We start from the raw sequence: 57,671 nt of genomic DNA, 5'->3' as shown, positions 1-57,671 counted from the left end.
TTATTTTCTTTTGTTGCTCCTGATAAGCTTGAAACTCTTGAAGTAATCTTTCTTCCTTCTCCTCAACGAACTGAGAATAATTCGTATGGTACACGTGAATCTCTCCATCTTCCAAATCAAAAATTTTCGTTACAACTTCATCAAGGAAATAACGATCATGTGAAATAACCATAACTGTTCCAGTGTATTCTTTTAAAAATCGCTCTAACCATTCAACTGCAAATAAATCTAAATGATTTGTTGGCTCATCTAATAGAAGTAAATCTGGTTTCTGCAATAGCATATATGCAAGGCTTACTTTCGTCTGTTCTCCTCCACTTAATTCCGTAAATACTCTTGAAAATAAGTCTGTCACTTGTAAGCCATTTGCTACCTTCATTATATTTGCTTCTATTTCATAACCACCAAGGAACGCAAACTTTTCTTGAATTACTCCGTATCTCTCCATTAGCTTTTGCAAAGAAGATTGTTCCTGCTCCTCCGCCATATTTTTTTCTAGAGCATGCATTTCTTTTTCTAATTCCTTTTCTACTTTAAAAGCGGAACTCAATACATCATATACAGTCAGGACCTCATCAAACTTCGGAATTTGTGCGACATGACCAATACGTGTACCTTTCTTCATATGGATGGCTCCTGCATCCAAACTCTCCATTCCCGTTAGAAGCCCAAAGATCGTTGTCTTCCCACTACCGTTACGACCAACTAACCCAACACGTTCACCATTCTTTATTTCAAGCGATATATTTTCAAATATGATGTTTCCACCAAAAGATTTCGTTACATTATTTACACTACAAATAGTCATTTTCCGTACTCCTTTCAATATAAAAAACCATGAGAAAGAAACATTCCCCATGGTTTTCGGCATAGAAAAAGGAAGCCAAATAGCTCCCTTTTCACACGTTTATTAAAAATGGGTGAAGAGATTCCTATCGTTCAATAGTCACTATGCAATTGTTAAAAAAGGGCATACGTATCCCGTTAACAACTACATCATGAAAAATCGCACGACAAAAATAGATAAAATCTAAAAATTTGGCACGTGCAGCTAAAGAACGTTTCATCTCATTCACCCCTTTCGTACGGAATTTAATACTTACTTCTTTATTATACTTTCCTATTTCATGTTTGAATAGTCATTTTTCTGAAAATAATGAAGATAGACTAAACATTTCAATGAGTGACATCAAATCTTACAAAACTGTTATGTTCACGTAATGGAAAGCGATAGTACGAAAAGATGCCTCCCTATACAATAAAGATGTAAACAAGAGAGACAAACAAAAGGAGGAGACAAACAAAAGGAGGAAACAAACATGATAAAAGAAATCGTAAAAGCAATCTTTGAGGTATTAGTGAACGGACAAGCAGTTGTAAAAGAACTAAATGAACTATAAAAAGGAGTGAAGAAATATGATGAACATGGTAAAAATGATTTTACACGCTTTGGTCGATGCAAAAGCAGTTAGCCAAGAATTAAACCAACAATAAAAAGGGGTATATGAATATGAAGAAAGCCATTATTATAATTGCAAGCACAGCAATTACCTTATACACAATAAAAAATAGAAAAAAGAAAAATACTGAAAATGTTCTATATTATCCATACACACTATTAGAGAAAAAATAAAAGACAAGGTACCCTATCGTAATGAGGATATCTTGTCTTTTATTTTTCCCCTTATTCCTTTAGAGGATTTCCTTCTCCTTTTCCCGAATGTATTAAGCGGGATTTTTACACATATTTTAAAGGGGCATATATATAAATGGATACACAACAACTATATTTTTTAAACGATATCGGTAAACAAAAACCAGAAAGTATTCGGAATAGAAGCGCTGCATGTCCATTTTGCGATACAGAACATTTAACGGATATTTTAGCAACTGATGGTTCTATTATTTGGTTAAAAAATAAATTTCCTACATTACAAGATACATTTCAAACAGTGTTAATTGAAACCGATAATTGCGAAGATCATATCGCAACATATACAGAAGAACATATGCGGAAATTAATGCAATTTTCTATTCAACATTGGTTACACTTACAGAAGAAAGAAGAGTTCGCATCTGTAATTTTATACAAAAATCACGGTCCATTTTCAGGTGGAAGTTTGCATCATGCACACATGCAAATTATCGGAATGAAATATGTAGATTATCTTGAAAATATTGAAGAAGAAAATTTCCAAGGGGTAATTGTTCAAAAAAACGAACGCATTGAGCTTAATATTTCAGAGCGTCCCATTATTGGCTTCACTGAATTCAATATAATCATTGATAATATTTCATATATAGATGACATGGCAAATTACATTCAGCAAACTGTACGTTACATACTGACAGATTTCCATAAAGGATGCAGTAGTTATAACTTATTCTTCTATTACTTAAATGGAAAAATCATTTGTAAAGTTGTTCCTAGGTTTGTCGTTTCACCGCTGTATGTAGGATATAAAATACCTCAAGTTTCCACAAAACTAGAATACGTAAAAATACAACTAGCGGAGTATTTCACAAAATGAAACGATTATCAAAAAAAAATAGAGTAGGTATCAAAACCTACTCTTTAATTACACCTTTATTTCGATAGTACACATCTTCTAATCCGATGTTATACTTCATGTTATTATCCGTCCACTCTGGCCCTAAATTCCCTGGCCATCCAGATGTATTCGCTATATATTTCAGTAATGCAAAATCAGTCAAACCTTTTTGCACCCCACGCTTATATCCTTTCATTAAATGCGGCATTGCAATTTGCGCATTTGTACGTGGATCTTTCAGCTCATCATCAGTTAAATGTTCTGGTGCAAGCCCGCCGCCGCGGTGTAGTTGAAACAATCCGAATGAAGTTCCATTATCTCCAACACTTCTTGGATTTAATCGACTTTCATGCTCAGCAATTGCAAGAGGTATCCATTCCGGAAGATTTACTTTCTTCGCTTCCTCTATAATGATTTGTTTCATCTGTTTTGCTTCTTCTGAATCAACATAGCTTGTTCCATTCACTAGCTTATCCATTCCTTCAGACTTTCCTTGGAAATATAAATATACTCCAAGAACAACTAAAAATCCTACAAAGAATTTCTTCACTACCTCTACCTCTTTCTCCGCTGAAATTTGTCCCCTTTCAGCCTTCCCTTTACAATTACCTACATTCTACTACTCTTTTATCATAGCAAATAACTATACGTATTATCATCATGCTTTAGACCGATTTTGTGAAAAAACAGCTGGTAAATACGTGCAAAAATGTAACTTTCATAGACTATAACGCATTTATTGTATATAATTGTAAATTGAATTCTAAATATAAACTAGGAGAATAATAATATGAAAAAATGGCTGTTACTCTTATTTAGTTTACTACTATTAATTCCTGTCCCTATTTCCGCACAAAAAACCGAACAACCAAAAACCCTTATTTTATACAGTTCAAACGATGATCAAATTACAAGTGATATCCAAATACTTAATACACAAGTAGGACATTTCACTAATAATATAACAATTAAAAACATAAAACAGTTAGCTGAAATAACTGATAAATCTTCGTATACACATGTTATTTACATGAGTGAAAAACAAGAAGAACTTTCTACTGAAGCAAAGAAATTTCTAGAAGGATTCCCAGGACCATTACTAGTTTTAGGTCAAAATATAGAACAGTTATCTAATCGTTTTTCATTTATCACACTTAAAAATGAAGATATAAACTCTGATACAATTGAATATCCAACACGTAAACTAAAGAATATATTAGAAGAAGAAAGAACAATTAAACAACTTGACACAAATGGAACAATTCTCGCCCATGCTTTAAGAGGAAATAATACTTATCCATTAATTGTACAGCAAAATAATTCTTATTATGTAGCAACTTCTAACCTCTTTGATTGGATATCTTATTATATTGGCGAAAGCCTATTTTCTTATTTTCAGCAAAAACCCGAAACAAATAAAAAATTAGCTTATTTACGTCTTGAGGATGTTCACCCAGCAGCAGATATAAATCAATTGAAAGAAATTGCTGAATTACTAAAAGAGAAGAAGATTCCTTACATAATCACTGTTATTCCTGTATATACAGATCCAGATACAGGTAAAACACTACATTTAAAAGATAAACCCGAACTAGTCGATCTTTTACGCTCTATGCAAGATGATGGTGCAGCGATTATTATGCATGGTTACACTCATCAATTTTATGATAGTGAAACTGGGGAAGGTTTTGAATTTTGGGACGTAAAGACAGATCAACCAATTCGCCAACCGAAACATGAAAAACCGAAGACAAAAGATGACTTTCCAAATATAGAGGCATATAACCAATATGTAAAAAAAGGGGAAGAGTTTGAGGAAAAATATACGACAGATCATATCGAAAAGGGAATTCAAGAACTTGTAGATGCTAAACTATATCCTGTCGCCTTTGAAGCACCTCATTACACAATGTCTCAAAAAGGGTATGAAATATTATCAAGATACTTTTCAACTTATGTAGGACAACTACAGTTAAGTGATACAACTTGGAAATCCATGCACTCTCCAGCATATAGAAGTACACCATCATTTCTACATGGAATGAAATTAATGCCTGAAACAGTCGGTTTTATTGAAGAAGATAAGCCACAAGCTATTGCTAAAATGAAAGCAAATGCTTTATCTGTTGCTAAATTATCCGATGGGGTTATTGGAGCATTCTATCATCCTTACTTAGGTGTGAAACCATTAAAAGAAGTGTTAAAGGATCTAGAGAGTATTCCAAATATAGAATGGATTGATTTACAAAAGGAAAAGAATGAAGTAAAAATGAAAGATATTCATATTACGACGAATAAAGATGGCATTCACGTTGAAAAACCAACCAGTGCGAATGACATAATTGATTATATAAAGCAATATGGCTTCTTCCTTATACTAGGGTTCGTTATCATTGTCTTTCTTTTATTATTAAAACGTGCGAAAAAATTAGAATCCTAATACAAAACCACCGAGCGGAACGCTTGGTGGTTTTTTGTCATATATCAAACCGTGGTATTTTACTAAATAAATTCAACTTTTACTTTTTCCGTTACATGATTAAAACTATAATTCTCCTATCCTTTCAAATAAAATCGACTTGTATTTTCATATATTGTTTCTGCGACCTTATCAATGGATATGTTTTTTATAGAACTAATTTCCTTTAATACCTCTCGAATCATTCTTGGGTGCGTTATAACATCCTCTTGAAATTCCCACGGTCCATCTGTTTCTACCATCATATATTCAAGCGGATAATACGAAACGATTTCTCTAATCTTCTCCTTATGTAAAACATCCGGTGTAATCGAAATATAATAACCATTTCTCATCATCCGTTTCATTGTTTCATCGCTTCCTTTAAACCAATGGAAGTGTGCACGTGAAACTTTATATTTCTCTAGCAAATCACATACAATGTCAGCATCTTCATAAACTGCGTGTAATACAATCGGCAAATTATACTTACTAGCTAGTTCTATAAATTTTTTCAATACAGCTATGTATGGATCTGCAGCAATTCTTTCATCTTCTTTTCTCAAATAATAGGGCAAACCTACTTCACCAATCGCAACAATTCCCTCTGCGTTCTGTTCAATAAGTTGATAAATCTGTTCACACTCCTCTTTATGAATCTGTTGCTCTGGATGAAACCCTATCGCTGGATATATAAAAGGATACTTCTTCGCTAAAGATAACGTTTCCTTACAAGAGTGATAATTTATAGATACTGCAATAAGCCCCTTTATTTCATTACTATTTTCCACCTCTTTTAGTAATCTGCTCTTCTCTTCATCCTTATATTGATCAACATGTATATGACTATCAATCCATTTCATCTTTATGCCCCCATAAAAAAAACAAGAAAGGACTTCCTTTCTTGTTTTAGCATCTATATTATTTAACAATTAAGTTTGTTATGATATCAAATAATCCAATACACACTACGGCAACAGTAAAGTAGCTACAGAAATCTTTAATTGGTAACTTCACTACTTCTTCTTTACGCATCCCATTTTTCTCCCTTCTTACTAGATCCCTAATTATTTTTCTATCTGTATCTATTATGCAGAAAATATGACAAATTTACTATCGAATTAACTTACGTAAACCTTACAATGTTGTAAGGTTTACAAAAGGATCCTCATCTTTATTCAGATGAGGATTATTAAAAATTAGTTGGTTTTTCATTCTTCATTACAAACAGAAAGTAATACATTAAGACTTTCTAGTTATACTATATGAAAATTACTATCTTTTAACTATCGAATTACATTACAGAAGGCTTACATGTTTGTAAGTTATGTGTAATGTAATTCGATAGTTCCCCTTACTTATATTTCGTACAATAACGTTAGAAAGTAAGCCAAATAAGAAGAACACTCACATAACCAAATTACATTGCTAGTAGCTACTCTTCTTATACCTTTCACCTATGCTACTACAATGTACCCCCTTCCCCTTTATATAATAAAAAAGCCTTAGTCTATATGTACTAAGGCTTTTTTGTTAATCTCAAAAATACCCTTACCCAGTATTTTTATTTTCGACAAAAAATAGCTGGGGGTATATTTTACTATCTCATCGTTAAAAGTTTGCTCTTCGCATTTATAGGAATATTTGCAACCTCAATCTCTTCAATCGATTCACCGTAACGTCCTTTTGCAAAAACCTTTAATGCTTCATCTCTCTTTAACATATGCTTAACCGTTTTCTTTATTTTCTGCTCTCTACCACGTTCATCGAATGCAATAAATTCATATTCATACCACTCATCACCAATATGCTGACCAATTGTATTCACAACCGTATAGTATTCTTTCGTCTTATAAAATGGATTATATTTATCGATAACCGGTCCAAGTTTCGTAGGCAGTAACATTACTACTATTACTATCATCGCTATTATAGTAGTGATCATTTTTTTCTTCATAATAAACATTCCTCCTCTGCAGGATATATATACATCCATTTTAAAAAGGGGGAATAAAATCTACTATTGAATCTCATTACATTACACTTACATTTTTGTAAGAATTAAAAAAGGTGAACGAATTTACTCGTTCACCTTTTAGCTTGCTTTAAAGCCACCGCCAAGTACATCACGTACATCATGTATAACAACGAAAGCATCTTCATCTACCCGGCTAATAACTTGTTTTAACTTAACAAGCTCTTGTTTATTAATAACAACATATAAAACTTCTTTATTTTTACCAGTATATCCGCCGCGCCCTTCTAATACAGTAACACCGCGTGTCATATTTTTCGTAATAGCCTCACGAATTAAATCTGGTTGATTCGAAATAATCGTAACAGCCGTTTTTGTATCCATTCCTTCTACAATGAAATCAATCACCTTCGCTCCGATGAACACAGCTACAAGTGTATACATTGCCTTTTCTTGCCCTATTATAAATACAGAACCAGCAATTACAACAATATCAATAATTAGTACGCCTTTACCTACGCTCCAACCTAAATATTGATTTGCTAACTGAGCTAAGATTGCTGATCCTCCCGATGTACCTCCGGCTTTGAACATACAGCCTAATCCAATACCCACAAATAAACCAGCAAATAAAGCTGCTAATAATGTATCACTATTTACATGATACTCAATATGTTCTGTAACGTATAAAAACAAAGATGTTTCTACAATCCCTAAAATTGTATAAATCATTGTTTTCTTATCAAAAAATTTATAACCAACAGCTAGTAAAATTGCATTTATAGCAAAGTTCACAATTCCTGGTGACCAATCAAATAAGTAGTACGTAACAACCGTTAAACCAATAATTCCACCTTCTGATAAACGGTTTGGAATTGCAAAGTAATTAATACCAATTGCGAATAATAATGAACCAATTGTAATTAGTGTTATTTCCTTTATACGTTGATTAACCATAGTTCATACCCTCCCCCCATTTGACATTGTATCACTATCTCCTAGAGGTTTAGAAGTGGTTTTTATTCCGCTTTTTCCCTGTTAAAAATTGAAATATTATGTTTAAACATAGGGGTGATTAATTATTCATATTTACTCTAACTGCACGGACAAATTGCTCCACATTCCCTTTCTGAATATACTTAGCGCGAATGGTTTCATGATTACAAGTAAATTCAAAATACGGATGAAAATCTATGCTATCTATATGCAAATATGAATACTCTTTAAATGTTGAAGAATAGTACGGAAATTTCCCGTAAAAAAGGAGACGTCTAGTAGTGGCAACAAAAACCCCATGTTGATACGATAATATAAAATTATCCTTCTCAAATATCCCTACCACAAAAGCCAGAATCTTTTCATCATCATCTACATACTTTTTCATACTCGATAAAAGTTCATTCATGCATATTCCTCCAAATTCTATTCATTGCATTAACACTTGAAAAGAATCCATGGATTATTACAAACCGGTTTAACTCCTTTATAAAGTATGAAACGCGTTTCCTGTCAAAGATATTTCAAAAAAAATAATCCGTTATGCGATTATACACATAACGGATTAAAATTAAACTGTAGAGCGTTCCACAAGTTCGTATGGAATTTCCAGCTTTTCTTGTTCAGAACTCTCGTCATTCACTTTTCTATGCAACATTTCAAAAGCAGTTTTCCCTATCTCCTTTAAATTTTGATCAATAGTTGTCAGTTGTAACACTTGTGAGATAGGTTGATTATCAAAGCCAATAATTGCTAAATCCTCAGGAACTTGAATGCCTAATTTTTCAACCTCTGTCATAACACCAATCGCAACCTCATCACCTGCTACTATTAATGCTTCAGGAAGATCCTGCATCTCTTTTAACTTATGAGCTACTTTCACACCATCTTCTAGTGTAAAACATTCTGTAAAAATCCATTCTTCATTAACATCTTCGTCTATAGATTGCAATTGCTGTTTATAAACATCAAAACGCTTTTGACTACTCGGCCCTAATTTTCTTCCCGTACAATAACCAATTTTTTTATAACCTTTCTCAATCAAATAATCCATTCCTAATTGAAAGGCCGCTGAATGATTCGTATATACACTTGAGATGTTTGAAATATCATTGTCTTCACAAGCAATTATTGCGCCGTAAGAAGCATACGGTTCTATCGTTTCCCAATCATTTGCACGTGAACAAATAATAAGACCATCCAATTGTTTTGTTTTTAACATATGTAAACTTTTCATTTCTTCTTTTTTATTATAATTCGTTTGGCAAAGTAGCACCCTGTAATTATGCGCTAACGCAGTCTCCATCATTCCGCTCACCATCGCATCAAAACACGGATGATTAATATACGGTAAAATCACACCAACAATATTCGTTTTTCCTTTTGATAAATGAACAGCATTTGCGTTTTGCGAGTAATTCAATTTCTCAACTATCTCTATAACCGCTTTTCTTTTTTCTTCACTTACATATGGGTGATCATTCAACACTCTCGAAACAGTCGTAACTGAAACTCCCGCCATCTTTGCAATATCTTTAATATTAGCCATACACTCACCTCTACCTTTAACTTAATGAATCTCATGAACATATGTCAAATCTTCTTATCATTACACCTTCATTCGTTTCTCTTACAAAAGTGTAATTTTTCTGTAAGCTAATTCGATAGTGACTTTCCGCAACATTTCATACAATTGAGTCAGAAACAGGGTAACAACTATTCGAAAAGGAGCGGATTAATATGATGAACAAAATGAAAACAAACAATTTCTTAAATACAATGGGCATGGTATTTTCCGCTCTTATCGACGCAAAAGCTGTTGCTTCTACATTAAACAAGTAAGGAGAATGTATTATGAATAACATCACTTTTAACAAATTAGATTTTTTAGGACTAGCTAGTGGCTCGCTTCTTCTTACTGCTTTTATTTATGCCGCTACGCTTGTATAACTTTGTGTCCCCTTTCCCCTTTATTATAAATAGTAATAGAAAAGACGACCGTCTATGCCCGGTCGTCTTTTCTTATTTTTGATTTGATTGCAAAGCTTCTTTTAACTCCTCAAACTTCTCATTTAATTGATCTGTCATCATTTTCATAGCGGTTTTTCGATCTATTTGTTCTCCAGCCTCAATTTGAATTGGATCTCCAAAAATCAATTGTGCCTTTTTCCCCTTTATTAATTCTTTTACACTTGATGGACCAACATAAGCTGCTGGTACTAACGGAACATTAGAACGCATCGCAATTGTCACAGCACCCGCTTTTAATGAAACATCTTCCGCTGATCTCGTTCCACTCGGAAAAATCCCTACTACCTTTCCTTCTTTTAATAAACGTGATGGAATTTTAAGTGTACTTGGTCCTGGGTTCGCACGATCTACAGGGAATGCATTTACATTTTTAAAGAACCAATTTTTGAATTTCCCTTCAAATAATTCTTTTTTGGCCATGTAATGAATTTGAGTTGGATACATCCCTGTAGCTAACATTAATACATCCATAAAACTTGTATGTGTACATGCAACAACATACGGTCCACCTTCTGGTAGCTTTTCTCTTCCTTGTACTTCTACTTTTCCAGCTGTTTTAAATATATATTTCAACAAAAATGTAATTGGTTTATACATTTGTTTCGTTCCTTTCTAAACATCCGAAGTATAATCATATTCTTATAACGATTATAACACTAAGTTTTAGGAGTTGGTAATAAAATTAAGTGTGAATTGTTAAATTTCAATTCTTACAAAAGTGTAATTTTCTTGTAAGCTAATTCGATAGTTACTTCTTACTATATTTCATACAATTAAGTCAGAAACAGGGCAACAATTATTCGAAAAGAAGTGGATTAATATGATGAACAAAATGAAAACGAACAATCTCTTAAATACAATGGGCATGGTATTATCAGCTCTTTTCGATGCAAAAGCTGTTTCTTCTACATTAAACAAGTAAGGAGAATGTATTATGAATAACAGTACTTTTAACAAATTAGATTTTTTAGGATTAGCTAGCGGCTCTCTTCTTCTTACTGCTTTCATTTACGCTGCTACGCTTGTATAACTTTGTGTCCCCTTTCCCCTTTATATAGAAAAAGACGACCGTCTATGCCCGGTCGTCTTTTTAATTTTTTCTTTCTTTCAACTCTTTTAAAAGCTGTATCAGCTCAGCTTGTTGTTTTATCTTTTTACGACCATTTCGATTAATTGCTGCAAGCTCACAGGCAACTCCGACGGCGAAGAAAAACAATAAACTTTCTAACATGTGAAATCCTCCATTTGCCTATTAAACAGCTTGACGTAATTGCTCTTCTTGTAAAACTCTCTTATTTATATTTTCTTCTTTTCTCTGACAAACGTTATTGCGAATAAGCGCTGCAATAACAAGTACAGTCCCTATAATATCAAACATTGTGATTTGATACCCTTGCATCATCATAATAACTAAAGTCGTAATTGGTACAAAATTAATAAATAAAATCCCATTAATGGATGATAAAATTTTCACACCGTAGTTCCAAGCAAGTAGCGCTACAATACCTGGCAATGTCATCATAAATAACAAATCATACTTCACAATAGAAATCGTTCCCATACTAGGAACTGAAACATATCCAAGCGACGTTATAATTACCGTTATAATTCCTGTAACAGTCGTACCGAATACACACGTCAACGTAGAATAACGTAATGTTGACCAATCACTACAAGTTTGACCACCCATCGTATAAATAACCCAGCCTACAACACCAATAAATATAAATGCTAATGAGAACATATTATCTTTCAATGTTACAAAGAAACTCATGTCACCTTTTGTAATAACAAACACAGCTCCTACAAAAGCAATAACCATACTCGTTACCATATACTTCTTCGGTTTTATATGCTTATATCCCCATAAAATACAAATAGAAATCATCGGCATAAGTGATTCCATAATGGAAGCTACCATTACACCCGACTTACCCATTAACATTTGCCCTAAAAATATGAGGACATTATATACTGTAAATGCCATCGTTCCAAAAAAGACGAGTAACTTTCCTCTTCCCTCTAAACGAAATGCCTGTTTTCCTTCTTTCATTAACAACAATACAATCAGCATTATCGCCACTGCTCCATAACGAATAAGCGAAAAATAAAATGGATCTATGTATTCTAGCGCATGATCAGCAACCGGAAACATCGCTCCCCATGACATACTCGCAATTAAACACGCTAAAGCCCCTATTATCATTTGACCTCTTCTCACCGCAATCCCCCGTTTCTTTCTATTTGCACAAAGAGAATTGTAAAAGAAAAAATATATCACGTAAAATGATTCAAAATGATGTTAACTATCATTTATAATGATAGTTAACATCAAGGGGGATTACAAAATGGAATTAAGAGACTTACAAATCTTTAAAAGCGTTGCCGACCAGGGTAGTGTAAGTAACGCAGCAAAGGAATTAAATTATGTACAATCAAATGTAACTGCACGTATTAAACAACTAGAAAACGAATTAAAAACCCCGCTCTTTTACCGCCATAAACGAGGGATGACTTTAACAGCTGAAGGAAGAAAAATGCTCGTTTATGTTAATAAAATTTTGCAAGATGTCGACGAACTAAAACAAGTATTTTTAGATAGTGAAACACCCTCCGGTATATTAAAAATCGGTACAGTAGAAACAGTAAGTACATTACCTACCATTTTATCTTCTTACTATAAAAGCTATCCGAATGTCGATTTATCATTACAAGCGGGTCTAACAGAAGAATTAATTAGAGAAGTACTTGATCATCAATTAGATGGCGCCTTTATATCAGGTCCTATTAAACATCCACTCATCGAACAATACGATGTTAGTACAGAGAAATTAATGCTTGTAACACAAAATAAAGCTTTTCATATAGAAGAATTTACAACAACGCCTCTACTCGTTTTTAACCAAGGATGTGGATACCGTTCCAAATTAGAACGATGGCTGAAAGACGAAGGTTTGCTACCAAAAAGAATTATGGAATTCAATATATTAGAGACAATATTAAACAGCGTTGCACTTGGCCTCGGAATTACACTCGTACCACAGTCTGCTGTCCATCATCTTTCTAAAGCAGGTAAGGTACATTGTCATGCAATCCCTGAAAAATACGGCAGTATTTCAACGGTTTTCATACGCCGCAAAGATAGCTATATGACGAATTCAATGCGTAGTTTTTTAAAAACAATTGAAGAACATCATCATATTAATATGCTGTGAAAGACATTCTTACATGAATGTCTTTTTTTCTTACAAAAGTGTAAGTCTTTCGTAAGCTAATTCGATAGTTGCAAGTGGACATATTTCCTATAATTAAGACATAAGCAGGGCAACAACAATTCGAAAAGGAGCGGATACGCATGATGAACAATATGAAATCAAATAAATTTTTACATACAATGGGCATGGTGCTATCCGCACTTATCGATGCAAAAGCTGTTGCAACTACATTAAACAAATAAGGAGAGATTATAATGAACAACATTACTTTCAAAAAATCAGACTTTACCCCGCATTAACGGGCAGTAAGACTCCCACTTCAAAATTCAGCGAAATCAAAGAAGTTAGGTTTAGGTTCAACTGCCCGTAAAAGCCCGATTGGTTCAACTAATAATCAGCGAGGGATACCCCGCCCTCACTGATTAAAGTTTCATTTTATCGGACTTGCAAGTGGAGCTACTCTTCTTACAGCTTTCATTTACACACTTGCTCAAGGTCTTATTTAATACTTTGTTTCCCCAAACCCCTTTATATATAGAAAAAGCTGTTCGTCTTATAGACAAGCAGCTTTTTAGTTTGTTTCATATATAATTTGACCTGTTTTCTTAATATCATATCCGCCAATCGCATTTAATTCATTATAAAATCCTTCCGATTGCAGAATATCTTTCACGACTTCAACCAGCTCTTCATTTTCTTTATTCTTCAAAATTACTAAATCATACTGTTCTTTCATGATTGGAATAAAGTCCACATTTACAATTTGCGAAAACTTTTCTGAACCTACTCCTACATCAGCTTTTCCATTTGCAACTTGCGTGGCAACACCAAGATGATTCGATTCTTCCCATTCATATCCACTAATATCGGATTTATTTAATTTTTGGATTCGTAATTGTTCATCCACTAACACTCTAATACCAGAACCCTTTTCTCGATTTACAAACTTTATAGTGGATCCGGATATGTCAGCCCATGTCTTTATTTTCTTCGGATTTCCTTTTTGGACATAAAACCCTACATTTCTGGACAATAAATTAATCATAATACATGGTTGACCTACTAAAATGCGTTTTACGTAAGGAACATTATATGTACCCGTTTCACCATCAAACAAATGCAAACTAACGATACTTCCTTCTCCTTGATACATTTTCACTAAACTTGTTAAGCTACCTTGATACGCTCTTAAAACATTAGAACTTGGCAAACGATTTTCTATACGTTTAGCTAACATATCTAACGTTAGTTCTTGACCACTAATAATACACGTGTTCAAGATACTACTACCATCGTTTTTCACAGGAGTAACTTGTACCTTTCCTGTTTTCATTTGTTTTATATATTGATCTAAATCCACTGCATCAATGCGCATCTGTCTACCAACTCTATAAGAAGGAAGTTCTCCTTTTTTAATTAAGTCGTATACAGTTAATTTTGATACCTTTAATCGCTTTGCTACTTCTTCCGTTGTGTAGGAATGATGATCCATAGACGATTCCTCACTTTCTCCTTTCATTGTAACAAAGAAAAGAATATTTCTCCTATTTTTTAAAAATAGATATATGTTCAAATTATATTCAATTATAACTAGTTATATTTAGTTATATTTAGTTATACTTAGTTATAATTAGTTATATCAAAACGAAAGGGGATTTTTTTATGAATAAATTTACATTACGTTCTATTGGGGCACTTATACTTTCTTTCCTTCTTATATTTAGTGCTGCTTGTACAAGTGGGGAAAAGAATACAAAGTCAGCTGCTAAAGAAGATAAAACAGTTGAACTGACTATCTCAGCTGCTGCAAGCTTACAAGATGCATTAAAAGAAATTGAAAAACAATATAAAGAAAAAGAGCCAAATATCAAACTTTCTTTTAACTTCGGTGCTTCTGGAGCACTTCAACAACAAATTGAACAAGGTGCACCTGCTGATTTATTCTTCTCTGCAGCAGAAGATAAATTCCAAACCCTTGTAAAGAAAGGATTCATTAATGAAAAAGAAGGGAAAAATCTTCTTGGAAATGAACTAGTTCTAGTCATCCCTAAAGATAGTTCTCTTACAAAATTTCAAGATTTAAAAGATGAGAAAATCAAAAAAATTGCACTTGGTACACCTGAATCTGTACCTGCTGGAAAATATGCAAAGGCTTCTCTAACACACGAAAACCTTTGGAATGATGTTCAAAATAAAGTCGTATTTACAAAAGATGTTCGCCAAGTGTTAACATATGTAGAAACAGGGAATATCGATGCTGGTATCGTATACAAAACAGATGCTCTCATTTCAGATAAAGTAAAGATTGGTGAAACAGCAGCAGCTACTTCTCATGAGCCAATCCACTATCCTTTAGGTGTTATAAAGGAATCTAAACATAAGAAAGAGGCGACTTCATTTTATGAGTATTTGCAGTCAAAAGATGCACAATCTATCTTTAAGAAATATGGATTTACAGTCCTGTCGTAATTACTATGAGCATTGATGCTATTATATCGCCTGTCTTTCTATCTTTAAGAGTAGCTGCGTGTGCCACTATTCTCGTTACAATTTTAGGGACGATTGTCGGGCGAGCACTAGCTCGCTCCTCATGGCGATATAAAGTACTATTAGAAACCATATTTTTATTACCAATGGTACTTCCACCAACTGTTATCGGCTTCTTTCTCATTATCATCTTTGGAAACAACAGCCCGATTGGAAGGTGGGTTGAATCATTATTTCAGCAGTCTATTATGTTCACATCTACCGCTGCGATCATCGCTTCCACAGTTGTTGCATTTCCGCTTATGTACCAATCAGCGAAAACGGGATTTTCTATCGCAAATGTACAAATTGAAGAAAGTGCTCGTGACCTTGGCGCAAGTGAATATCAAGTTTTTCTGCACGTTACACTTCCGCTCGCATTTCCTGCATTACTAAGCGGGATGATTTTGAGCTTTGTCCGCGCGCTCGGTGAGTTTGGTGCTACACTCATGTTTGCCGGGAACATTCCTGGTAAAACACAGACAATCCCAACTGCAATTTACATGGCCATTGACGCAAGTAATATGCAACTCGCCTGGACACTTGTGGTTATCACTATTAGTATGTCACTCCTATTTCTGCTATGTATTCAGCTTATTAACAAAAGAATTACTAACCTTTAAAGCAGCTTTTTTGGAAGCTGCTTATTTATTTCTTAGGAAATAAATAAGTCGTTGGGAAATAACTGAATTTTACCTCTTATTTAAATATACATTTTATTTGAATTCACTTTCTAAAATAGGCAATTTCCTGTTATTATATGGAGGTGTTTCAAAAAATGAAGAAATGAAAACGCATTTATATCGTGAATTCTTCATCCTGTTTTAGCGATCGGTAATCTTCTACTCTATTAGTGGGGCATTACCGATCGTTAGAACGATATGTAATTATATTGGTATAGGAAACCGAAGGGAGTCTTGTAATGGACATTTTATTAGCGCTTCTTCCTGCAATTGCATGGGGAAACATCTTATTAGTAAGCGTAAAAATGGGCGGTGGTGCATATAGCCAAACGGTAGGTATGACAATCGGTGCTCTATTCTTCGCAACAATTATGTATGTATTTACTCAACCAGCTTTAACAATGACAGTCTTAATTGTTGGTTTTATTTCAGGTTTATTCTGGGCTTTAGGACAAGTAAACCAATTAAAAACAGTTGAAAAACTAGGTGTTTCAACTACCGTAACAATTTCTACTGGTATGCAACTTGTTGCAACTTCTATCTTTGGGGTTATCGCTTTCCGTGAATGGACTACTACGACAACAATTGTTCTGGGAACGATTGCAATCCTATTAATCGTAGTTGGTGTTGTATTCACATCACTAGATGATAAAGAAAATGCTCAGCCACCAGGACAATTGAAAAAAGGACTTCTTACTTTAATTGTTTCTACTTTCGGCTATCTTGTATATGTAATTATTATTCGTTGGTATAATATCGATGGTTGGTCTGCTATTTTACCACAAGCAGTTGGTATGTTTGTTGGTGCGGTTGTACTGACGTCTAAACATAAACCATTTAACAAATATGCAATTCGTAATGCTTTATCCGGTTTACTATGGGGAACGGGAAACTTATTCTTACTTCTTTCATTACCACGTGTCGGAGTAGCAACAAGCTTCCCATTATCTCAAACTGGAATCGTTATCTCAACATTCGGTGCAATTGTCTTCTTAGGTGAAAAGAAAACAAAACGTCAATTGATCTTTATTGCACTAGGCAGTGTTTTAATTATCGGCGGTGCTGTATTACTTGGTATGACAAAAGCATAATCTTATATTCTATTAGTAAACCCCTGAAGCATATATGCTTCAGGGGTTTTTCAATTCTAATTATTTTCTAGATATAATTATTTGTATGTTCTTGCCCCTTATAATTGCTCTTCCACTCTAGCAAACCAGCTACACATATAAAGAGATTAATAACAGCTAATATTAGTATGACGTAGAAACCAGTATAAGTAATAGCCCTTTCCTTTACCATGAATTTCCGCCTTCTCATTATCCATTCCATCTACGGTAAGTCTTTTCTTTTTACAAAATTCTCTTAAAGATGATATCGTTTTTATAACATATCTCTACTAGAAAGGAATAAAGGATATGCTAACTAAACATCGAATTTTATTTATTGGTGCCGGTCGTATGGCCGAAGCTATATTTTCCGGATTACTTAAAACAAGCAAAGAGTACATCGAAGAAATTATCGTCTCTAACCGAAGCAACGCAGAAAAACTAAAACAGTTACAACATCGATATAATGTGTCTACTGCAACAGATTGGAAGCAGCATGTTACATCTGTCGATACGGTTGTTTTAGCAATGCCACCTTCTGCTCATGAAGAGTTATTAGCTGAGCTATCTCCGTTAATATCAAATCAACTTGTCGTAACAGTAGCAGCTGGCATTGGACCATCTTATTTAGAAGCTAGACTCCCAAAAGGCACGCCTGTTGCTTGGATTATGCCTAATACAGCTGCTGAAATTGGAAAGTCTATCTCCTTATATACAATGGGACAATCAATAAAAGAGATGCATCAAGAAACCCTGCAACTGCTTTTAAGAGGTATTGGTACTTCGCAACTTTGTACTGAGGAAGAAGTTCATCAGCTTACTGCAGTTACTGGAAGTGCACCAGCCTTCCTTTATTACTTTGCTGAAAGCTTAATTGAAGCAACAAAAAGTTATGGAGTCGATGAAGAAACCGCAAAACATCTTGTCATTCAAATGATTTCTGGCTCTGCTTCTATGCTCGAACAAACGCAAGATCCAGCTAACCTCCGCGAACAAGTAACAACGCCAGGTGGTTCCACAGCTGAGGGTCTCAAAACTTTATATGAATATAATTTTTCAGAGGCAATTCAAAAAGCAGTAGAAGCAACAAACAAAAAAGCTAGGGGGAAATAATATGACTTTAACAAGTTTAAAGGACTATACAACATTACATAACGGTGTAAAAATGCCTTGGTTTGGTTTAGGTGTTTTTAAAGTAGAAGATGGTTCAGAAGTAATTGATTCTGTAAAAGCAGCAATTAAAAATGGCTACCGCAGCATCGATACTGCAGCAATCTATCAAAATGAAGAAGGCGTTGGACAAGCGATTCGTGAATCCGGTGTTTCACGTGAAGAATTATTTATTACCTCAAAAGTATGGAATAGCGATCAAGGATATGAAACAACACTTCAAGCATTTGAAACTACATTAGAGAAATTAGGTCTAGAATATTTAGATTTATATTTAGTACATTGGCCTGTAAAAGGGAAATATACCGAATCATGGAAAGCATTAGAAAAGCTTTATAAAGATGGCCGTGTTCGCGCTATCGGTGTGAGTAATTTCCACATTCACCACTTACAAGACGTATTTGAAATTGCTGAAATTAAGCCAATGGTCAACCAAGTGGAATACCACCCACGTTTAGCACAAGAAGAGTTACACGCTTTCTGTAAAGAACATAATATCCAGCTTGAAGCTTGGTCACCATTAATGCAAGGACAACTACTAGATAATCCAACGTTACAAGAAATTGCGACAAAATATAATAAATCAACTGCGCAAATTATTTTACGCTGGGATTTACAAAACGAAGTTGTAACAATCCCTAAATCAATTAAAGAACATCGCATTATTGAAAATGCAAACATCTTCGACTTTGAATTAAGTGCTGATGATATGAAAGCAATTCAAGCTTTAAATGAAGATCGTCGCGTTGGTCCAGATCCAGATAACTTTAACTTCTAAGCGAAAAACCACTGCCATATGCAGTGGTTTTTTCATTTTAGATAACTGAAAATTTAAACTATATTCCATTTGGTTGACACTTCATTGTTCAAGGTGTAAGATTTTGAATTATCAAAGAAACGCAAAAATTAATAAAATTTATTCGTTTACTCATTGTATCAAGAGAGGTGGAGGGACTGGCCCTTTGAAACCTCGGCAGCAGGTTCATTTTGAATACTGTGCCACTTCCTGCAAGCTTTATGCTTGAAAGATAGAATGAGGGACTTCGTTTATATACGGGTGCATAACTTGTACGTAAAAATCCCTCTTTCTCAATATGAAAAGAGGGATTTTTTATTTTTCATTTCCCTCATCATCATCCAAACTTAATTATTTAGGAGGAAAATCAAATGAAAAAGAAGTTTGTACCCGGTATTGCATCAGTTGTAGGAGTAAGTATTTTATTAACTGGTTGCGGTAGTTATAAAAACGAAGCAAGCGGAGCAAATGCAAAAGACGAGGCACCTAGCAAACAGGTTTTAAATTTATCTTCACCTACTGAAATACGAACAATGGATACAGCCCGTGCTACAGATACTGATTCTGGTCAAGTAATGAGAAACGTATTTGAAGGTTTGTATAATCTTGGTGAAGGTAACAAACCTTTCCCTGGCGTTGCAAAATCTCATGAAGTAAGTGGCGATAAAACAAAATACACATTCCACCTGCGAGATTCAAAATGGTCAAACGGCACTCCTGTTACAGCGAAAGATTTTGTGTTCGCTTGGCAGAGAGCCGTAGATCCAGCAACAGCCTCTGAATATGCATTTCTATTCTTTGATATTAAAAATGCAACAAAAATTAACAACAAAGAACTTCCAGCCGACCAACTTGGTGTAAAAGCAGTTGATGACCATACGTTTGAGGTAGAATTGGAGCGTCCTGTTCCGTATTTTATTAGCTTAACAGCGTTCCCAACATTTCTACCAATTAACGAGGAATTCTTTAAAGCACAAGGTGATAAGTACGCTTTAGAAGATCATACAATCTTGTACAATGGAGCTTTTACACTAAGCGATTGGAAGCACGAACAAAGCTTTAAATTCAAGAAAAACCCTACCTATTGGGATAAAGATACTGTCAAACTAGAAGAAATCAATTTTAACGTCGTAAAAGAAAAATCAACAGAAGTAAATTTATTCGAGTCAAAACAATTAGATCGTATAAAACTAACATCTGACTTTGTCGATAAATATAAAAAGGATGCTAACTTTAAAGAACGTCCAAACGTAGGCTTACAATTTTTACGTATGAATCAACAAAACAAAGTGCTTCAAAACGTTTCTGCACGCCAAGCAATTGATCAAACAATTGATAGAAAATCCTTTGTAAATACGTTATTAAATGATGGATCTACACCAACATTTGGTCTCGTTCCAAAAAACTTTGCAAAAGGACCTGAAGGAAAAGACTTCCGTACTGCAAACGGCGATTTAACAAAAGTTGATACAAAATCTGCACAAAAGTTATGGAAAAAAGCTAAACAAGAGCTTGGTTCTGAAAAGATAACATTAGAATTATTAACGAGTGATGCTGACCTTGATAAGAAAACTGGTGAATTCTTAAAAGGGCAACTAGAAAAGAATTTAGATGGATTAACAGTAAATATAAAACCGCAACCGCGTAAGCAACAAGTTTCGCTTTTATTAAAAGGTGACTACGAAATCGGAATTGACGGCTGGAGCCCTGACTTTGCGGATCCAATTACATTCCTTGAGCTATTTACAACGAATAACCCTTATAACTTAGATCATTACTCTAATAAGGAATTCGATGAAACAATAGCAAAAGTGAAAACAACTTTAGCTGGTGATGAAAAAGCTCGCTGGGAAGCATTACTAGCATCCGAGAAAATATTATTTAAAGACTCTGTTATCGCTCCTCTTTACCAAAAAGGCGAATCTTATTTAGAACGTTCTTATGTGAAAGGAATTGTGCAAGTAGACTTTGCGGGTCAATTAAATTTCAAGTGGGCAAAAATTGAAAAATAAAGTAAAACCGTAATAAGTGAGGGTTCTTCATCCCCACTTATTATTAGCCCACACCAATTGTTTTTTTAGCAAAATATATTAAAAGCAGGTTCTCTCACACAAGAGAATCTACTTTTTTAATATATTATTCTAAGAAATTAACATTCTATTTTTATTATTGACATATAGTTCTTTCCAGTGTTAATATTCTAAATAATCAAAGAAACAAAATATTTCACCATCAAAATATAATGTCTACTACGTTGAAACATATAACGATAGATTATAGCTCAACATGTATATACATATAGAACACCTGATTACCTATAAACAAATATTTATAATAGGTTTTATCTCCTTCTATAGCTACTTCAAGACATGGACATTATGACGTTACGAACAACACATTTAGGGAGGAACGAACAATGAAGAAAAAAGTTGTACCTGTTGTTGCATCTGTTTTAGGGGCAAGTCTATTACTAACTGCTTGCGGGGGAAATAAAGATAATGCAGGCGGAGCGAAAGCAAACGATAAAGTACCTGATAAACAAGCAATTAACTTATCATTCGCTTCAGAAATTCCAACAATGGATGTTGCAAAAGCAACGGATGGGGAATCCATGAATGTAATGCGCAATGTTTTTGAAGGTTTATATGCAATGGGAGAAGATAATAAACCGATTCCTGGTGTTGCTGAGTCGGTTGACATTAGTCCCGATAAAACAAAATATACATTCCATCTGCGTGATTCAAAATGGTCAAACGGTACTCCTGTTACAGCAAAGGACTTCGTCTTTGCTTGGCAACGTGCCGTAAATCCTGATACAGCAGCTGAATACGCATTCTTATTCTTCGATGTACAGAATGCGAAACAAATAAACCAAAAACAATTACCAATTGATCAACTAGGGGTCAAAGCTGTTGATGACAAAACGTTAGAAGTACAACTAGACCGTCCTGTTCCTTACTTCTTAAGCTTAACGACATTCTCAACATTCTTGCCAATTAATGAAGAGTACTTAAAGTCTCAGGGCGATAAATACGGTTTAGAAACAAATCATTTAATTTACAACGGTGCTTTCACATTAGATAACTGGAAACATGAACAAAGTTTCCAATTGAAGAAAAACCCTAACTATTGGGATGCTAAAACGGTAAAATTAGAAGAAATCAACTTCAATGTCGTTAAAGATAAGTCTACAGAAGTGAATTTATATGATTCAGGACAAATTGATCGTGTTGCTTTAACTGCAGAGTTTGTTGATAAATATAAGAGCGATCCAAACTTCAAGGAACGCGCTGAAGTCGGCATTCAATTCTTACGACTAAATCAGAAAAATGAAACATTAAAAAATCAACATGCACGCCTTGCTATTAACGGCGCAATGAATAAAAAAGCATACGTAGAAACAATTTTAAATAACGGTGCTGTTCCAGCTGAAGGAATGGTTCCTGCGAAATTTGCAAAGAGTCCAGAAGGCAATGACTTCCGTAAAGAAAATGGAAATCTAGTCAAGGATGATGTGAAAACAGCGAAAGAAAACTGGAAAAAAGCAAAACAAGAACTTGGTACTGACAAAGTAACAATCGAACTATTAACAAGTGACAATGCTTTAGCTAAAAAGACTGGTGAATATTTAAAAGGTGAGTTAGAAAAGAACTTAGACGGATTAACAGTGAATTTAAAACCGCAACCACGTAAACAACAGTTGAAACTACTATTAAGTGGTGACTATGAAATTGGTATTGACGGCTGGGGCCCTGACTTCGCTGATCCAATTACATTCTTAGATTTATTTACAACAGATAGTGCTTATAACTTCGATAAGTACTCTAACAAAGAGTACGATGAGCTCATTCATAAAGTGAAAACAGATTTAGCTGGCGATGAAAAAGCACGCTTTGAAGCAATGAAGCAAGCTGAAAAAATTCTATTACAAGACGGCGCTGTCGCTCCTTTATACCAACAAGGTCGTTCTTACTTACAACGCTCTTTCATTAAAGGACTTGTAACGACTGACTTCGGCGGTGAATTTAACTATAAGTGGACAGAAGTTGCAAAATAACAAAAGTAAAAAGGTATCCTACGAAGGATACCTTTTACTTTTATACAACTTTAACTACAGAGCTTCCTCTCCCCTTTACCATTCCTTTTATAGCTAAAGTCGTCACTGCTACTAATTGTGTAACCAATACAATAACTAATAATGAAATAATATTTCTCTCTAAACTAACTCCTCCGAATATTATTGTATAATAGCCATTTGCTGCATATGTTGCTTGAAATAATTCACCGATCGTTTGATACGTTTTAGAAAGCATTTCAGTACCTCCTCACAACTTCAATTTACCATATACATACAAATCATTTTTGATTTAAATTGCGGATGAGCCCTTGTGACTGCAGGATAATAATTTATTTTCAACACATACATAATTACATGTTTTTGGGAAAAACTTGTATAGAACGAATTTACATAAGGAGGAATTTATAATGAGAATTCTACTATCAGTTTTATTAGCTCTTATGCTAGTACCTGCATTAACAGGATGTAAAGCCCCTGCAAAAGAAGACACAACTTCTAATAAAAAGACGACTGAAGAAGCAAAAAATGAGGCTCCTGCAGATTTAAAACTAAACTTTAATGAATTTAGTTTAGATGCAGACTATCAAGATACGAAGAAAGACTACGAAGCTGATTATAAGAATGTAGCCGCTGATAAGAAAATGGAAGCAAAGCTTGAAGACCATAAAACAAATGCAAAGTTTACAGGTGACGAGGCTATTACAAAATTAAGCCCACTTCTACAAGAATTAAAATTTGATAAAGATACTCCTGACCAAGAAGTAATCGATCAAGTAGTGAACGTGTTCAAACTTGATAAAGACTACCAAAAATTCGATTTAGAAGTTGTCTTCTCTGATGGAACGAAAAAAGAATATAAAAGAGAAATAAAATAAAGAAGTAGGCGATTGCCTACTTCTTTATTTTTGCATATCTTAAATCTGGTTTAGATCCAACATAATATTGAAGTCCAGATACCGTTTGTTTTTGTAAATAGGAATCCGACGGGAATATAATTGGAATTAATGGTGAATCTGTAAACATAATATCTTCCGCTTTATGCAATAAGTCAAAACGCTTATCTTCATTTTGTTCAACTTCTGCTTCCTTCACTAAAGCATCAAATTCTTTATTATGCCATTTTGCATAATTGTTTGGACCATCACCTGCATATAAATCTAATTTAGTAATTGGATCTAATAAAGAACCGCCCCATCCCATATAAGCCAATTGGAAATCACTTTGCTTATATGTGTCGATGTAACTCTTCCACTCTTTATTTTCTAATTTAATATCTACACCAAGATTTTTCTTAAACATTTCTTGCATTGCTTCTGCTACTTTTTTATGTTGTGTATCTGTAGTGAATTTTAATGTTACTTCAGGTAATGTAGACCAGCCTTGTTCTTTCATGCCTTCTTCTAATAATTTTTTCGCTTCTGCTGGATCAAATTTAACGTAACCACCTTTTTCTTTACGGAAATCACGCCCACTTTGTGTTTTTGCTCCTTCTGGAACGAATGCATTTGCTTCTTGTGCATTGTTTTTATACAGTTTTTCAACAATAAACTTACGATCAACTGCTAATGAGAATGCTTTACGTACTTTCGCATTTGTGAATGGCTCTTTTTCTACGTTAAACGAATAAATATAAGATGAAAATCCTGCAACACGTTTATATTCTTTATTTCCTTTTTCTTTTTCAATCATTTCTTGCGGTAAACCGCTTAGTAAATCTAATTCTTTTGATTTATATAATTGGTACGCTGTTTTAGAATCTGGAATAATACGAAACTCAATTTCTTTTAATGTTACCTTTTTATCATAGTATTCTTTATTTTTTTGTACTGTAATAGCCTGATTATGCTTCCATTCTTTTAATGTGAATGGCCCGTTCGTAATTAACTCTTTTGGATCTGTTTTTAATTTATTATTATCATCAATCGACTTTTTAGCTAATGGAATAAATAATGAGCTTGCTAATTTCTGTTTAATAGAAGCAACTGGATGTTCAAGAGTTACCTTTAATGTTTGAAGATCAACGACTTGAATACCAACTTGTCCTTCTTCACCTTTTCCAGTATTGTATGCCTCTGCCCCTTTAATAAAATACATTTCTGTTGCATTCATAGAACCCGTTTTCGGATTCAATAATCGCTTCCATGCAAATTCAAAATCATTTGCTGTAATAGCAGAACCATCTGACCATTTAATATCTTTCTTTAAATGAATTGTATACTCAGTTCCATCAGCATTTACTTCTTCTTTCTCTGCTAATTCATTTTGATATTTCCCATCACTATCTTGCGTATATAAGCTTGAGAATAAATGTCCAATTACATAACCTGACGTGCTATCTGTCGCAATAGCGGAATCAAGTGTATATGGATCGCTACCAATATTCGTTACTAATCGATCGCCTTCTCCCTTACCAGCACTCGCCTTTTGCGTCTCTTTCTTACCGCAAGCGACAGAAGTAATTGCTAAAACAGTCATAATGACAAACAGTAAAAACTTCTTCATCCTACATTCTCCTTTAACCTGAAATTTTTGGTGTTGATGCCAATAGTGTTTTTGTATAAGAATGTTGTGGATTACAGAACACTTCGTCCGTATTTCCAAATTCAACAAGTTCTCCTTTATATAAGACAGCCACTTTTTCACATAAATAGTGAACCATCGGCAAATCATGTGCGATAAATAAATATGTATAGCCTTGTTCCTTTTGAATCTTTTGCAGCAGATGTACAATTTGAATTTGCAATGAAACATCTAATGCTGAAATTGGTTCATCAAGAATCAATACTTCTGGCTCACACAATAACGCTCTTGCAATAGCAATTCGTTGACGTTGTCCTCCGCTAAATTCGTGCGGATAGCGATCGATATATCGTCTATCTAATCCCACACGTTCTAGCGCATCACCTGCTACTTTATCCTTTAATCCTTTATCACCTAAACCGAATGAAATATAACCCTCCGTTACGCTATCGCGTACTTTCCAGCGCGGATTTAATGCTGCTGTGGAATCTTGAAAAATGAACTGTACTTTCTGTAAAAAATCTCGCCTATGAGCTGATTTCAGCTTGTGAACGACTTGACCGTTATAATCAATTTCACCAGACGTTGGACTCTCAATCCCTGCTACGAGCTTTCCAAGTGTTGTTTTTCCTGAACCACTTTCACCAATAATGCCAAGTGTTGTTCCTTTCGGAATAGAAAGTGATATGTCTTTTAACGCTGTGATTTCTTTACTTTTACTTCCATACGTTTTCGTTACTTGCTTTATAGTAATTAAATCTGTCGTCATGAGGCATTCACCTTCTCTTTTGATTTCGCTTTATTATGCTCTAGAACATGTTGCCAACAATGTGAACTATGCTCCTTAGAATATGTGGTTCTCTCTGGAAAACGATGAATACATTCTTTTATCGCTACTGGACAACGATTTACAAAAGGACAACCAAAGCTACTTAATGTTTCAATGGAAGGTGTCGTTCCTTCTATAGCACGTAATACCTTTTCGGAATCATCCATATTCGGAATTGCTTGTAATAAACTTTTCGTATATGGATGTTTAGGAGAACCTATTACCTCCTGTATCGTTCCTTTTTCAACAACACGTCCCCCGTACATAACAACTACTCGATCAGCTACTTCACGTACAAGTGCCAAATCATGTGTAATTAATAAAATACTCGTATTTTGTTTTTCTTTTCTTTCTTTTAATAGCCCCATAATTTGTTTCTGAATCGTTACATCTAACGCTGTTGTCGGCTCGTCTGCAATTACAAGCTTTGGGTGACAAGCAAACGCAATTGCTAAACAAATACGCTGCCTCATACCTCCGCTTAATTGATGTGGGTACTGTTCAAAGCGTTTCTCTGCTTCATGTATCCCTAAACCCGTTAACAAGTTAATCGCAATTTCCTTTGCTTCTCTTTTCGATTTTTTCCCATGTTGCAAAACTACTTCTGTAATTTGTTTGCCTACCTTCATCGTTGGGTTTAAAGATGAAAGCGGATCTTGAAATATAAAGGAAATATCTTTTCCGCGAATTTGATTCCATTCTGACTCTTGTAAATTCGTTAATTCATTTGCTTGGAAAGCTATATTTCCATCATCGATATGAATAGATTCTTGATTTAATCCGACAATAGATTGTGCTGTAACACTTTTTCCTGAACCACTTTCTCCTACAAGTGCAACGATTTCACCTTCATTAATAGAAAAGGAAACATGCTTCACAATTGCTTGCTTACTATTCTCTTTTTCAACGGTCAATGTTACGTTTTCTAAAGATAAGAGCTGTGCCATGTTTTTTCTCCTTTCGATTCCGTTTGACGATTTTTGGATCAATCGCATCTTGCAAACCATCACCAATTGCATTAAATGCGAACATAATGAGTGCAATCATGATTGCCGGGAAAAATAGCTGCCACCATTCTCCGCTCAATAATGTCCCGAGTGCATCATTCGTCATCGTCCCCCAACTTGCCGCTGGTGATTGTACTCCAAGTCCTATAAAGCTTAAAAATGATTCTGAAAAAATAGCTGCTGGAATTGTAAATGATAAATTTACGATAATAATCCCTGTTAAATTCGGAATTAAATGCCCATATATAATTTTCATATGTGATGTACCTAATCGCTCTGCTGCAATAACAAACTCTCTTTGTTTTAAAGACAATACTTGTGCTCGAATGAGACGAGCCATTCCAATCCATCCCGTTAATGCAAGAGCGATAATAATGGTGAAAAGACCTGGTTTCATAACAATTAATAGTAAAATAACAATTAATAAATATGGGATGCCGTATAATACTTCAATTCCTCTTATAATCCACTCATCAATTAACGTTCCAAGGCGATTACGCCCTCTCACATATCCACTAAATCCACCAATCAGTACACCAAGCCCTATATCGAGGGCAGCTGCTACTAATCCAACTGTTAGTGAAATCTTCCCACCAGCCCAAGTACGTGCCCAAATATCTCTCCCTAGATCATCTGTTCCAAACCAATGTTCACTACTCGGCGGTAAATTTGTTGCCTCTTTTACTTGTTCACTCGCAGTAAATGAAGTTAAACTTTCGCCAATAAGCGAGAAAACAATAATTAGCAATAACGTCACTGTTCCTAAAACTGCGATTGGATTCGATATAAACTTACGAAACACTTCTTTCTTTCTGCTAATTGTTTGCTGATTTTTATTTATCGTTAATTCTTTTTTCTCTTCTTTCGTTAATAACTGTTCATTAATCTCATAAGCTCCCATTTAAATATCCCCCCTCCTTATGTAATAGAACGAATACGCGGATCAACAATGCGATGAATAATATCTGTAATGAAAATACAAGCAATTAATAATGCACTATAGAAAATCGTTGTTCCCATAATCACCGGATAGTCTCGGTTAAAAATACTATCTACAAAATATTTTCCTAGGCCAGGAATTGAAAAGATTTTTTCAATAACGAAAGTCCCTGTTAAGAGTCCAGCCATTAACGGTCCAACAAATGTAAGTACTGGAACAATCGCATTTCGAAGAGCGTGTCTTATAATAATCTTCTTAATTGGTATACCTTTTGCTCTTGCTAGCTTAATATAATCACTCTGCAGTACTTCGATCATATTAGAACGAACAAACCTTGTAATAACTGCGATTGGCCCTAACGCTAATGCAAAGGATGGCAATACCGTATGTTCGAATGTTCCCCAAGAGGCTACTGGTAAAAACTCAAATTGGATAGCGAATACTTGTATAAATAGTGGTGCTAAAATAAAACTTGGAATAGAAATACCTAAAATTGCGAGCAAACTCACACTATAGTCAATTACTCTCCCATGATATAGAGCAGCAAATGTCCCTGCCGCAATTCCTACTAACAATGAAATAACAAGTGCTTGTAGACCAATAATTGCTGATGGACCAAAGCCAGTTGTTATAATTTCTGATACACCTTGCCCGGTTGATTGAACCGATTCACCAAAATCAAAATGAACTACACCGTCTAAATAAGCAACATATTGATTCCATAACGGTTCATCAAGGTGATACTTCGCTCTCATGTTTTGGATCACTTCTTCAGGAAAGATTTTTGCATCTGATGAAAATGGATCTCCCGGAATAATATGCATAATTAGAAATGTCACTGTCGTAATAACCCATAGTGTGAACACCATAACCGATAATTTTTTAATTACATACACTTCAATAACCCCCTAAACACATGAATTTACTTTGTTTTATGAATGTACTTTTTCCATTACTCCCTTTTCTCTTTTTAGAATACAAAAAGCCTTGATCTTAAAAAATAAGATCAAGGCTTAACAAAAAAAGGCCCATCACTTATCTTTCAAGACTTGCTTGCTGGAATTAGCACGGTGTTCCTATTACAGAACCCGCTGCTGAGGTGTCATAGGGCCAGTCCCTCTACCTCTCTGGATAAGTAAATTGCTATATTATTATTTGGTTCAAATTGTATATTTCGAATTATAATTCTGAAAAATTGAAAAGTCAATCGAATTGGATAAATTTAGAAAAATCAGTTTTTAATTCGTTTATCGAAATTACAGTTTTCGGCTTATCATAAAAAGAAATGATGTTAAAGGAGTTATAAGATGGACCCCTTACTTCTTGCTACTATAGGATTACCCTTAACAATCGTTATACTTGTCATCATCGGCTCCTATAAACTCTTTATTAAAAAGAAACGTATTACTTCTTTTTATACTCCTTTCGATAATATTACCGGGCAAACTATTTCCGAATTTCACGAAGAACAGAAAATATTAGTATCTGAGGATGAAGACAGAGATGGCAAGAAGAAAAAATAACCTTGCACAGGCAAGGTTATTTTTTCGTTTCTGCTTGAAAACGTTTATAGTATGTCGATGCTGTTGCAAAGTTAATTTCTATATCACGAATCAACGATGAATCTTCTTCTTTAGCTAACTTCTGTAATTTTTTCATCGCTTGTTCTGATTCATTCAAGAAACCAACATATACCTCATGTTCTTGCTCTTTCGACTTCGGAACACGAATTTCTTTACGTATATGATCAATATCTTCTAACATGCTCGTTGTTACCTTTTGCACGTCTTCTTTATATGTTGCATTCGTTATTTCCTTACCGCCCTTTTCTTTTGCCACTTCAAATAACTGCAGTGCTTTATTAATTTCTTTATTCATTTTTATATCGTATTTTTCATGTACTGCAAGGTATTCTTTCATCTCTTCTGTTTGTTCAGTAGATTGCTCTACCTTTTCTTTCGGTTCTTTCGTATCTTTATTTCCATTACATCCTGCTAGAAGGATCATACTTCCCATTACAGCAATACCCAAAACCTTCTTCATCTCTTCTTCTCCTTTTATCTACAGCTATTACTCATTATAGTTTCTTTTATCTCCACTTGTTATTATACCGAGAACGCCCTACTTTTTACACTTAAGACGACATCGTAATATATATACCAACATGTTTGTCACAGTATCGTCACTTTATACAAATAACTTTTGCAATGCTTTACTACATCACCTTACAAAACTGTAAGCACACATAAAGAACAAACCATGCTAGACTTACATATGCATAACGCAAACATATGTAAGGTTTTAAGGAGAATCATCTATGTACAACACAATGCCTTTTATGGGAGAAGATATTCGTGTCCTTATTCGCGAAAAATCACTTCATATCGAAAATACAGAGAGCCTTCGCCGCGTATTAAAGAAGAAGCATGCTCCATTTAAGTTAGCTCAATATTTAAAACAACAACATACAAATCAATTTCATACCGTGCTAAATATATCGGATAAATCATTAACAATCGAAATCATCGGTCATGTCTACATTGGAAACTTTGCAGATACCTTAAAGGAAATCCCACGTATACCGAAGATTGCTCCTATTATCGTTAAAAAAGCGTATAAAATTACTGACCATACCGATATTATCGACTGTGGGGAAAAAGAAGTCGATAGTAATCGCTGGGTGTGGGATAAACTTGCTGTTTTATATGATACGATCATGAATAATATGTATGAGGTATTTCAAAGAAATGAAAAAAAGAACTGATTCAAACATTCCCTTTGAATCAGTTCTTTTTTGTTAAGCCTCTAAATTTTGTCTTTGTTGCAGTTCAAACTGCTTCTCACTTCTTCTGGCCATAAATAGATAACATAATACTGCCCCTACTTCACAAAGCGCAATAACAACACCCATCGGTAACGCTGTATTACTCCCACCAATACCTACTAGCGGAGCGACAAGCGCTCCTGAAATGAACTGTAATAAGCCTAATAAAGCTGACGCTGTTCCTGCAGCTTGCTTCTGATTTCTCATCGCTAATGAGAACCCAGTTGTTGATACAACCCCGACACTTGATACAACAAGGAATAACGAACATAAAACACCGATTAAACCTATTCCTAGTACGATTGTCAGTAGTAAAGATAGGCCACCAACAGCTGCGATAATAATACCAGCAACAAATAATGTCTTCTCATTCACTTTCCCCGCTAAACGACCCGTTACCTGACTAGCAATAATAATACCGATGCCGTTAATCGCAAAGAATAAACTAAATTGCTGTGGTGATGCTCCGTATATGTTCTGCAACACAAATGGTGAGCCCGAAATGTATGCAAACATTGCCGCTGTTACTAATCCTTGTGACAATGCATATCCCATAAACAGACGGTCCTTTAACAATTTTCCGTACGTCGCCAAAGTCCCTGACAAACCACCCGTTTCCCTTTCTTCAGGAGGTAATGTTTCACGCAATACAAAAGTAGCTGAGATTAACATGAATACGCTAATTGCTCCAAGAACGATGAAAACACCGCGCCACGTTGTAAACTGTAATAATTGCCCCCCAATAATCGGTGCCAAAATAGGTGCTGCTCCGTTTACTAACATAAGCAGTGAGAAAAACTTCGTCATTTCAGAACCTGAGTACATATCACGTACCATCGCACGTGATATAACAATCCCGGCTGATCCTGAAGCTCCTTGTAGGAAGCGCAATAACACTAATGTCCAAATAGATGGCGCAACAGCACAAAGTAAAGAAGAAGCAACATAAATAATAAGAGCAATAATAAGTGGTTTGCGTCTTCCGTAAATATCACTAATTGAGCCAACAAATAATTGTCCTACTGACAGCCCAAGCAGACAAGCTGTTAATGTAAGCTGCGCTAGGGATGCACCTGTTTGCAAGTCATCCGTTAACTTCGGTAATGAAGGCAAATACATATCAATAGATAATGGCCCAATCGCCGTAAGTGTTCCTAATACAAGAATCATCCATAACCTGTTTGCCTTTACAGGTTTATATATTTCGTGATTAACTTCATTCACTTTTTCAATTCACCCTTTCCTATACACACTGAATCGTAACAATTATAGTTACATCATAAACATACGTCAAGTACAGCGCATTTTCCTCTTTCATAATGTAAAAAAAGCGATAGAAATTCTATCGCTTTACTTTTTCACATTGCTATTCGTAAATTTAGATACTGAGGCCATCGTCTCTCCTGTATCTAAATATGTAATTTGAATTGGGTCTCCTACTTCTGTAAACATAGCATACGGGAATTTCTTCACCGGTATCATAAATACCTTTTGTTCATTCTCTAAAAGTACGTACACGATTGTATTTTCACCTGATTTCTCTTTATATACACGTTGTACAATACCTTCTTTTTGCGCTTCTTTTCCTGTTGAGGTTGGTCTAAAGGTATCACCATTACCACTCATTACGTTTTTATAATTCTCAAGCGCTTCTTTCTGCGAAGAACCTGTCGCAAATATTTTTGCATTAGCAGCATATACAACTGTATGTGCACGTACTAGGCCTCCATCATCAACAACCGGAATAATCCAAGCTGGTTTACCGTATACGTTATAAATGACAGGCATTGTCCCATGCCATTTCTCTCTCTTAAAGGAATTATCCACTACTTCTGTAGCTGCTGAACCATCCATAATCCCCTTCACTTCTTTTCCATTATAGTAATATAGCTTGCCTGTGCGTGCATCTACTAATGAATAGCCTAGGGCTGAATCTACTCCTTCTTTTGGAGAAGTAAAGTCTGTAAAATAATATAGTGTTCCATCTTTACCAAAGATCGGGGTCACGCCTTCTTTCGTTCCCCACTCAGTCGGAATCTTCATATCAGTTTGCGAGAATTTCGTATTCCAAAATCCGTGAATATATTTACCAAAGTACGTATTTAACGTAGATGCAGTCTCATGATTTAATACACCATCAACAAATTTAGGTGCCTTTCCTTTATCATACCTTTTCACTTCACCTGTTTGTGCGTCTACTACGACAACACCCTCTACCTCAAATCCAGATCTTCCTGAAATAAATTCACCATACGTCATTGTATAATATGGTTTCCCTTTATCATCAACCTCAAATTTAGGTTTTCCTTTAAAGATTAAATCTGGTTCTGCTTGCCTTACCACACGCTCTAAATTATTACCAAAAAACATGCTTGGCACATATTTCATTTTATAACCGAGGTGCAGTTTCGCTTCCGCATCAGGATTTGTACCTGACATCGTTACATACCCTGGAATTGTCTCAGCTTTACGCGCTTTAAAAAATCCTGAAACTTCAATCGGCGCTACATATAAAGCTTCGCCGTTTACCATTTGTGGCGTTAATTCTCCTAGCTCAAAATAAGCTACTTTCGGAATATCACCAAATACTTTTTTCATCTTATTCTCCGCTGTCTTTGGCGGCACTGTAAACGGCTGGTCATTTTCAGTAAATGGCTCTGAAATATCTTTCTCTACCTTAACAACAGAATCATATTTCTTTTGCGAGATTACTATATCGTGCAAATAACCAAAGTAACCGTAACTTGCGAGTAAAATAAACATTAGAAGTCCTTTTAACGTACCTTCTAATTTACCTATTTGATCTTGTGAAAATAAAACAAGCCCAATTAAAAGTGCTACTGCAACAGAATAATGAGTAAGAATCGAATCTACTCGATCATCAATTAGCCAAAAGTATTCATAGATTGCAATACCTATCCAAAATAAAACAGGAATAACTAAAATAGATGATTTCTTACCCTTTACAACCTTCTTATCTCCCTTCTTATCCACTGCTCGAAGCTTACTACTACTTCTTGTCCATGGAATCAAAAACAAAGTAAGAATAGCTAAAACTACAAATTTCATCAAAGGCACTGTCCCCTTTTCTTTTGTATTCCCTTTTAGTATAACAAATAAAGGGTATTAAGGTGAAAATAGGAATAGTTATATTTTTTTACTACTTAATACAATCCCGCTTACTACATATAGAATAGATGCAATATAAAAAATTGTACCAATCGTAAAGAAATCTACTAAATATCCCGTGGCAATAACCGCTTCTGCTCCGCCAATGGATGTCCACACATGGTATTTTCCAATCTCATAACCAGCCTTTTCCTGCGCAACCTTTCGTGCTAACGAAGTCTTCTCAGTATTACGCTGCACAGCACCTAAAACTCCCATTACAATTTGAAGAAGATACACATGCCATACTTCCGTGGCAATCGGAAAACAAAGCATTAAGATTGCCATGGACCAAGCGTATATTATTAATAATTTTTTATCACCTACTTGATCAGATACCTTTCCCACTAGTGGATATACAAGTGCTGATGTTAAAGCAAATAAGCCATACGCCCAGCCAAATTGCGAGAAGCTATTTCCAACGTTTCGAAGCAATAATATATAAAAAGGAAATACCATACTTCCTGCCATCATGATGATACTTTGCGAAGCTACAAATCTTCTATATGTCATTTCGTATACTCCCTATAAAATAAATTCACAAATCTCTCTTCTGAATCTACTTCCTTCTTTTTCTTGAGAAATTCTTCAATACGAGGATATGCCTTCTTTAACTGCTCTTTCGTTGGATAAGAATAATACGGCAAATAGTAACTACCGTTATGCTTTAAAGTAACATCAATCATCTTCCGAATGACATCTTCTGTTTTCTTTATCTCACTATCTGAGCGTCCCTGGTTAATTAAAAGAACCAGCGCAAACATATCATCTTTCGCATAGGACAAAACTGCATTTTCATTCTTTTCCACGTAACGAATCGTAATGTTGAGTAAATTAAACTCTTCTTCATTTAATACGTTACGTAAATCATCTATATACTCCGTGAAAGCATCTATAGGCACAAAGTATTCTTGTAACACTTCGGTCCTATTTGGATTTTCATATTCCATAAAAGCACTATCTGATCTCATAACATTATTACGCGTCTCATACTTTCCATCTGTACGTTCAAAATAACCTCTTTGTATATTCCAAAATGTATTCTTTCCCCAATCACTATAACGTGATAACCCAAGTAAAAATTTCGGTGCAGCTATAATATTTTCTTCCTTTAATTCACTGTACTCTTCTCTCATATTTTGATTTTGTGCCAAAGTATAATCTGTCACATACATCTCTTTTAAAAATGAATTTGGAGCAACAGAAATACGTGCTAAGTGCATACGAACATTCTCATCTCTTTTCACTTTCTCTTTGAAATAAGATGCGTATTCTTTATAATCTATCATTCTCGTGTGCATTTCATATAATTCATCATCTGTTAACTTCAGCGTCACATCTAAAATAATTCCAAATAAACCGTAACCACCAATGACATATGGAAATAACGCTGCATTTTCTTCTCTACTTACATTACGTACCGTGCCATCTGCCATTAACAATCTAAATGACTCTATTGTATCAATCAGTGCCTCATGACGAATATCACGCCCGTGTACATTTACACTTAATGAACCACCAACAGTAAAAATATTTTGAGACTGCATGACCTGTACCGCAAGGCCATATGGATTTATTTTCTTCTGAATATCATTCCACGTGACACCACTTTGAACTGTAATCCGCTTCTTCTCTGGATCAAATTCTAATATTTTATTATATCCTTTCATATCGAGCATCGTACCATTCGGATAATATGTCTGTCCTCCTTGGCTATGTTGCATACCTGCAATGGAAATTTTCTCTCCTGAAACTTTTGCATCTCGCACTAATTTTATTAACGAGTGCTCTTCCGTAGCACTTTCAACTCGTTTTATTTTTGTCGGAAGCAATTTACCTACATCACTCATAATAGGATGATCAATTTGTTTTTTATACGTATGTACAGACGTTGCAAGCAAAACCGTATATGCCGCAATGACCACTGCTATCTTTCTTTTTTTCAAAGGACACTCTCCTTATTAGCAACAAAAAGAGATACCCGTTCTTTCAGGTACCTCTCTTGACAGTGATTACTTTGCTGCTGGCAATTGTATTGGATCAAATTTATCATACGATGTAAACTTTGCATCCGTAATAATGTGCGCTTTATCTTCACCATTGCTACTCATAACCATATCTATCTTTGCTGATTCATATTTAAAATCTTTTGTAATAATATATTCCCCATCTATTTCTTCTATCTTTGCATTTTGGCCTTGTAGCATTTGTTTCTGCTTTTCATCCATACTAGCTAGCATACTCTCTGTCTCTTTCCCTTTTAATGCAAACTTCAGCTTATAATTATCTCCACTTTTCTCCATCTTAACTTTATTTAAAATTTCCGATGGAATCTCTAAATTATCTACCATTCCTTGAGTCGCATTCATTCCGTTAGCATTTAATTGTTCCTCTGGTACAGACATAACTTCACCTGAATTAGGATTTTTCACCTGACCAGCAATTTTTCCACCCACATCATAAACAATAACCTCTGTACCAGAAACATTCATTTCAGAACGAGAGTTTTTTTTCTTCGGCTCTAGTTGCATTTTAGCCTTCATTACATTCATCTCTGTTCCTTCAGCCTTTATTCCCACATCATATGTCATCGTTACATTTTCTTCGTTTTTAAAAGCTTCATTCGCTTTATTGAAAACATCCTTCGCTGTTAATTCCTTTTCTTTCTGCACAGCTTCTTTTTTCGGTTCATCAGTCTTTTTTGTTTCCTCATTACTACACCCTACTCCTAGACCAACTGCAAGTACTAAACTTGAAATTAAAATAAGTTTTTTCATAACGTCCCCTCCTTCCCAAAAATAATATCATCTCTTTTCCTATGAAATCTATATAATTCGTAATATTCTTCTTTAATTTTTTTCCTATATAGCAACATGTTTGAGAAAAAGTTTAAATATGATGTAAATAATAACAACTCATTTCAGGAGGTCATTATGAAAGCAATTATTTGCACAAAGTATGGACCACCTAATGTTCTCCAGATTCAAAATGTAGAAAAGCCTAAACCTAAAAAAAATGAAGTATTAGTTAAAATTCACGCAACAAGTGTATCGACTGGAGATTGTAGAATACGTGGCTTTAATAGCCCCCTCTTATTTTGGATTCCTATGCGGATCATATTAGGTTTCAGAAAACCGAGGAAACCTATACTTGGCGTAGAGTTATCCGGTGAAATCGAAGACATTGGAACAGATGTAACACAATTTAAAAAAGGAGATCCAGTTTTTGCATTAACAGAACTAAACCTTGGTGGTTATGCCGAATACACATGCGTGCATGAAAGTGGATTAATAGCATTAAAACCTACCAATGTGACATATGAAGAAGCTGCCGTTATTCCTTTTGGCGGAACTTCAGCATTGCACTTCCTTAGAAAAGGACAGATAAAAAAAGGGCAACGAGTACTTATATACGGCGCCTCTGGTTCAGTAGGGACAGCTGCCGTACAACTTGCTAAATACTTCGGGGCGACTGTCACAGCTATTTGTAGTAGTTCGAATTTCGATTTAGTTACAGCCTTAGGGGCAGACAACGTAATTGATTATATGAAAGAAGATTTTACTAAGCGGGGCGAGCACTATGATATTATATTTGATGCAGTTGGAAAATATAATAAGTCTCTTTGTACAGATGCATTAATGCCTAATGGAAAATATGTATCTGTGAACGGAATGATGGCAAAAGTCAGTAAAGAAGATATGAACCTACTAAAACAACTAGCTGAAACAGAAAAGCTAAAGCCTGTTATTGATAGAACTTACCGATTAGAAGAAGTTGTAGAAGCCCATACGTATGTAGAAATGGGCCATAAGAAAGGAAATGTTTCGATTACCTTAAAATAAAATATATTCTGAAAATATCATTGACAATTCTTTTTGTACGATTTACTATTAGTACCATATTCAAAACTACATACACATACTCTTATCAAGAGTGGCGGAGGGACTGGCCCGATGATGCCCGGCAACCGAGCTTATAACATATAAGCTAAGGTGCTAATTCCTGCAAAACGAGTTTTCGTTTTGGAAGATAAGAGAGGAATCTATTTCGTCTATTCGGCACCTCTCTTATTTTTGGGAGGTGCTTTTTATTTTGGAACGTATATGAAGGGGGATTTATAGATGAAAAAGGTATTATTAAGCATTGTAAGCGGAGCAGTATTATTATTAGGCGCCTGTAGCGTGAGTTCAGATAAAGAGGTAAAAGCATTAGACGAGAAAAAGATTACTGTCGGTGTAACAGGTGGACCACATGAACAAATTTTTGAAAAGGTAAAAGAAGTTGCAGCAAAAGATGGTCTCGAAATTGATATAAAAGTATTTAATGATTATGTAGCGCCGAACGTATCTTTAGATGAAAAAAGCCTTGATGTAAATAGCTACCAAACAAAATCGTATTTAGATGTATTTAAAGCTGAACGCAATATGAAATTAGCTGAAGTATTTTCAACAGTAACATTCCCTATGGGCATATATTCTAAAAACATAAAAGATGTAAAAGACTTAAAAGAGGGCGATGCAATTGCTGTACCAAATGACCCAACGAATGAACTGCGAGCTTTAAAATTATTTGAAAAAGCAGGGGTTTTAAAAGTTGATCCGAAGGCTACAGAAAAAGCGACTGCGAAAGATGTAATTGAAAACCCGAAAAATTTAAAGATTGTTGAATTAGAAGCTTCTCAATTACCAACGCAACTAAGTGAAGTGAAAGCAGCTGCAATTAACACAAACTTTGCATTAGGTGCAAAATTAAGTCCAGCGAAAGATTCTATTTTCCGCGAAGGAAAAGATTCACCATATGTGAACTGGGTCGTTGTTCGTACTGAAAATAAAGATGATGCCGTTGTAAACAAATTAAAGAAAGCTTATCAATCTAAAGAAGTAAAAGAGTTTATCGAGAAAAAATTTGATGGTTCAGTTTTACCATCTTGGTAGGAGCTGACGATAATGATTGAATTAAAAAACATATCCAAAGTATTTACAACAAAAAAAGGGAATGTTGAGGCTCTTAAGTCTACTTCCCTTAAAGTAGAAAAAGGCGATGTATTTGGAATCATTGGGTATAGTGGCGCTGGTAAAAGCACATTGATTCGATGTGTAAATCTATTAGAAAAACCAACGACAGGAAATATCATTGTAAACGAACAAGACCTAACAACATTATCAACAAAAGAACTAGCAAAAGCGAGACAAAAAATCGGAATGATCTTTCAAGGATTCAATTTACTTAAAACTGTTACCGTCTATGAAAATATTGCATTACCGTTACGGCTTGCTGGCATTCCAAAAGCGGAAATTGAAAAAAGAGTAGAAAAATATTTACGCATCGTGGATCTTTTTAACCGTAAAGATGCTTATCCAAGCGAACTTTCTGGCGGTCAAAAACAGCGCGTTGCAATTGCACGTGCACTATCACATGAGCCTGAAGTGTTATTAAGTGACGAAGCAACGAGCGCTTTAGATCCAGAAACAACTGATTCTATTCTTGATTTGTTATTAAAGATTAACGAAGAAATTGGAATTACGATTTTACTCATTACACATGAAATGAATGTCATCCAACGTATATGCGACCGCGTTGCCGTTATGGAACATGGATCTGTAGTCGAAAGCGGGACTGTGAAAGATATTTTCACAAACCCACAACATGTAACAACGAAGAAATTTGTAAATAGCGCATTTGCAGCGAAAATTCCAGAAGAGGTACAGAAAGAACTACAAAGTACTGGAGAAATTGTAACACTTTCTTTTATAGGAAGTTCTTCAGGAGAACCAGCACTAGCTGTCGCCACAAAACGTTTCCAAGTATATCCAAATATTTTATCTGGTAATATTACACAGTTAAAACATGAGGCATATGGGAAACTTGTCGTTCATATGCAAGGTGAAAAAAATGAAGTAAACCGTGCTTTAGCATTCTTACAAGAGAAAGGTATCATCGTAGAGGGAGGGAAAACAGACTATGGAAAACAAGTCCTTTTTGGATGAATGGAGTAAAGTCATATGGGAAGCCACAATCCAAACCTTTCAAATGACATCTATTTCATTACTCATCTCGATCCTTATTGCACTACCACTTAGTGTAACACTTGTTTTAACAAGACCTGGTGGACAGCACGAAAATAAAATCATTTATCCTATTCTTAATACAATTATTAATATAATTCGCTCTCTTCCATTTATCATTCTATTATTCTTCATCTTACCTTTTACAAAGTTTCTAATGGGAACATCCATTGGCGTGCAAGGTGTGATCGTACCGCTTGTCGTCTTCACAGCTCCTTATATCGCACGTTTAATGGAGACAGCCTTACTAGAAGTAGATCGCGGTGTTATTGAGGCCTATCAAGCAATGGGTATCTCTACTATTAAAATCATTTGGCACGTCATGGTGAAAGAAGCTCGTCCCTCCCTTGTACTTGGATTAACAATTGCAACAATTGGCTTAATTGGCGCAACAGCAATGGCTGGACTCGTAGGTGCTGGAGGGCTAGGGGACTTGGCATACCGCTTCGGACATTTACGCTATGAACCTGAAGTAATGTATGCAACAGTCTTTATTTTAATTATCCTCGTTCAAGGATTACAGTCTTTAGGGAATGGTGTTGCACGAAGATTGAAGAAAGATTAAAAAAAGAAGGCATCTCACCAGGGTGAGATGCCTTCTTTTTTTATCTTTTAAATCCACCTTCTGAATGAATAACTTGCCCAGTAATCCACTCAGCTTCTTCACTTACTAAAAATTTAATGAGTCTAGCTGCATCCTTTGGCTCACCAATTCTGCCAAAAGGAAACATCGGCTTTAACCCTTGTGTTATCTCTTCAGTCATCCATCCTGTATCGGTTGGTCCTGGATTAATTGCATTCACTGTTATTCCTAAATGAGCTACCTCTGCTGACAATGTACTAGTAAGAGCATCAATAGCTCCCTTCGTTGTCGCATAAGCTAGTTCTCCTGCCATAGGACCTTGAAATTGCCCCGAAGTAATATTAACAATTCTACCACCAGATTTCTTATCAAATCTCCGGGCAAATTGACTACTTAACAATGTAGTCGCACGGATATTTACCATGTAATGCTTATCTAGTTCTTCAGCAGTCAACGTAGAGAAATCATTATTCGTAGAGTACGCTGCATTATTAATTAATATATAAGGGTACCCTAATTGTTCAGTAACTTTATTTATAAGCTCTTTCGGTGCATCATTCCGAGTTAAATCTAACTCCATGCTCGATACTCTAACACCGTTTTGCAATAGCTCTTCTTTTAATTGTATTTGTTCATTTTTATCGACGCCCCAAGGCATCTCTTTATCGTAAGCTGTCCAATACGTAAAAAACATATCGTATCCTGCTTCAGCTAATTCTTTACAAATCGCTGCCCCAATACCATCTAGACGACTTACCCCTGTAACAACTGCTACTTTATTTTTTAATTGATTCATCATATACTCCTCCAAGTTTAAAGGGCGCATACTTTATATAAGAGATATAAAATTTCCCACAAAAAAAGACAGATACATAAAATAGGCATCTATCCTTACAAAAGGGATGTACAAGCCAAATATGCAGTCCTTGAATGATTTACAGATAGCTAAATAAACCCTCACTTATGAGAGAAAAATTCATCTATCTAATTTCTAATCATTACAAATTCATCCACATATTAAGTCTTTGTCCCCTTTACATATATCTCTATTCTTAGTTTACCAAAACAGATAAAATGTTACAAAAAATAAAACAATTACTCACAACCTATCCTTGTTCACATTCTCTCCATTGTGAATCTTTTCACATTGAATATATAATAAACTTGTAAATACAATATTGGAGGGATTTCAATGATTATCAATTTTTTAAGAACTGATAAACGTGCTACTTTCATATTATTACTTTTACGTCTTTACATAGGATATACATGGCTCGCTGCTGGGATAGGCAAAGTCTTCGGACAATCTTTTGACGCAAGTGGTTTTCTAAAGGGTGCTATTGCTCAAGCATCAGGTGACCACCCTGCAGTACAAAATTGGTGGGCAGATTTTCTTCAACATTTTGTCCTTCCAAACGCAGACCTATTTAGCTTTTTAGTTCAATGGGGAGAAATTTTAGTAGGTCTAGGTTTAATTTTAGGCGGATTAACAAAAACAGCTGCATTTTTCGGAATCATAATGAATCTTTCATTTTTATTAAGTGGAACTGTTAGTGTAAACCCAAACCTGCTTATTTTGACTATATTCATTTTAGTTGCAGGGCAGAACGCTGGACGTATTGGATTAGATGGCTATATCTCTCCTAAACTTTTCCATAAAAACAACCACGGAACATATAAATTAAGTAAAACTGCGTAGTAACAGTTTACTTTTAAAATATAAATAAGAAAAAGAGCCTGAGTTGAAGTGACCCCTAAAAGTTAGACACGGTTATTTGATTAGGCAGCTTGATAAAAGTGAGTCCGGTATTGTACCGGGCTCATTTTTAATTTTGCCTTAATCCGTTTCGTATTATAATAATCTATATATTTTTCTAATTCTATTTTAAAGTGCTCTACATTTTCAAATTCTTTTATGTAGAGGAACTCCGATTTCATAATCCCAAAGAAATTTTCTATTACTGCGTTGTCGTAACAGTTGCCTTTTCGAGACATACTCTGGACGATAGCTCTTGATTCTAGTGTACGGACGTATTGTCTCATTTGATAATGCCATCCTTGATCCGAATGCATCAGTAGCTGGTGCGTTTCAGGTAAACGTTCCAATGCTTTCTCTAACATGTCTGAAACAAGCGAATACGTCGGTCTAGAACCAATTGTATAGGTAATAATTTCACCATTATACAAATCTAATACAGGTGATACATACAGTTTTTCTCCAAACAATTTAAACTCTGTGATGTCTGTTACCCACTTTTGATTCGGTGCATCTGTATGAAAATTACGCTCTAAAATATTAGGTGCAATTCTACCGACTTTTCCTTTATAGGATTTATATTTCTTCATACGCACAACACACTTTAACCCAAGCTCTTTCATAATGCGCTGAACCTTCTTGTGGTTCACTTTCTGGCCACGATTCGTTAATTCATCACGAATGCGACGGTAACCATAACGACCTTCATTTTCCTCATAAATCGCTTTAATCTCAGCTTTCAAATCGGCATCTACATCTGGACGATTCATTTTCTTTACTAAATCATAATACGTGCTTCGAGGAATAGTAGCTAGCTCCACGAGTGCCTTCACCGAATATTTATGCCTTAATTCATAGACTACTTGCGCTTTGTCTTGTTTTGTGATTTTTCCTTGTTTTGAACTAAGGCATTTAACTTTTTTAAGTACTCATTTTCCATCTCAAGCTGTTTAATGCGTGCTTCAAGTGCTTCGACTGACCCTTCAGCTAAATGTTGTTTTAATTGTTTATTTGAATCTTTTTTCATGGATGGACGCCCCTTTTTCTTAGATTGAAGGGCATCAATTCCTTGTGTTTCGAGCTGTTTTTTCCAAACAGAAATCGTTGAAGGGGCAGGAATATTAAAGATAGCTGCCGTCTCAAATAAGGACATACCGTTTTCAATCATAAAGTTTAGTACGTCTAGTTTAAATTGTTGTGTGTAATTTGTACATCGTTTTAGAAAAGCTTCCAGACCATTCTGTTTATATTGGTTTACCCAATTCAAAATGATTGTGTCACTTATACCGAGCGATCTACCCATTTCTCGATAACTTTCATTTCCGTTCAAATAACGTAGAACGATTTGTATTTTTTCATCAGCTGTAAATTTAGCCATAGAAAAACTGCACCTCCAATTGTTAGACTGTGTCTAACAATTGGGGTGCAGTTCAGAGTATAGGCTCTTTTTCTTATTTATCCTAATTTAAACTTTTAACGAGCCACGAAAACCTCTGGCAGCATAGTAAGAGTCTGCTCCATTGTGGTACACGAAAACATGTCCGAAGCGATAATCGCAAAATAGAGCACCACCGAGTTCTCGAATATCTGAAGGTGTTTGTACCCAGCTTGATGATTTCATGTCGAAATCCCCAAGTTTTTGCAATTCCCGATATTGTTCTTCAGTTAATAGTTCAATGCCCATAGCATTTGCAACATCAATAACGTTATTTTCTGGTTTATGTTTTTTTCTTGATTCTAACGCTTCAAGATCATAACAAAGACTCCTGCGGCCTTTAGGACTCTCCTTTGAACAATCATAGAAAGCATACTCGTCCTTTTCTTCATCATAACCAACAACATCCGGCTCACCGCCAGTTACTTCCATTTCATTAAGTGACCACAATTTTTCATTATTAGTAGTCAGCTTCGCTTCAACTTTAGCCCATTCAAGACCTTCATGGCGGTTCATGTTTTTCTCAAAACGAGCTTTCAATACTTTCAATAACTCTTCACGTTTTTCTACTAGTAAGTCATTTTTATTTCCTGTCATATTAATCCTCCCTGATATGTGTACGGATAGTAGTTTAAGTATATATTTTATAATAAATCATCTCAATATGAAGAGCGTTTCAACCTTATGTCTTTTACAAACATCCATTATAAAGTCCTAAAACCCTCTACACTCTCTCCAAGAATATAGTGTGAAAACCACATCAAATTCTGCTTCATAATAGCTACATTCATTCCCGGCTGATTAGGACTATATGCCATTCCTTTAAATATAATTAATTCTGTATCAACTTCCATATCCTTTAATCCTTGATATAGATCATATGCATTTGTAATTGGAATTCTTGCATCCTTTTCCCCATGTTGAATTAAGGTAGGCGTACAAGCTGATTTAATATACGTCATAGGTGATGTCTTCGTATATATCTCTCGATCATTCCATGGGGTATTTCCTAAATACATTCTAATAAAATAAGGGATATCTGTATTTACATAATGAGTACTCCAGTTCGTGATTCCGCCTCCAACTGAAATAGCTTTAAACCTGCTACTAAATGTAGAACAGAAAGCTGATATATATCCTCCGTTACTCCATCCCATAACTCCTACTTTATCATTATCTACAATCCCTTGATCAACTAGTTTATCCACCCCTGATATAACATCATCATAGTCAGCGATTCCCTGTTTTCTATAGTTTGCTTTTAAAAATTCATTACCATAACCAGAACTTCCTCTGTAGTTTGGCTCTAAAACGATAAAGCCTTTTTCGATAAACTGTTCAATCGGATATTTCTCATTGAAGCAGTCTGAAAATATCGGAAAGGATGCCCAAGCCGGACCGCCGTGAATTACTACTAATAAAGGATATTTTTTATTTACGTCAAACTCTACTGGCGTTGATAAAACACCTTCTATTTCAAGACCATCACTACTTTTCCATGAGATGATTTGCCTGTTACTTTTAAGTTTCCCTTTGAAAAAGTTATTTTCATCCGTTATTTTTTTATCGTCTAAATAGATTTCAAAGGTTTCATTTGTTATAGCCTTATTATAGGATATATGTTTTCCATCCTTTGTTATAGAAGCATCCATTATAAAGCCATCTACTTTTTCGCTTAATGCTTCTACAGTGCCATCTTCAGCTAGTAATCCAATACGATAATTCGTTTTATCCTGCCATCTAATTAAAATTCCTTTAGCTGTCCACTGTAATGGCATAACAGTACTATCAAAATCTGTTACAGGTTGAATTACCTCTCCTGTATTTATATCACATACCTCTAACGTACTGTCTTGTATATGGTTTCTATAGTAATCCTTCTCTCTTATACTTGCTGTGTAACATATTTTACTGCCTTCAGGAGAAAAGCAGACGCTACCGCCCAACAACTTATCCACATTCAGCTTTTGTAGCTCTCCAGCTTTAGTATGGAGTATGTATAAATCTCCATTTATATAATCCGCCATATTTGAGCTTGGTGTCGCCATAAACACAATCTTCTTCCCATCATTTGAAATATCAAATTCATGGATATGAAAATCCTTACCATCAGTTAATTGATAAACAACTCTTTTCTCGTGTTCATATGTATCACTTTGTATCACCTTTTCTATTTCAATGTAATATAAACAATTATTCTGGTGTTCCTTACCTATATGTTGAAACTCTCCATATAGATCCCTACGCTTCTTTATCTCCACACATTCTTTTGACTGCGTAACATAATAAAGACCCTTGCCAGTAGGACCCCATTTGAATGTACTGACTCCTTCTTTCTCATCAGTAATTTGAACCCCTTCATAACCATCTAGTGACTTAACAAAGATCTGATTTTTCCCATTACCAACGGGGCTAAGATATGCTATATCCCTAGAATTTGGAGACCATAATGGGCATGTACTTTCTATATCTCCATTTATCAATAAACAACTCTGTCCCTTTTCTTTTCCATATATCCATACATGATTCCTATATGTATTGTCTTTCCAGTTAGCCGTCTTCTTAACAAACGCTACGTTTTTACCATCATCACTTATGTTTGTACTTGATAAGGTTGGTAATGAAATAATCTCTTCTATACTTAGATATGTTTTTTTATTCACTTTCATCAATATCCCCCCTTGAAATTTCCATAAATCTCTCGTCTCTTTTTGTCGTAATAAAGGAGATTTTTCACAGATACTTAAAATAACAACGGAAAATTCAGATAAATAAAAGTAAAACATTAATCTATAGGGTTCTATCCACTTACCAATTCTAGATGTTCTTTTTCGGCACAAAAACACCCCTTTAGATAAAATATCTAAAGGGGTGCAAATTTGTAAATTTATTTTAAAGCTATAACTATATTTATTAACCTACCAATCTCCTACTCAACAGTAACAGATTTAGCTAAGTTACGTGGCTTATCAACGTCACACTCGCGGTGAAGTGCTGCGTAGTATGAGATAAGTTGTAATGGAATAACTGCTACTAGCGGTGCTAGTGCTTCGTGGACAGCTGGTAATACGAAGCTGTCACCTTCCATTTCTAAGCCTTTCATTGAGATGATACATGGGTTAGCACCGCGTGCTACTACTTCTTTCACGTTACCACGAATTCCAAGGTTTACGTGCTCTTGTGTAGCAAGTGCGATAACTGGTGTACCATTTTCGATTAAAGCGATTGTACCGTGTTTTAACTCTCCTCCAGCGAATCCTTCTGCTTGGATGTAAGAGATTTCTTTTAGTTTTAACGCACCTTCTAATCCTACGTAGAAGTCTACGCTACGTCCGATGAAGAAACAGTTACGCGTTGTTGCTAAAAATTGTTTTGCTAATGCGTCCATTTCTTCTTTTTGATCACAAAGTTCTATCATTGCATTTGCTACAAGTCCTAGTTCGTGTGTTAAATCGAAATCAAGAACTTCACCTTTTGCTTTAGCAATATCAGCTGCTAAAATTGAAAGTACTGCAAGCTGTGCTGTGTAAGCTTTCGTTGATGCAACTGCAATTTCTGGTCCAGCGTATAATGGAAGTGTATAATCAGCTTCACGAGAAAGAGTAGAACCAGGCACGTTTGTAATTGTTAATGCTTTATGACCCATTTCATTTGTTTGTACAAGTACTGCACGGCTATCAGCTGTTTCACCACTTTGTGAAATGTAAATGAAGAATGGTCTTTCTGTTAATAATGGCATGTTGTAAGAGAATTCACTTGCTACATGTACTTCAACTGGCATGTTTGCAAACTTCTCGATAAATTGTTTTCCAACAAGACCTGCATGATAACTCGTTCCACATGCAATGATGTAAATACGATCGCTATCTAAAATCGCATTGCGGATGTCTTGATTTAATTCAATTTCGCCATTTTCATCTTGATACTTTTGAATTATATTACGGATTACAAGTGGTTGCTCATCGATTTCTTTAAGCATGAAGTGAGGATATGTTCCCTTTTCAATATCACTTGCGTCTAACTCCGCTGTAAAAGGTGCACGTTCAATCGTTTCACCTTGTAAGTTTTTAATTGTAATACTTTCTTTCGTTACGATTACGATTTCTTTATCCATTAACTCAATAAATTGATCTGTAACTTGTAACATCGCCATAGCGTCGCTTGCCACAACATTAAAGTTGTCACCAACACCTACTAATAGCGGGCTTTTGTTTTTAGCAACATAAATCATGTTTGGATTTTCAGCATCAAGTAATCCGATTGCATAAGAGCCATGTAAAAGAGATAGCGTATTACGGAACGCTTCTTCTACACTTAATCCTGTGCTCACTTGTTGTTCCATAAGCTGTACGATAATCTCTGTATCTGTTTCACTTACGAACGTTACATCTTGTAAATATTCCTTTTTCACTAATTCATAGTTTTCAATTACACCGTTATGAACTAGTGTAAAGCGTTTTGATGTACTTTGATGCGGATGCGCGTTTACTTTACTTGGAACACCGTGTGTAGCCCAGCGTGTATGTCCGATACCTACGCTTGCTGCTACGTTCTCATCTACGATTTCACGAAGTTTTGCGATACGGCCTTTTTCTTTGTATACAACAACACCGTTCTCTGCTTGTACTGCAATACCTGCTGAATCATATCCACGATATTCTAGCTTTTCTAAACCTTTTAATAAAATTTCCTTTGCATCTTGCTCTCCAATAAATCCTACGATTCCACACATGTTTAGTCGCCGTTACAAATGCTTACACTGCTCTGCGAACATGTAACGACATAGTCCGATACCATTTTTATTTATACTAAAAAACGGATTACATATTGCTAGCCCTGTAAGCTTGTAACGGCTTTCACCTTCCTCTCGATTGGGTTTAAGTCCGTATATACTTATACAGCTAGTTTTCATCCGTTCCTCTTCTCTCATCACACTTTCACCTTTGTCCACTAAGTCACCTTAATGATTTAAGTAAAAGTTTGCGGTTGTGATGAACAACCGGGAGTCATCCGCCGAAATCTCGATAAACCCCACCTCGTCAACTACACTATTTGTAGTTCTGGCGCTTTTATAATTTACAATATTTCCTTTGAGAAAAAGAACAAGACCATCTTATAACAAACATGGATAAACCGTCAATGAAATTTTTTTCATCGTCTATAAAACATATGAAAAAGGAGCACTTATTGTGCTCCTTTTTCATATAAATTCAGCTAATTATTCAGCGCCAACTTCAGCTTTCACAACTTCTACAATGCGATGTACAAATGCATCACAAACTTCTTGTGTTGGTGCTTCTGCCATTACACGAATAAGTGGCTCTGTTCCAGATGGACGAACAAGAATACGGCCATCACCGTTCATTTCTTCCTCTACAACACGAATAATTTCTTTAATTTTTTCATTTTCTAATGCTAATTTTTTATCTGTTACACGAACGTTTACTAGCAATTGTGGGAATTTCGTCATTTCTCCTGCAAGCTCAGATAATGGTTTTTTCGTCATTTTCATGATGTTTACAAGTTGAAGTGCACTTAACATTCCGTCACCAGTTGTAATGTAATCAAGTAAGATAATATGGCCTGATTGTTCTCCACCTAAGTTGTAACCACCGCGTTTCATCTCTTCCATTACGTAGCGGTCACCAACTGCTGTTTTATCGCTTGTAATATTGTTTGCTTCAAGTGCTTTGTAGAAACCTAAATTACTCATAACAGTTGAAACAACTGTATTATGTTTTAATTGACCAGTTTCTTTCATGTATTTCGCACAAATAAACATAATTTGATCACCGTCAACGATGTTTCCTTTTTCGTCTACAGCAATTAAACGGTCGCCATCGCCATCAAAAGCAAGTCCGATGTCAGCACCTTTTTCTTTTACTAATTCAGCCAATACTTCTGGATGTGTAGATCCTACACCTTCGTTAATATTCATACCGTTCGGTGAAGTCCCCATTGTTGAAATATCAGCTTCTAAATCTGCAAATAAGTATGGAGCTAAAGAAGATGTGGCACCATGTGCACAATCTAAAGCGATATGTAGGCCAGAGAAGTCTTCTTCAACAGTTTGTTTAATGTATTGTAAATATTTTTGTCCACCTTCAAAGTAATCGCTCACTTGTCCAAGGTTAGTACCTGTTGGACGTGGTAGTTCATCAACTTCTTTGTCTAATAAAGCTTCAATTTCAGCTTCTTGCTCATCTGTTAATTTAAAGCCGTCTGAACCAAAGAATTTAATACCGTTATCTTGTACTGGATTATGAGATGCAGAAATCATAACACCCGCTTGTGCGTCTAGTGCTTTTGTTAAATAAGCAACACCCGGTGTAGAAATAACGCCAAGGCGCATTACTTCTGCTCCAGTTGATAATAGACCTGCTACTAAAGCTCCTTCTAACATATGGCCAGATACACGTGTATCACGACCGATAATTACTTTTGGACGATCTGTATCTTTTGTTAATACATAACCACCAAAACGCCCAATTTTGAAAGCTAATTCAGGTGTTAACTCCTTATTTGCAACTCCGCGTACTCCATCTGTACCAAAATATTTACCCATTATGATTCGCTCCTTTTTCTTGCTCTTTTTGATTATGGTTATCTACTGTTGGTTCTTGACTAGTTTCTTTATCTTTATCTTGATTTTGGTTTTGATTATTTTCCTGTTCCGTTTCCTTTTCTGGATCGGGTTCAGGATTTTTTGGCTTCTCATTTTGATTTTCTTGATTGGTGTTTGAATCCGGTTGTTGACCGTTACCCTGTACTTCTTTATCTGGTTTTTCTTTCTTTACAATAGTAACTTTAGCACTTTTTTGTTTTGGCTCTATTGAAATATTACCAGGACCACTCACTTGAATAGAAATATCTTTCGTCCCTGAAGATACATTTTGCAGATTAATTACCGCTGTTATTTGAGCAGCTGTTATTTTATCTACTATACTTGCTTCTCCTGAAATATCAACACTTATCTTTTCATCTTGCGGCGAAATTAGCTGAGCCGTAACATCTTTAGAAAGTCCATTTTTTTGGATTGGGATACCATCAATCGTTTTTGTTTTCGTTTGTTTTGTTTTTTGTACTCCCACCGAAACCTTCACTTGATTCGGTTTTGCACTTGTTACACCCTTGGGTAATAAAACAGAGGCATCGAATGTTGTAGACTCTGTCAATTGACTAAAATCTACTTCGACCCCCTCTAGCGATTGTATATTATCCAAAATATCTTTTGGACCAGCTATCGTTACTTCTCTCGGCTCGACACTGATATTTGTAACTGCCAACCCTTCTGCTAAACTCCCCTTCTTCGTATACGTTACAGGAACAGTTTTTTCAGTATTATTGGCTGTAGTTTGCGTTGCCACATTCAACGTTACACTAATCTTAGATGGACTTGTTCTTACATTTAAACGTTTTCCTTCTTTATTGTATAATGTAACTTCGGGCGTTTTTGTAACAGTTTTATTAACACCTTTTAAATCAACATACGCTTTGGCAGATGAAATGCTTTCAATTTCTTCTTTCGTCCCAACTACCTCAACAGTATCCGGTTTAAGGCTTGATTTTTCGAGAGTAGCCCCCGCTGGCATCTGATCCTCATTTGATAATTTCAAATCTACATGAACATATTTTCTCGCCTTTTCATGAAGAGTAACTTTAATTGTTGATGGCTGAACTGTTCCTTTCACATCATCTGGAAGCCCGTTCGTTTTTAAAGAAATCTCATAAGTTCCTTTTGGACTATCTCGCAAATCAATTGGTATGTCAAATTGTTTTTTTGCTTTTACTGTAGCAACTGATGCTTTTGGGCCTTCTAACTTCACCTTAACGCCCTCTGCTGGAATACCACTTACAATATATTTCTCCTCATCATACTTAAGGTTAATCGCATAATTAGTTAATGTTTCTTTCGTATCATTTGCAAAAGGTAATATACCTGATGTCGTATTTTTTTCAGTTAACGTCGCTGACATAAAAAGCATACACGCCAATAGTAATGAGATCCCTTTTAAAAACCAATGATTCTCCATTAACTTATCCATGACGCTTTCTCCTCCAATTCCATAAAGACGAAGAAGTCGTTTTTTCGTTCCCACTAAATTCAGCTAATAACATATCCTTCAGCTGTTCTGTCTTCAAATCACGATGCAACTTACCATTTTTCGTTAAAGAAATTTGACCAGTTTCTTCAGACACAACTACTGTAATACTATCAGTAACTTCACTAACTCCCATTGCAGCACGATGTCTAGTTCCTAATTCTTTAGAAATAAACGGACTTTCTGATAATGGAAGATAGCATGCTGCTGCTTTAATTGTACTTCCTTGCATAATTACCGCTCCGTCATGAAGAGGTGTATTTGGAATGAAAATATTAATAAGTAATTCCGATGATACGTTTGCATTCAGCGGAATACCCGTTTCCACATAATCACCCATACCGGTCTCTTTTGACAAAGTAATTAATGCACCAATTCTACGTTTCCCCATATATTCGGTTGCTTTTGCTATCGCTGTTGCAACCATTTCAGGTTCATCATCCTCATGCGGTCCACCACGCGAAAATAAACTCCCGCGCCCTAGCTGCTCAAGTGCTCTTCGCAATTCTGGCTGAAAGATAATAATAACGGCTAAAAATCCCCATGTTAATACTTGTTCAGTTAGCCAAGATAACGTATGCAATTCAAGGAAAATACTAATCATCTTAACGACAATGATAACTGTAATCCCTTTTAAAAGTTGAACAGCTTTCGTCCCTCGGATTATGAGAATCAGCTTATATATAATAAACCATACAATGGCAATATCTAATGCCGTACTAAGATATTTCAAAATGGTCGTATCTTCAAAAGGCATGCTATCCCTTCCTCCTACTTACGAGCAATTCTATCCATATATTGAAATATTGTTTTATGCTCTATCTGTATGTATTTCCAACAACTAGTTAATTATACCATACATGAAACAAACGACAATTACAAACAACCCCCTTTAGCTCAAATTGGTAAGATGTCAAACATTTTTATCTTACAGTATAATATAAATCATTATTATACGCCTATTTTCAAATAAAAAAAGCAACTTCTCAGTTGCTTTTCTTACATTTATTTTAGTTTTTCACCGAATAAAGAACCCATTAAAGCAACTGCTGTTGTTGCCGTTCTATTTCTCTCATCTAAAATCGTATTTACCTCAACAAATTCAGCAGATGTGATAATATCAGCTTCCGCTAACATTTCCATCGCCAAGTGGCTTTCACGATAAGATAGACCACCAATTACAGGCGTTCCAACACCTGGTGCATCATGAGGATCAAGACCATCTAAATCTAATGATAAGTGTACACCATCAGTATGAGATAAATATGCGATTGTTTCTTCCATAACAGCCGTCATCCCCATACGATCAATTTCATGCATCGAGAACACTTTAATACCTTCATTGCGAATGAAGTCTTTTTCTCCTTCATCTAATGCACGCGCACCGATAATTACAACATTCTCTTTTTTCACCTTTGGATATGCTCCGTATAAATCTACAAGTGAAGAATGTCCATAACCTAAACTTGCTGCAAGTGACATACCGTGAATATTTCCAGATGGTGAAGTTTCCTCTGTATTTAAATCACCGTGTGCATCATACCAAATAACACCTAAGTTTTTATAATGTTTGGCTACACCAGCTAATGTACCGATAGCAATACTATGGTCACCACCTAATACAAGTGGAAAACGACCTTCTTCTATAATATGATCCACCTTACTTGCTAATTCATTACATACAGTTGCAACTTGTGTAAGGTTTCTTAATTTTGTATTTTCATCTACCTCTTTTTCTCTCTCTATACATATATCTCCCATATCTTTAACGTCATATCCAATTTCTTCAATTCTTTCAATTACCCCTGCATAACGGATCGCGCTCGGTCCCATATCAACTCCACGACGCATCTGTCCTAAATCCATTGGAACTCCAATAACTGAAATTTCTTTTTTCATAGATAGTATCCCCCTTTTATGCCTTCACTAAATATTTTAAATCTTTTATATAGTCTGACTCAACTCGACATTTTTTTGTATGGATATACAATTTATTCACTTATATTCACGTTGAAAATCAAATTTCAAGACTATTCTATGTATAAAGTTAACTTAATGAAACAATCGCAATCACTATTATCAAATAATAATAATAAAACACTCCTACATTTAGAAGTGTTTTTCTGACGCTATTTTCCATACTGCTGCAATATTCTTCGTTGTCATTTCAATATTTTCTTCTGCTACTCTATATGCTTCTTCTAGTGTCATCGGTCTTGTTGTAATACTAAATACCGCATCTATTCCTTTCTCGTAAACAGCTGGATAATCAGATGATACAGACCCTCCAATAGCAATTACAGGCACAGAAAAACGTTTCGCACGCCCCGCAACACCAACAGGAGCCTTCCCATATGCAGTTTGTTCATCTATTCTACCTTTACCAGTTATAATGAGATCTGCATCTTCTATATGTTTATCGAAATTTGTATAATTCAATACAATTTCAATGCCCCTTCGCAAGTCTCCCTTTAACACTGAAATAACAGCCGCTCCCATTCCTCCTGCTGCCCCTGCACCAGGTATTTCAGATACATCAAAAGATACATATCGTTTAAGGATATTCGCGTAATGTTTTAAATTCTCATCTAGCTCTTTCATCATCTCTACATTCGCACCCTTTTGTCTCCCAAATACGAAAGATGCCCCCTGCATTCCGACTAATGGATTATCCACATCACAGGCCGCTTCTATCTTTACTCCCTTTAAGCGTGGGTCCAGTTGTGAAAAATCAATAGCATCAATTGAATGTAATGCGCCTCCAGATGGATCTATTACTTCACCCTTGTCATTTATAAATCTTACTCCTAAAGCTGCTAACATACCTGCCCCACCATCATTTGTAGCACTTCCTCCAAGTCCTAAAATTATGTACCCCACTCCTTGATCTAGCGCATGTAATATAAGTTCTCCTGTTCCTTTTGTCGTTGTAATAAGTGGGTTGCGCTTTTCAACTGGAACGTGCTGTAATCCTGATGCTGCTGCCATTTCAATAAACGCTGTCTTTTTATCTTTAGAAATGCCATAAAAAGCTTGTACACCTTCTCTAAGCGGTCCTGTCACACTAATTGATATAATTCTCCCCCCTGTAGCATCAACAAGTGATTCAACCGTCCCTTCTCCTCCATCTCCAATTGGTATTTTCACATACTCTGCATTAGGAAAAATCGCTCTAAAACCTCTTTCAATAGCTCCACATACTTCTATAGCTTTTAGGCTTTCTTTATATGAATCAGATGCAATAACAACTTTCACAATTATCCCCCCATCCCTTATTTTTACGTTTTCTTCATTTTAAACGATAAATATAAAAGTTGTCTTTTTAAACACAAAAAAGCTTACATCGTATGATGTAAGCTTTTTCTATTTAGATGGAGCCTAGCGGGATCGAACCGCTGACCTCCTGCGTGCAAGGCAGGCGCTCTCCCAGCTGAGCTAAGGCCCCTTAGTAATAAAGCGGAAGACGGGATTCGAACCCGCGACCCCAACCTTGGCAAGGTTGTATTCTACCACTGAACTACTTCCGCGAAAATGGTGAGCCATGAAGGATTCGAACCTTCGACCCTCTGATTAAAAGTCAGATGCTCTACCAACTGAGCTAATGGCTCGTAAATGGCTGGGCTAGCTGGATTCGAACCAGCGCATGACGGAGTCAAAGTCCGTTGCCTTACCGCTTGGCTATAGCCCATTAATATTTACTAGTATGGTTATCTTCTCAAAAAAATAAACCCTTTCAGGTTATTTTAAAGAAAATGGTGGAGGGGGGCAGATTCGAACTGCCGAACCCGAAGGAGCGGATTTACAGTCCGCCGCGTTTAGCCACTTCGCTACCCCTCCGACATTTAAACATATATGGTGGAGGATGACGGGATCGAACCGCCGACCCCCTGCTTGTAAGGCAGGTGCTCTCCCAGCTGAGCTAATCCTCCAAAAGTGGTGACCCGTACGGGATTCGAACCCGTGTTACCGCCGTGAAAGGGCGGTGTCTTAACCACTTGACCAACGGGCCAAAAATTTAAAAACTTTTCCAAGCTTCCAACCGGGCTTGAACCGGTGACCTCTTCCTTACCATGGAAGTACTCTACCAGCTGAGCTATGGAAGCATAATGGCTCCGCAGGTAGGAATCGAACCTACGACCGATCGGTTAACAGCCGATAGCTCTACCGCTGAGCTACTGCGGAACAATACAAGCCTGGCAACGTCCTACTCTCACAGGGACAAGGTCCCAACTACCATCGGCGCTAGAGAGCTTAACTTCCGTGTTCGGTATGGGAACGGGTGTGACCTCTCTGCCATCATTACCAGACTTTTATCATTATACACATTCTTTTCAGAATGTCAAAAGGAATTTTAAATATATATTCCTTCAAAACTAGATAACATTGCTACATATTATATGGTTAAGTCCTCGATCTATTAGTATTCGTCAGCTCCACATGTCACCATGCTTCCACCTCGAACCTATCAACCTGATCATCTTTCAGGGATCTTACTAGCTTACGCTATGGGAAATCTCATCTTGAGGGGGGCTTCATGCTTAGATGCTTTCAGCACTTATCCCTTCCGCACATAGCTACCCAGCTATGCCCTTGGCAGAACAACTGGTACACCAGCGGTGCGTCCATCCCGGTCCTCTCGTACTAAGGACAGCTCCTCTCAAATTTCCTACGCCCACGACGGATAGGGACCGAACTGTCTCACGACGTTCTGAACCCAGCTCGCGTACCGCTTTAATGGGCGAACAGCCCAACCCTTGGGACCGACTACAGCCCCAGGATGCGATGAGCCGACATCGAGGTGCCAAACCTCCCCGTCGATGTGGACTCTTGGGGGAGATAAGCCTGTTATCCCC

57 protein-coding genes, 9 tRNA genes, 2 rRNA genes, 1 pseudogene and 3 riboswitches (2 of these 72 cut by a window edge) are annotated in these 57,671 nt (G+C 35.6%); of the genes and pseudogenes, 22 read left to right on the top strand and 47 right to left on the bottom strand.

The window, feature by feature from the left end:
• Positions 1 to 859, bottom strand: the beginning of a protein-coding gene (gene abc-f, locus NZ044_RS01225; RefSeq protein WP_118961899.1) for a ribosomal protection-like ABC-F family protein. 1,073 nt of this gene lie to the left of the window's left edge; only the first 859 of its 1,932 coding nucleotides appear in the window; the start codon lies at positions 857 to 859; its stop codon lies beyond the left edge, outside the window.
• Between the two features lie 73 nt (positions 860 to 932).
• Positions 933 to 1,067, bottom strand: coding sequence for an RAxF-45 family protein (locus NZ044_RS01220; RefSeq protein WP_000830643.1), 135 nt, complete (start codon positions 1,065 to 1,067; stop codon positions 933 to 935).
• Positions 1,068 to 1,504: 437 nt separating this feature from the next.
• Between NZ044_RS01220 and NZ044_RS01215 the strand changes: the two genes are divergently transcribed.
• Together NZ044_RS01215 and NZ044_RS01210 are read left to right on the top strand one after the other, a co-directional pair.
• Positions 1,505 to 1,633 carry a hypothetical protein gene (locus NZ044_RS01215; RefSeq protein WP_002083998.1) on the top strand — a complete coding sequence of 43 codons (129 nt, stop codon included), beginning with the start codon at positions 1,505 to 1,507 and terminating at the stop codon, positions 1,631 to 1,633.
• A gap of 136 nt (positions 1,634 to 1,769) precedes the next feature.
• Positions 1,770 to 2,531: a DUF4931 domain-containing protein gene (locus tag NZ044_RS01210; protein WP_002162952.1), complete on the top strand. Its 762-nt coding sequence runs from the start codon at positions 1,770 to 1,772 to the stop codon at positions 2,529 to 2,531.
• Positions 2,532 to 2,568: 37 nt separating this feature from the next.
• On the opposite strand, the gene NZ044_RS01205 is transcribed toward NZ044_RS01210, so the two are convergent.
• Positions 2,569 to 3,102: a transglycosylase SLT domain-containing protein gene (locus tag NZ044_RS01205; RefSeq protein WP_000713249.1), complete on the bottom strand. Its 534-nt coding sequence runs from the start codon at positions 3,100 to 3,102 to the stop codon at positions 2,569 to 2,571.
• Between the two features lie 240 nt (positions 3,103 to 3,342).
• Here NZ044_RS01205 and NZ044_RS01200 point away from each other — a divergent pair, with 240 nt between their 5' ends.
• Positions 3,343 to 4,992, top strand: coding sequence for a DUF2334 domain-containing protein (locus NZ044_RS01200; protein ID WP_098505553.1), 1,650 nt, complete (start codon positions 3,343 to 3,345; stop codon positions 4,990 to 4,992).
• A 116-nt stretch (positions 4,993 to 5,108) separates the two neighbouring features.
• Here NZ044_RS01200 and NZ044_RS01195 read toward each other — a convergent pair whose 3' ends face one another.
• The 5 genes from NZ044_RS01195 to NZ044_RS01175 form a co-directional block, all read right to left on the bottom strand.
• Positions 5,109 to 5,873 (bottom strand): TatD family hydrolase, encoded by a 765-nt coding sequence (locus tag NZ044_RS01195; RefSeq protein ID WP_000871104.1) that lies wholly within the window; start codon positions 5,871 to 5,873, stop codon positions 5,109 to 5,111.
• 737 nt (positions 5,874 to 6,610) lie between these two features.
• Entirely contained in the window at positions 6,611 to 6,967 is a 357-nt protein-coding gene (locus tag NZ044_RS01190) for a YxeA family protein (protein ID WP_000728422.1), read from the bottom strand.
• Positions 6,968 to 7,105: 138 nt separating this feature from the next.
• A complete protein-coding gene (locus tag NZ044_RS01185; RefSeq protein WP_000248045.1) occupies positions 7,106 to 7,942 on the bottom strand; it encodes a YitT family protein in 837 nt (278 codons plus the stop codon).
• 118 nt (positions 7,943 to 8,060) lie between these two features.
• On the bottom strand, positions 8,061 to 8,390 hold the full coding sequence (locus NZ044_RS01180) for a PH domain-containing protein (RefSeq protein ID WP_001004243.1): 330 nt from the start codon (positions 8,388 to 8,390) through the stop codon (positions 8,061 to 8,063).
• Positions 8,391 to 8,552: 162 nt separating this feature from the next.
• A complete protein-coding gene (locus tag NZ044_RS01175) occupies positions 8,553 to 9,530 on the bottom strand; it encodes a LacI family DNA-binding transcriptional regulator (protein WP_001273902.1) in 978 nt (325 codons plus the stop codon).
• A 305-nt stretch (positions 9,531 to 9,835) separates the two neighbouring features.
• Between NZ044_RS01175 and NZ044_RS01170 the strand changes: the two genes are divergently transcribed.
• Positions 9,836 to 9,931, top strand: coding sequence for a DUF3948 family protein (locus tag NZ044_RS01170; RefSeq protein ID WP_001060007.1), 96 nt, complete (start codon positions 9,836 to 9,838; stop codon positions 9,929 to 9,931).
• 72 nt (positions 9,932 to 10,003) lie between these two features.
• Here NZ044_RS01170 and NZ044_RS01165 read toward each other — a convergent pair whose 3' ends face one another.
• Entirely contained in the window at positions 10,004 to 10,609 is a 606-nt protein-coding gene (locus NZ044_RS01165) for a lysophospholipid acyltransferase family protein (protein ID WP_000277778.1), read from the bottom strand.
• Positions 10,610 to 10,946: 337 nt separating this feature from the next.
• On the opposite strand from NZ044_RS01165, the gene NZ044_RS01160 reads away from it, so the two are divergent.
• Entirely contained in the window at positions 10,947 to 11,042 is a 96-nt protein-coding gene (locus tag NZ044_RS01160) for a DUF3948 family protein (protein ID WP_001066117.1), read from the top strand.
• A 60-nt stretch (positions 11,043 to 11,102) separates the two neighbouring features.
• On the opposite strand, the gene NZ044_RS01155 is transcribed toward NZ044_RS01160, so the two are convergent.
• Positions 11,103 to 11,243 (bottom strand): YrzO family protein, encoded by a 141-nt coding sequence (locus tag NZ044_RS01155; RefSeq protein ID WP_000894065.1) that lies wholly within the window; start codon positions 11,241 to 11,243, stop codon positions 11,103 to 11,105.
• A 21-nt stretch (positions 11,244 to 11,264) separates the two neighbouring features.
• Complete coding sequence (locus NZ044_RS01150) at positions 11,265 to 12,233, bottom strand: DMT family transporter (protein WP_118961900.1); 969 nt, start codon at positions 12,231 to 12,233, stop codon at positions 11,265 to 11,267.
• Positions 12,234 to 12,360: 127 nt separating this feature from the next.
• On the opposite strand from NZ044_RS01150, the gene NZ044_RS01145 reads away from it, so the two are divergent.
• Positions 12,361 to 13,227 (top strand): LysR family transcriptional regulator, encoded by an 867-nt coding sequence (locus tag NZ044_RS01145; protein ID WP_000423024.1) that lies wholly within the window; start codon positions 12,361 to 12,363, stop codon positions 13,225 to 13,227.
• Positions 13,228 to 13,652: 425 nt separating this feature from the next.
• Positions 13,653 to 13,733, top strand: a pseudogene (locus NZ044_RS01140) (DUF3948 family protein); the annotation flags it as partial.
• A gap of 65 nt (positions 13,734 to 13,798) precedes the next feature.
• Here NZ044_RS01140 and NZ044_RS01135 read toward each other — a convergent pair.
• Positions 13,799 to 14,719 (bottom strand): substrate-binding domain-containing protein, encoded by a 921-nt coding sequence (locus NZ044_RS01135; RefSeq protein WP_016078966.1) that lies wholly within the window; start codon positions 14,717 to 14,719, stop codon positions 13,799 to 13,801.
• Positions 14,720 to 14,889: 170 nt separating this feature from the next.
• Between NZ044_RS01135 and modA the strand changes: the two genes are divergently transcribed.
• The 3 genes from modA to NZ044_RS01120 all read left to right on the top strand — a co-directional run bounded on the left by modA (position 14,890) and on the right by NZ044_RS01120 (position 17,527).
• Complete coding sequence (gene modA / locus NZ044_RS01130) at positions 14,890 to 15,696, top strand: molybdate ABC transporter substrate-binding protein (RefSeq protein ID WP_001032237.1); 807 nt, start codon at positions 14,890 to 14,892, stop codon at positions 15,694 to 15,696.
• 5 nt (positions 15,697 to 15,701) lie between these two features.
• On the top strand, positions 15,702 to 16,376 hold the full coding sequence (gene modB, locus NZ044_RS01125) for a molybdate ABC transporter permease subunit (RefSeq protein ID WP_000020519.1): 675 nt from the start codon (positions 15,702 to 15,704) through the stop codon (positions 16,374 to 16,376).
• 299 nt (positions 16,377 to 16,675) lie between these two features.
• On the top strand, positions 16,676 to 17,527 hold the full coding sequence (locus tag NZ044_RS01120; RefSeq protein ID WP_000353549.1) for a GRP family sugar transporter: 852 nt from the start codon (positions 16,676 to 16,678) through the stop codon (positions 17,525 to 17,527).
• A gap of 67 nt (positions 17,528 to 17,594) precedes the next feature.
• Here the strand turns inward: NZ044_RS01120 and NZ044_RS01115 are convergent, their stop codons facing one another.
• Positions 17,595 to 17,738, bottom strand: a complete 144-nt coding sequence (locus NZ044_RS01115; RefSeq protein WP_000237933.1) for a hypothetical protein — start codon at positions 17,736 to 17,738, stop codon at positions 17,595 to 17,597.
• Positions 17,739 to 17,854: 116 nt separating this feature from the next.
• Here NZ044_RS01115 and proC point away from each other — a divergent pair, with 116 nt between their 5' ends.
• The 4 genes from proC (at position 17,855) to NZ044_RS01095 (ending at position 23,568) form a co-directional block, all read left to right on the top strand.
• A complete protein-coding gene (proC, locus tag NZ044_RS01110) occupies positions 17,855 to 18,658 on the top strand; it encodes a pyrroline-5-carboxylate reductase (RefSeq protein ID WP_000956241.1) in 804 nt (267 codons plus the stop codon).
• Position 18,659: 1 nt separating this feature from the next.
• The gene (locus NZ044_RS01105; protein ID WP_000176912.1) at positions 18,660 to 19,493 is read left to right on the top strand and encodes an aldo/keto reductase; all 834 of its coding nucleotides are present in this window, start codon (positions 18,660 to 18,662) and stop codon (positions 19,491 to 19,493) included.
• Between the two features lie 152 nt (positions 19,494 to 19,645).
• Positions 19,646 to 19,750, top strand: a riboswitch (SAM riboswitch).
• A 132-nt stretch (positions 19,751 to 19,882) separates the two neighbouring features.
• A complete protein-coding gene (locus NZ044_RS01100; protein WP_000726445.1) occupies positions 19,883 to 21,523 on the top strand; it encodes a peptide ABC transporter substrate-binding protein in 1,641 nt (546 codons plus the stop codon).
• A gap of 404 nt (positions 21,524 to 21,927) precedes the next feature.
• The gene (locus NZ044_RS01095; protein WP_000731066.1) at positions 21,928 to 23,568 is read left to right on the top strand and encodes a peptide ABC transporter substrate-binding protein; all 1,641 of its coding nucleotides are present in this window, start codon (positions 21,928 to 21,930) and stop codon (positions 23,566 to 23,568) included.
• 40 nt (positions 23,569 to 23,608) lie between these two features.
• Here NZ044_RS01095 and NZ044_RS01090 read toward each other — a convergent pair whose 3' ends face one another.
• Positions 23,609 to 23,824 carry a hypothetical protein gene (locus NZ044_RS01090; protein WP_000949587.1) on the bottom strand — a complete coding sequence of 72 codons (216 nt, stop codon included), beginning with the start codon at positions 23,822 to 23,824 and terminating at the stop codon, positions 23,609 to 23,611.
• A 172-nt stretch (positions 23,825 to 23,996) separates the two neighbouring features.
• Here NZ044_RS01090 and NZ044_RS01085 point away from each other — a divergent pair, with 172 nt between their 5' ends.
• Entirely contained in the window at positions 23,997 to 24,464 is a 468-nt protein-coding gene (locus NZ044_RS01085; protein WP_001221557.1) for a YusW family protein, read from the top strand.
• A gap of 16 nt (positions 24,465 to 24,480) precedes the next feature.
• Here the strand turns inward: NZ044_RS01085 and NZ044_RS01080 are convergent, their stop codons facing one another.
• From NZ044_RS01080 to NZ044_RS01060, 5 genes are read right to left on the bottom strand one after another with little or no spacing between them, the layout of a single operon-like run.
• Positions 24,481 to 26,091: a peptide ABC transporter substrate-binding protein gene (locus NZ044_RS01080; RefSeq protein WP_000714109.1), complete on the bottom strand. Its 1,611-nt coding sequence runs from the start codon at positions 26,089 to 26,091 to the stop codon at positions 24,481 to 24,483.
• Between the two features lie 13 nt (positions 26,092 to 26,104).
• Positions 26,105 to 26,878 carry an ABC transporter ATP-binding protein gene (locus NZ044_RS01075; RefSeq protein ID WP_000205650.1) on the bottom strand — a complete coding sequence of 258 codons (774 nt, stop codon included), beginning with the start codon at positions 26,876 to 26,878 and terminating at the stop codon, positions 26,105 to 26,107.
• Entirely contained in the window at positions 26,875 to 27,885 is a 1,011-nt protein-coding gene (locus NZ044_RS01070; RefSeq protein ID WP_000057893.1) for an ABC transporter ATP-binding protein, read from the bottom strand. The genes NZ044_RS01075 and NZ044_RS01070 overlap by 4 nt, the downstream gene beginning before the upstream one ends.
• A complete protein-coding gene (locus NZ044_RS01065) occupies positions 27,842 to 28,846 on the bottom strand; it encodes an ABC transporter permease (protein ID WP_000501537.1) in 1,005 nt (334 codons plus the stop codon). The genes NZ044_RS01070 and NZ044_RS01065 overlap by 44 nt, the downstream gene beginning before the upstream one ends.
• Positions 28,847 to 28,863: 17 nt before the next feature.
• Positions 28,864 to 29,781, bottom strand: a complete 918-nt coding sequence (locus NZ044_RS01060) for an ABC transporter permease (protein WP_000289326.1) — start codon at positions 29,779 to 29,781, stop codon at positions 28,864 to 28,866.
• A gap of 136 nt (positions 29,782 to 29,917) precedes the next feature.
• A riboswitch (SAM riboswitch) is annotated at positions 29,918 to 30,023 on the bottom strand.
• Positions 30,024 to 30,192: 169 nt separating this feature from the next.
• On the opposite strand from NZ044_RS01060, the gene NZ044_RS01055 reads away from it, so the two are divergent.
• Positions 30,193 to 30,408: a DUF3951 domain-containing protein gene (locus NZ044_RS01055; RefSeq protein WP_000371396.1), complete on the top strand. Its 216-nt coding sequence runs from the start codon at positions 30,193 to 30,195 to the stop codon at positions 30,406 to 30,408.
• A 16-nt stretch (positions 30,409 to 30,424) separates the two neighbouring features.
• Here NZ044_RS01055 and NZ044_RS01050 read toward each other — a convergent pair whose 3' ends face one another.
• Complete coding sequence (locus NZ044_RS01050) at positions 30,425 to 30,928, bottom strand: hypothetical protein (protein ID WP_000756523.1); 504 nt, start codon at positions 30,926 to 30,928, stop codon at positions 30,425 to 30,427.
• 274 nt (positions 30,929 to 31,202) lie between these two features.
• On the opposite strand from NZ044_RS01050, the gene NZ044_RS01045 reads away from it, so the two are divergent.
• Positions 31,203 to 31,649, top strand: a complete 447-nt coding sequence (locus tag NZ044_RS01045; protein ID WP_000282869.1) for a hypothetical protein — start codon at positions 31,203 to 31,205, stop codon at positions 31,647 to 31,649.
• 33 nt (positions 31,650 to 31,682) lie between these two features.
• Here NZ044_RS01045 and NZ044_RS01040 read toward each other — a convergent pair whose 3' ends face one another.
• From NZ044_RS01040 to NZ044_RS01020, 5 genes are all read right to left on the bottom strand, one after another.
• Complete coding sequence (locus tag NZ044_RS01040) at positions 31,683 to 32,942, bottom strand: multidrug effflux MFS transporter (RefSeq protein WP_223266695.1); 1,260 nt, start codon at positions 32,940 to 32,942, stop codon at positions 31,683 to 31,685.
• Between the two features lie 117 nt (positions 32,943 to 33,059).
• Positions 33,060 to 34,778 carry a DUF3981 domain-containing protein gene (locus NZ044_RS01035; protein WP_098505554.1) on the bottom strand — a complete coding sequence of 573 codons (1,719 nt, stop codon included), beginning with the start codon at positions 34,776 to 34,778 and terminating at the stop codon, positions 33,060 to 33,062.
• Between the two features lie 78 nt (positions 34,779 to 34,856).
• On the bottom strand, positions 34,857 to 35,390 hold the full coding sequence (locus tag NZ044_RS01030; protein ID WP_098505555.1) for an MFS transporter: 534 nt from the start codon (positions 35,388 to 35,390) through the stop codon (positions 34,857 to 34,859).
• On the bottom strand, positions 35,387 to 36,823 hold the full coding sequence (locus NZ044_RS01025; RefSeq protein ID WP_017762700.1) for an FAD-binding oxidoreductase: 1,437 nt from the start codon (positions 36,821 to 36,823) through the stop codon (positions 35,387 to 35,389). Before NZ044_RS01025 ends, NZ044_RS01030 begins: the two co-directional genes overlap by 4 nt.
• 66 nt (positions 36,824 to 36,889) lie before the next feature.
• Positions 36,890 to 37,654: a DUF6612 family protein gene (locus tag NZ044_RS01020; protein WP_000733608.1), complete on the bottom strand. Its 765-nt coding sequence runs from the start codon at positions 37,652 to 37,654 to the stop codon at positions 36,890 to 36,892.
• 156 nt (positions 37,655 to 37,810) lie between these two features.
• Between NZ044_RS01020 and NZ044_RS01015 the strand changes: the two genes are divergently transcribed.
• The 4 genes from NZ044_RS01015 to NZ044_RS01000 all read left to right on the top strand — a co-directional run bounded on the left by NZ044_RS01015 (position 37,811) and on the right by NZ044_RS01000 (position 41,507).
• Positions 37,811 to 38,719 (top strand): NAD(P)-dependent alcohol dehydrogenase, encoded by a 909-nt coding sequence (locus tag NZ044_RS01015; protein ID WP_000643850.1) that lies wholly within the window; start codon positions 37,811 to 37,813, stop codon positions 38,717 to 38,719.
• Between the two features lie 79 nt (positions 38,720 to 38,798).
• Positions 38,799 to 38,913, top strand: a riboswitch (SAM riboswitch).
• An 85-nt stretch (positions 38,914 to 38,998) separates the two neighbouring features.
• Entirely contained in the window at positions 38,999 to 39,811 is an 813-nt protein-coding gene (locus NZ044_RS01010; protein WP_000756989.1) for a MetQ/NlpA family ABC transporter substrate-binding protein, read from the top strand.
• A 12-nt stretch (positions 39,812 to 39,823) separates the two neighbouring features.
• Positions 39,824 to 40,864 carry a methionine ABC transporter ATP-binding protein gene (locus tag NZ044_RS01005; RefSeq protein ID WP_000571305.1) on the top strand — a complete coding sequence of 347 codons (1,041 nt, stop codon included), beginning with the start codon at positions 39,824 to 39,826 and terminating at the stop codon, positions 40,862 to 40,864.
• Entirely contained in the window at positions 40,839 to 41,507 is a 669-nt protein-coding gene (locus NZ044_RS01000; RefSeq protein WP_000428878.1) for a methionine ABC transporter permease, read from the top strand. The genes NZ044_RS01005 and NZ044_RS01000 overlap by 26 nt, the downstream gene beginning before the upstream one ends.
• A gap of 40 nt (positions 41,508 to 41,547) precedes the next feature.
• On the opposite strand, the gene NZ044_RS00995 is transcribed toward NZ044_RS01000, so the two are convergent.
• A complete protein-coding gene (locus NZ044_RS00995) occupies positions 41,548 to 42,324 on the bottom strand; it encodes an SDR family oxidoreductase (RefSeq protein ID WP_002162955.1) in 777 nt (258 codons plus the stop codon).
• Positions 42,325 to 42,717: 393 nt separating this feature from the next.
• Here NZ044_RS00995 and NZ044_RS00990 point away from each other — a divergent pair, with 393 nt between their 5' ends.
• A complete protein-coding gene (locus NZ044_RS00990) occupies positions 42,718 to 43,224 on the top strand; it encodes a DoxX family membrane protein (protein ID WP_000586147.1) in 507 nt (168 codons plus the stop codon).
• 80 nt (positions 43,225 to 43,304) lie between these two features.
• On the opposite strand, the gene NZ044_RS00985 is transcribed toward NZ044_RS00990, so the two are convergent.
• From NZ044_RS00985 to NZ044_RS00885, 21 genes are all read right to left on the bottom strand, one after another.
• Positions 43,305 to 44,659, bottom strand: a protein-coding gene (locus NZ044_RS00985; protein WP_085959122.1) for an IS3 family transposase whose coding sequence is annotated in 2 segments (ribosomal slippage) — positions 43,305 to 44,206 and positions 44,206 to 44,659 — 1,356 coding nt in all. Because the reading frame shifts where the segments join, the coding sequence is not laid out codon by codon here.
• An 87-nt stretch (positions 44,660 to 44,746) separates the two neighbouring features.
• Positions 44,747 to 45,313, bottom strand: a complete 567-nt coding sequence (locus tag NZ044_RS00980; RefSeq protein WP_000147384.1) for a DUF4256 domain-containing protein — start codon at positions 45,311 to 45,313, stop codon at positions 44,747 to 44,749.
• Between the two features lie 107 nt (positions 45,314 to 45,420).
• Entirely contained in the window at positions 45,421 to 47,385 is a 1,965-nt protein-coding gene (locus tag NZ044_RS00975) for a S9 family peptidase (protein ID WP_017762701.1), read from the bottom strand.
• Between the two features lie 260 nt (positions 47,386 to 47,645).
• On the bottom strand, positions 47,646 to 49,448 hold the full coding sequence (gene glmS, locus NZ044_RS00970; protein ID WP_000334156.1) for a glutamine--fructose-6-phosphate transaminase (isomerizing): 1,803 nt from the start codon (positions 49,446 to 49,448) through the stop codon (positions 47,646 to 47,648).
• A gap of 12 nt (positions 49,449 to 49,460) precedes the next feature.
• On the bottom strand, positions 49,461 to 49,646 hold the full coding sequence (locus NZ044_RS00965; RefSeq protein WP_001206405.1) for a hypothetical protein: 186 nt from the start codon (positions 49,644 to 49,646) through the stop codon (positions 49,461 to 49,463).
• A 288-nt stretch (positions 49,647 to 49,934) separates the two neighbouring features.
• Positions 49,935 to 51,281 (bottom strand): phosphoglucosamine mutase, encoded by a 1,347-nt coding sequence (glmM, locus tag NZ044_RS00960; protein WP_000521478.1) that lies wholly within the window; start codon positions 51,279 to 51,281, stop codon positions 49,935 to 49,937.
• A complete protein-coding gene (locus NZ044_RS00955) occupies positions 51,274 to 52,761 on the bottom strand; it encodes a CdaR family protein (RefSeq protein WP_000359605.1) in 1,488 nt (495 codons plus the stop codon). Before NZ044_RS00955 ends, glmM begins: the two co-directional genes overlap by 8 nt.
• On the bottom strand, positions 52,754 to 53,575 hold the full coding sequence (cdaA, locus tag NZ044_RS00950) for a diadenylate cyclase CdaA (protein ID WP_001115692.1): 822 nt from the start codon (positions 53,573 to 53,575) through the stop codon (positions 52,754 to 52,756). The genes NZ044_RS00955 and cdaA overlap by 8 nt, the downstream gene beginning before the upstream one ends.
• 248 nt (positions 53,576 to 53,823) lie before the next feature.
• Positions 53,824 to 54,717 carry an arginase gene (rocF, locus tag NZ044_RS00945; RefSeq protein ID WP_000711565.1) on the bottom strand — a complete coding sequence of 298 codons (894 nt, stop codon included), beginning with the start codon at positions 54,715 to 54,717 and terminating at the stop codon, positions 53,824 to 53,826.
• A gap of 210 nt (positions 54,718 to 54,927) precedes the next feature.
• Positions 54,928 to 56,073, bottom strand: coding sequence for a glycerate kinase (locus tag NZ044_RS00940; RefSeq protein WP_118961902.1), 1,146 nt, complete (start codon positions 56,071 to 56,073; stop codon positions 54,928 to 54,930).
• Positions 56,074 to 56,190: 117 nt separating this feature from the next.
• Positions 56,191 to 56,263 (bottom strand) — tRNA-Ala (locus NZ044_RS00935).
• A 10-nt stretch (positions 56,264 to 56,273) separates the two neighbouring features.
• Positions 56,274 to 56,345, bottom strand: a tRNA-Gly gene (locus NZ044_RS00930).
• Positions 56,346 to 56,350: 5 nt separating this feature from the next.
• Positions 56,351 to 56,426, bottom strand: a tRNA-Lys gene (locus tag NZ044_RS00925).
• Positions 56,427 to 56,431: 5 nt separating this feature from the next.
• A tRNA-Gln gene (locus NZ044_RS00920) sits at positions 56,432 to 56,506 on the bottom strand.
• A gap of 65 nt (positions 56,507 to 56,571) precedes the next feature.
• A tRNA-Tyr gene (locus NZ044_RS00915) sits at positions 56,572 to 56,655 on the bottom strand.
• A 16-nt stretch (positions 56,656 to 56,671) separates the two neighbouring features.
• Positions 56,672 to 56,747, bottom strand: a tRNA-Val gene (locus NZ044_RS00910).
• A 5-nt stretch (positions 56,748 to 56,752) separates the two neighbouring features.
• Positions 56,753 to 56,827 (bottom strand) — tRNA-Glu (locus NZ044_RS00905).
• A 21-nt stretch (positions 56,828 to 56,848) separates the two neighbouring features.
• A tRNA-Thr gene (locus tag NZ044_RS00900) sits at positions 56,849 to 56,921 on the bottom strand.
• Between the two features lie 4 nt (positions 56,922 to 56,925).
• Positions 56,926 to 57,000, bottom strand: a tRNA-Asn gene (locus NZ044_RS00895).
• A 9-nt stretch (positions 57,001 to 57,009) separates the two neighbouring features.
• A 5S ribosomal RNA gene (gene rrf, locus NZ044_RS00890) occupies positions 57,010 to 57,125 on the bottom strand.
• A 90-nt stretch (positions 57,126 to 57,215) separates the two neighbouring features.
• Positions 57,216 to 57,671: ribosomal RNA gene (locus NZ044_RS00885) — 23S ribosomal RNA — on the bottom strand; it runs 2,466 nt beyond the window's last position.

The sequence above is a fragment of the Bacillus sp. FSL K6-1338 genome (assembly GCF_038006965.1).
GTDB classification, from domain to species: Bacteria; Bacillota; Bacilli; order Bacillales; family Bacillaceae_G; genus Bacillus_A; species Bacillus_A thuringiensis_S.
The sequence above is the reverse complement of the archived record's forward strand: the minus strand, read 5'-3'. Positions and strand labels throughout refer to the sequence as shown.

Bases quoted from the DNA above. Each gene is read 5' to 3' on its own strand.
- proC (WP_000956241.1), top strand. From the start codon at position 17,855: ATGCTAACTAAACATCGAATTTTATTTATTGGTGCCGGTCGTATGGCC.
- NZ044_RS01035 (WP_098505554.1), bottom strand. From the start codon at position 34,778: ATGAAATTTGTAGTTTTAGCTATTCTTACTTTGTTTTTGATTCCATGG.
- NZ044_RS01165 (WP_000277778.1), bottom strand. From the start codon at position 10,609: ATGTATAAACCAATTACATTTTTGTTGAAATATATATTTAAAACAGCT.
- NZ044_RS01190 (WP_000728422.1), bottom strand. From the start codon at position 6,967: ATGAAGAAAAAAATGATCACTACTATAATAGCGATGATAGTAATAGTA.
- NZ044_RS01210 (WP_002162952.1), top strand. From the start codon at position 1,770: ATGGATACACAACAACTATATTTTTTAAACGATATCGGTAAACAAAAA.
- NZ044_RS00965 (WP_001206405.1), bottom strand. From the start codon at position 49,646: ATGAGAGAAGAGGAACGGATGAAAACTAGCTGTATAAGTATATACGGA.
- NZ044_RS01170 (WP_001060007.1), top strand. From the start codon at position 9,836: ATGAATAACATCACTTTTAACAAATTAGATTTTTTAGGACTAGCTAGT.
- NZ044_RS01055 (WP_000371396.1), top strand. From the start codon at position 30,193: ATGGACCCCTTACTTCTTGCTACTATAGGATTACCCTTAACAATCGTT.
- NZ044_RS01180 (WP_001004243.1), bottom strand. From the start codon at position 8,390: ATGAATGAACTTTTATCGAGTATGAAAAAGTATGTAGATGATGATGAA.
- glmM (WP_000521478.1), bottom strand. From the start codon at position 51,281: ATGGGTAAATATTTTGGTACAGATGGAGTACGCGGAGTTGCAAATAAG.
- NZ044_RS01020 (WP_000733608.1), bottom strand. From the start codon at position 37,654: ATGAAAAAACTTATTTTAATTTCAAGTTTAGTACTTGCAGTTGGTCTA.
- cdaA (WP_001115692.1), bottom strand. From the start codon at position 53,575: ATGCCTTTTGAAGATACGACCATTTTGAAATATCTTAGTACGGCATTA.
- NZ044_RS01185 (WP_000248045.1), bottom strand. From the start codon at position 7,942: ATGGTTAATCAACGTATAAAGGAAATAACACTAATTACAATTGGTTCA.
- NZ044_RS01135 (WP_016078966.1), bottom strand. From the start codon at position 14,719: ATGGATCATCATTCCTACACAACGGAAGAAGTAGCAAAGCGATTAAAG.
- NZ044_RS01075 (WP_000205650.1), bottom strand. From the start codon at position 26,878: ATGACGACAGATTTAATTACTATAAAGCAAGTAACGAAAACGTATGGA.
- rocF (WP_000711565.1), bottom strand. From the start codon at position 54,717: ATGAAAAAAGAAATTTCAGTTATTGGAGTTCCAATGGATTTAGGACAG.
- NZ044_RS01155 (WP_000894065.1), bottom strand. From the start codon at position 11,243: ATGTTAGAAAGTTTATTGTTTTTCTTCGCCGTCGGAGTTGCCTGTGAG.
- NZ044_RS01000 (WP_000428878.1), top strand. From the start codon at position 40,839: ATGGAAAACAAGTCCTTTTTGGATGAATGGAGTAAAGTCATATGGGAA.
- NZ044_RS01115 (WP_000237933.1), bottom strand. From the start codon at position 17,738: ATGGTAAAGGAAAGGGCTATTACTTATACTGGTTTCTACGTCATACTA.
- NZ044_RS01200 (WP_098505553.1), top strand. From the start codon at position 3,343: ATGAAAAAATGGCTGTTACTCTTATTTAGTTTACTACTATTAATTCCT.
- NZ044_RS01090 (WP_000949587.1), bottom strand. From the start codon at position 23,824: ATGCTTTCTAAAACGTATCAAACGATCGGTGAATTATTTCAAGCAACA.
- NZ044_RS01195 (WP_000871104.1), bottom strand. From the start codon at position 5,873: ATGAAATGGATTGATAGTCATATACATGTTGATCAATATAAGGATGAA.
- modB (WP_000020519.1), top strand. From the start codon at position 15,702: ATGAGCATTGATGCTATTATATCGCCTGTCTTTCTATCTTTAAGAGTA.
- NZ044_RS01215 (WP_002083998.1), top strand. From the start codon at position 1,505: ATGAATATGAAGAAAGCCATTATTATAATTGCAAGCACAGCAATTACC.
- NZ044_RS01220 (WP_000830643.1), bottom strand. From the start codon at position 1,067: ATGAAACGTTCTTTAGCTGCACGTGCCAAATTTTTAGATTTTATCTAT.
- NZ044_RS01080 (WP_000714109.1), bottom strand. From the start codon at position 26,091: ATGAAGAAGTTTTTACTGTTTGTCATTATGACTGTTTTAGCAATTACT.
- NZ044_RS01175 (WP_001273902.1), bottom strand. From the start codon at position 9,530: ATGGCTAATATTAAAGATATTGCAAAGATGGCGGGAGTTTCAGTTACG.
- NZ044_RS01160 (WP_001066117.1), top strand. From the start codon at position 10,947: ATGAATAACAGTACTTTTAACAAATTAGATTTTTTAGGATTAGCTAGC.
- modA (WP_001032237.1), top strand. From the start codon at position 14,890: ATGAATAAATTTACATTACGTTCTATTGGGGCACTTATACTTTCTTTC.
- NZ044_RS01120 (WP_000353549.1), top strand. From the start codon at position 16,676: ATGGACATTTTATTAGCGCTTCTTCCTGCAATTGCATGGGGAAACATC.
- NZ044_RS01005 (WP_000571305.1), top strand. From the start codon at position 39,824: ATGATTGAATTAAAAAACATATCCAAAGTATTTACAACAAAAAAAGGG.
- NZ044_RS01050 (WP_000756523.1), bottom strand. From the start codon at position 30,928: ATGAAGAAGGTTTTGGGTATTGCTGTAATGGGAAGTATGATCCTTCTA.
- NZ044_RS00955 (WP_000359605.1), bottom strand. From the start codon at position 52,761: ATGGATAAGTTAATGGAGAATCATTGGTTTTTAAAAGGGATCTCATTA.
- NZ044_RS01105 (WP_000176912.1), top strand. From the start codon at position 18,660: ATGACTTTAACAAGTTTAAAGGACTATACAACATTACATAACGGTGTA.
- NZ044_RS00990 (WP_000586147.1), top strand. From the start codon at position 42,718: ATGATTATCAATTTTTTAAGAACTGATAAACGTGCTACTTTCATATTA.
- NZ044_RS01045 (WP_000282869.1), top strand. From the start codon at position 31,203: ATGTACAACACAATGCCTTTTATGGGAGAAGATATTCGTGTCCTTATT.
- NZ044_RS01100 (WP_000726445.1), top strand. From the start codon at position 19,883: ATGAAAAAGAAGTTTGTACCCGGTATTGCATCAGTTGTAGGAGTAAGT.
- NZ044_RS01095 (WP_000731066.1), top strand. From the start codon at position 21,928: ATGAAGAAAAAAGTTGTACCTGTTGTTGCATCTGTTTTAGGGGCAAGT.
- NZ044_RS01145 (WP_000423024.1), top strand. From the start codon at position 12,361: ATGGAATTAAGAGACTTACAAATCTTTAAAAGCGTTGCCGACCAGGGT.
- NZ044_RS00980 (WP_000147384.1), bottom strand. From the start codon at position 45,313: ATGACAGGAAATAAAAATGACTTACTAGTAGAAAAACGTGAAGAGTTA.
- NZ044_RS00975 (WP_017762701.1), bottom strand. From the start codon at position 47,385: ATGAAAGTGAATAAAAAAACATATCTAAGTATAGAAGAGATTATTTCA.
- glmS (WP_000334156.1), bottom strand. From the start codon at position 49,448: ATGTGTGGAATCGTAGGATTTATTGGAGAGCAAGATGCAAAGGAAATT.
- NZ044_RS01015 (WP_000643850.1), top strand. From the start codon at position 37,811: ATGAAAGCAATTATTTGCACAAAGTATGGACCACCTAATGTTCTCCAG.
- NZ044_RS01085 (WP_001221557.1), top strand. From the start codon at position 23,997: ATGAGAATTCTACTATCAGTTTTATTAGCTCTTATGCTAGTACCTGCA.
- NZ044_RS01065 (WP_000501537.1), bottom strand. From the start codon at position 28,846: ATGGGAGCTTATGAGATTAATGAACAGTTATTAACGAAAGAAGAGAAA.
- NZ044_RS01010 (WP_000756989.1), top strand. From the start codon at position 38,999: ATGAAAAAGGTATTATTAAGCATTGTAAGCGGAGCAGTATTATTATTA.
- NZ044_RS01030 (WP_098505555.1), bottom strand. From the start codon at position 35,390: ATGACATATAGAAGATTTGTAGCTTCGCAAAGTATCATCATGATGGCA.
- NZ044_RS01070 (WP_000057893.1), bottom strand. From the start codon at position 27,885: ATGGCACAGCTCTTATCTTTAGAAAACGTAACATTGACCGTTGAAAAA.
- NZ044_RS00995 (WP_002162955.1), bottom strand. From the start codon at position 42,324: ATGATGAATCAATTAAAAAATAAAGTAGCAGTTGTTACAGGGGTAAGT.